The sequence below is a fragment of the Streptomyces sp. NPDC059524 genome (genome assembly GCF_042749255.1).
GTDB lineage: Bacteria > Actinomycetota > Actinomycetes > Streptomycetales > Streptomycetaceae > Streptomyces > Streptomyces xanthii.
Genome location: NZ_JBHYTK010000045.1, coordinates 2261 through 50470, shown reverse-complemented (window position 1 = coordinate 50470; position 48210 = coordinate 2261). Strand labels below are relative to the sequence as shown.

General features: G+C 69.7%; 38 protein-coding genes and 2 tRNA genes. 25 read left to right on the top strand and 15 right to left on the bottom strand.

Annotation, left to right across the window (positions count from 1 at the left end; translation table 11 throughout):
* Window positions 1–202: 202 nt before the first annotated feature.
* Window positions 203–2929, bottom strand: coding sequence for a transglycosylase domain-containing protein (locus ACFW9D_RS15570; RefSeq protein WP_384622157.1), 2727 nt, complete (start codon window positions 2927–2929; stop codon window positions 203–205).
* Between the two features lie 370 nt (window positions 2930–3299).
* On the opposite strand from ACFW9D_RS15570, the gene ACFW9D_RS15565 reads away from it, so the two are divergent.
* From ACFW9D_RS15565 to ACFW9D_RS15555, 3 genes are all read left to right on the top strand, one after another.
* Window positions 3300–3980, top strand: coding sequence for a PadR family transcriptional regulator (locus ACFW9D_RS15565; RefSeq protein ID WP_188337950.1), 681 nt, complete (start codon window positions 3300–3302; stop codon window positions 3978–3980).
* Between the two features lie 43 nt (window positions 3981–4023).
* On the top strand, window positions 4024–5106 hold the full coding sequence (locus ACFW9D_RS15560; protein ID WP_188337951.1) for an inositol-3-phosphate synthase: 1083 nt from the start codon (window positions 4024–4026) through the stop codon (window positions 5104–5106).
* 131 nt (window positions 5107–5237) lie between these two features.
* Entirely contained in the window at window positions 5238–6542 is a 1305-nt protein-coding gene (locus ACFW9D_RS15555) for an MFS transporter (RefSeq protein WP_384622153.1), read from the top strand.
* A gap of 103 nt (window positions 6543–6645) precedes the next feature.
* On the opposite strand, the gene ACFW9D_RS15550 is transcribed toward ACFW9D_RS15555, so the two are convergent.
* A complete protein-coding gene (locus tag ACFW9D_RS15550) occupies window positions 6646–8118 on the bottom strand; it encodes a CCA tRNA nucleotidyltransferase (RefSeq protein ID WP_384622150.1) in 1473 nt (490 codons plus the stop codon).
* 222 nt (window positions 8119–8340) lie between these two features.
* Between ACFW9D_RS15550 and ACFW9D_RS15545 the strand changes: the two genes are divergently transcribed.
* From ACFW9D_RS15545 to trxA, 7 genes are all read left to right on the top strand, one after another.
* A complete protein-coding gene (locus ACFW9D_RS15545; protein ID WP_384622147.1) occupies window positions 8341–10680 on the top strand; it encodes a DUF6049 family protein in 2340 nt (779 codons plus the stop codon).
* 45 nt (window positions 10681–10725) lie between these two features.
* Window positions 10726–12969: a murein biosynthesis integral membrane protein MurJ gene (gene murJ / locus ACFW9D_RS15540; protein WP_188337955.1), complete on the top strand. Its 2244-nt coding sequence runs from the start codon at window positions 10726–10728 to the stop codon at window positions 12967–12969.
* A 119-nt stretch (window positions 12970–13088) separates the two neighbouring features.
* Entirely contained in the window at window positions 13089–14807 is a 1719-nt protein-coding gene (locus ACFW9D_RS15535; protein ID WP_384622144.1) for a protein kinase family protein, read from the top strand.
* A gap of 33 nt (window positions 14808–14840) precedes the next feature.
* On the top strand, window positions 14841–15554 hold the full coding sequence (gene sigM, locus ACFW9D_RS15530) for an RNA polymerase sigma factor SigM (protein WP_384622141.1): 714 nt from the start codon (window positions 14841–14843) through the stop codon (window positions 15552–15554).
* Window positions 15551–16477 carry an anti-sigma factor family protein gene (locus ACFW9D_RS15525; RefSeq protein ID WP_384622139.1) on the top strand — a complete coding sequence of 309 codons (927 nt, stop codon included), beginning with the start codon at window positions 15551–15553 and terminating at the stop codon, window positions 16475–16477. The genes sigM and ACFW9D_RS15525 overlap by 4 nt, the downstream gene beginning before the upstream one ends.
* A 141-nt stretch (window positions 16478–16618) precedes the next feature.
* Entirely contained in the window at window positions 16619–17596 is a 978-nt protein-coding gene (gene trxB / locus ACFW9D_RS15520; protein WP_188337959.1) for a thioredoxin-disulfide reductase, read from the top strand.
* 49 nt (window positions 17597–17645) lie between these two features.
* On the top strand, window positions 17646–17978 hold the full coding sequence (trxA, locus tag ACFW9D_RS15515) for a thioredoxin (RefSeq protein WP_188337960.1): 333 nt from the start codon (window positions 17646–17648) through the stop codon (window positions 17976–17978).
* 87 nt (window positions 17979–18065) lie between these two features.
* Here trxA and ACFW9D_RS15510 read toward each other — a convergent pair whose 3' ends face one another.
* The 9 genes from ACFW9D_RS15510 to rpmH all read right to left on the bottom strand — a co-directional run bounded on the left by ACFW9D_RS15510 (window position 18066) and on the right by rpmH (window position 25060).
* A complete protein-coding gene (locus tag ACFW9D_RS15510; protein ID WP_188337961.1) occupies window positions 18066–18683 on the bottom strand; it encodes a GNAT family N-acetyltransferase in 618 nt (205 codons plus the stop codon).
* A 304-nt stretch (window positions 18684–18987) separates the two neighbouring features.
* Window positions 18988–20121: a ParB/RepB/Spo0J family partition protein gene (locus ACFW9D_RS15505; protein WP_384622135.1), complete on the bottom strand. Its 1134-nt coding sequence runs from the start codon at window positions 20119–20121 to the stop codon at window positions 18988–18990.
* Window positions 20118–21194, bottom strand: coding sequence for a ParA family protein (locus ACFW9D_RS15500; RefSeq protein WP_188341449.1), 1077 nt, complete (start codon window positions 21192–21194; stop codon window positions 20118–20120). Before ACFW9D_RS15500 ends, ACFW9D_RS15505 begins: the two co-directional genes overlap by 4 nt.
* Before the next feature lie 312 nt (window positions 21195–21506).
* Window positions 21507–22223, bottom strand: a complete 717-nt coding sequence (rsmG, locus tag ACFW9D_RS15495; RefSeq protein WP_188337963.1) for a 16S rRNA (guanine(527)-N(7))-methyltransferase RsmG — start codon at window positions 22221–22223, stop codon at window positions 21507–21509.
* A 107-nt stretch (window positions 22224–22330) separates the two neighbouring features.
* Window positions 22331–22837 (bottom strand): protein jag, encoded by a 507-nt coding sequence (locus ACFW9D_RS15490; RefSeq protein WP_384622133.1) that lies wholly within the window; start codon window positions 22835–22837, stop codon window positions 22331–22333.
* A 27-nt stretch (window positions 22838–22864) separates the two neighbouring features.
* A complete protein-coding gene (gene yidC, locus ACFW9D_RS15485; RefSeq protein WP_188337965.1) occupies window positions 22865–24175 on the bottom strand; it encodes a membrane protein insertase YidC in 1311 nt (436 codons plus the stop codon).
* Window positions 24176–24183: 8 nt separating this feature from the next.
* Window positions 24184–24534: a membrane protein insertion efficiency factor YidD gene (yidD, locus tag ACFW9D_RS15480; protein ID WP_188337966.1), complete on the bottom strand. Its 351-nt coding sequence runs from the start codon at window positions 24532–24534 to the stop codon at window positions 24184–24186.
* Window positions 24531–24902: a ribonuclease P protein component gene (rnpA, locus tag ACFW9D_RS15475; protein WP_188337967.1), complete on the bottom strand. Its 372-nt coding sequence runs from the start codon at window positions 24900–24902 to the stop codon at window positions 24531–24533. The genes yidD and rnpA overlap by 4 nt, the downstream gene beginning before the upstream one ends.
* Before the next feature lie 20 nt (window positions 24903–24922).
* On the bottom strand, window positions 24923–25060 hold the full coding sequence (gene rpmH, locus ACFW9D_RS15470) for a 50S ribosomal protein L34 (RefSeq protein WP_003949374.1): 138 nt from the start codon (window positions 25058–25060) through the stop codon (window positions 24923–24925).
* Between the two features lie 385 nt (window positions 25061–25445).
* Here rpmH and dnaA point away from each other — a divergent pair, with 385 nt between their 5' ends.
* The 9 genes from dnaA to ACFW9D_RS15425 all read left to right on the top strand — a co-directional run bounded on the left by dnaA (window position 25446) and on the right by ACFW9D_RS15425 (window position 38479).
* Window positions 25446–27533, top strand: coding sequence for a chromosomal replication initiator protein DnaA (gene dnaA, locus ACFW9D_RS15465; RefSeq protein ID WP_384622128.1), 2088 nt, complete (start codon window positions 25446–25448; stop codon window positions 27531–27533).
* Between the two features lie 1059 nt (window positions 27534–28592).
* Window positions 28593–29723: a DNA polymerase III subunit beta gene (gene dnaN / locus ACFW9D_RS15460; RefSeq protein WP_188337969.1), complete on the top strand. Its 1131-nt coding sequence runs from the start codon at window positions 28593–28595 to the stop codon at window positions 29721–29723.
* 167 nt (window positions 29724–29890) lie between these two features.
* Window positions 29891–30766 (top strand): phosphogluconate dehydrogenase (NAD(+)-dependent, decarboxylating), encoded by an 876-nt coding sequence (gnd, locus tag ACFW9D_RS15455; protein ID WP_188337970.1) that lies wholly within the window; start codon window positions 29891–29893, stop codon window positions 30764–30766.
* Between the two features lie 134 nt (window positions 30767–30900).
* A complete protein-coding gene (gene recF / locus ACFW9D_RS15450) occupies window positions 30901–32025 on the top strand; it encodes a DNA replication/repair protein RecF (RefSeq protein WP_384622126.1) in 1125 nt (374 codons plus the stop codon).
* On the top strand, window positions 32022–32579 hold the full coding sequence (locus ACFW9D_RS15445) for a DUF721 domain-containing protein (protein ID WP_188337972.1): 558 nt from the start codon (window positions 32022–32024) through the stop codon (window positions 32577–32579). Before recF ends, ACFW9D_RS15445 begins: the two co-directional genes overlap by 4 nt.
* 274 nt (window positions 32580–32853) lie before the next feature.
* Window positions 32854–34932, top strand: coding sequence for a DNA topoisomerase (ATP-hydrolyzing) subunit B (gene gyrB / locus ACFW9D_RS15440; protein ID WP_188337973.1), 2079 nt, complete (start codon window positions 32854–32856; stop codon window positions 34930–34932).
* 42 nt (window positions 34933–34974) lie between these two features.
* Window positions 34975–37596, top strand: coding sequence for a DNA gyrase subunit A (gene gyrA, locus ACFW9D_RS15435; protein WP_188337974.1), 2622 nt, complete (start codon window positions 34975–34977; stop codon window positions 37594–37596).
* An 18-nt stretch (window positions 37597–37614) separates the two neighbouring features.
* Window positions 37615–38283: a DUF3566 domain-containing protein gene (locus tag ACFW9D_RS15430; protein WP_188337975.1), complete on the top strand. Its 669-nt coding sequence runs from the start codon at window positions 37615–37617 to the stop codon at window positions 38281–38283.
* Between the two features lie 122 nt (window positions 38284–38405).
* Window positions 38406–38479: transfer RNA gene (locus ACFW9D_RS15425), tRNA-Ile, on the top strand.
* An 817-nt stretch (window positions 38480–39296) separates the two neighbouring features.
* Here ACFW9D_RS15425 and ACFW9D_RS15420 read toward each other — a convergent pair.
* Window positions 39297–39635: a DUF6344 domain-containing protein gene (locus ACFW9D_RS15420; protein ID WP_384622121.1), complete on the bottom strand. Its 339-nt coding sequence runs from the start codon at window positions 39633–39635 to the stop codon at window positions 39297–39299.
* 325 nt (window positions 39636–39960) lie between these two features.
* Here ACFW9D_RS15420 and ACFW9D_RS15415 point away from each other — a divergent pair, with 325 nt between their 5' ends.
* Together ACFW9D_RS15415 and ACFW9D_RS15410 are read left to right on the top strand one after the other, a co-directional pair.
* Window positions 39961–40089: a DLW-39 family protein gene (locus ACFW9D_RS15415; protein ID WP_010467770.1), complete on the top strand. Its 129-nt coding sequence runs from the start codon at window positions 39961–39963 to the stop codon at window positions 40087–40089.
* A gap of 354 nt (window positions 40090–40443) precedes the next feature.
* A complete protein-coding gene (locus ACFW9D_RS15410) occupies window positions 40444–41829 on the top strand; it encodes a hypothetical protein (RefSeq protein ID WP_384622119.1) in 1386 nt (461 codons plus the stop codon).
* A gap of 9 nt (window positions 41830–41838) precedes the next feature.
* On the opposite strand, the gene ACFW9D_RS15405 is transcribed toward ACFW9D_RS15410, so the two are convergent.
* Both ACFW9D_RS15405 and ACFW9D_RS15400 read right to left on the bottom strand, forming a co-directional pair.
* Entirely contained in the window at window positions 41839–43593 is a 1755-nt protein-coding gene (locus ACFW9D_RS15405) for a serine/threonine-protein kinase (protein WP_384622116.1), read from the bottom strand.
* A gap of 138 nt (window positions 43594–43731) precedes the next feature.
* Window positions 43732–44280, bottom strand: a complete 549-nt coding sequence (locus tag ACFW9D_RS15400; RefSeq protein ID WP_188337979.1) for a DNA-binding protein — start codon at window positions 44278–44280, stop codon at window positions 43732–43734.
* 183 nt (window positions 44281–44463) lie between these two features.
* Here ACFW9D_RS15400 and ACFW9D_RS15395 point away from each other — a divergent pair.
* From ACFW9D_RS15395 to ACFW9D_RS15380, 4 genes are all read left to right on the top strand, one after another.
* Window positions 44464–44536: transfer RNA gene (locus ACFW9D_RS15395), tRNA-Ala, on the top strand.
* 274 nt (window positions 44537–44810) lie between these two features.
* The gene (locus ACFW9D_RS15390; RefSeq protein ID WP_188337980.1) at window positions 44811–46043 is read left to right on the top strand and encodes an argininosuccinate synthase-related protein; all 1233 of its coding nucleotides are present in this window, start codon (window positions 44811–44813) and stop codon (window positions 46041–46043) included.
* Between the two features lie 48 nt (window positions 46044–46091).
* On the top strand, window positions 46092–46835 hold the full coding sequence (locus ACFW9D_RS15385; RefSeq protein ID WP_384622113.1) for a 2OG-Fe dioxygenase family protein: 744 nt from the start codon (window positions 46092–46094) through the stop codon (window positions 46833–46835).
* 51 nt (window positions 46836–46886) lie between these two features.
* Window positions 46887–47945: a DMT family transporter gene (locus ACFW9D_RS15380; protein ID WP_384622110.1), complete on the top strand. Its 1059-nt coding sequence runs from the start codon at window positions 46887–46889 to the stop codon at window positions 47943–47945.
* On the opposite strand, the gene ACFW9D_RS15375 is transcribed toward ACFW9D_RS15380, so the two are convergent.
* Window positions 47880–48041 carry a LuxR C-terminal-related transcriptional regulator gene (locus tag ACFW9D_RS15375; RefSeq protein WP_384622108.1) on the bottom strand — a complete coding sequence of 54 codons (162 nt, stop codon included), beginning with the start codon at window positions 48039–48041 and terminating at the stop codon, window positions 47880–47882. The genes ACFW9D_RS15380 and ACFW9D_RS15375 overlap by 66 nt on opposite strands.
* Between the last annotated feature and the right edge of the window lie 169 nt (window positions 48042–48210).

Genomic DNA, 48210 nt, shown 5'->3' with positions numbered 1-48210 from the left:
CCCTCTCGGGCTTTCCTCCGGGCGCGTGCCGTCGGTGTTGGGTTTCCGACGCTATCAGACCGTTTAACCGGCCGAGTTTCAAGGGGGGGGTGGGGGGGTGGGGGTTTGGGGGGGTGGGGTGGGGGCGGGGGGGGGGTGGGGCCCCCCCCCCCCCCCCGACACGGGGTCACGCTGTGTTTCACGTGAAACACAGCGTGTTCACTCAGCCTGTGCCTCCGAAGAGGCCCCCTCCGTTGCCGTTGCCGCGTGTGCTCCCGGTGGTGTCCGTGGCACTGCCTGACGGATCCGGAGTGACTCCGCCGTCCGTGGTCCCGCCGTCGGTCGTCCCTCCGTCGGTCGTGCCGCCGTTAGTGGTGCACGTCCAGTCCTTCCACTTGTTGCAGGTCTCCGTGGGCGACGGGGACGTGCTCTCGCTGGACTGGCTCGGGGACGGAGTCGCGGAAGCGGACTCGGACGGCGACGCCGTCATCGACGGGGTCGGCGACGGGCTCGGCTTGCCGACGACCTCACCGATGGGCTCCGGCGTCGGGAAGGACTCGAAGGGCTGGCCCTCCATGGCCTGCGACATGTAGTCGTGCCAGATCTCGGCCGGGAACGAGGCACCGTGGATCTTGTCCTGACCACCGGTGCCGTACATCTCGAGGAACTCGCGCTTCTTGTTCTTCTCGTTGTCGTCCATCCGGTACATCGTGATCGCGGTGGACAGCTGCTTGGTGTAGCCGACGAACCAGGCCGACTTGTTGCCGTCGGTCGTACCCGTCTTGCCGGCCACGTCGCGGCCGGGCAGCCGCGCCGCGGTACCGGTGCCCTTGTCGACCACGGTCTTCAGCACGTCGGTCACGTTGTCGGCGACCGGGTTGTCGAAGGCGCGCTTGGCCTGCGACTTGTGCTGGTAGATCGTCTCGCCCCCGTGGTCGATGGACTTCACCGAGTACGGGTCGTTCTGCTGACCGCTGTTGGCGAACGTCCCGTAGGCGCCGGCCATACGGATCGCACTGGGGTCGGAGGTGCCGAGGGAGAAGGACGGGTAGTTGGAGTCCGCGAAGCTGTCCTCCAGGAGGCCGGCCTTCGTCGCGGTCGCCCTCACCTTGTCGAGGCCGACGTCCATGCCCAGCTGCACATAGGCCGAGTTCACGGACTCGCGCATGGCCTCACGCAGGTCGATCTGGTAGCTGGGCGGGTTGTAGGACTGCTTGCCGTCGTTCTCCTGGTTCCACTCCTCGCCCTTCTCGTTCCGCCAGATCGTGCCGTCGTAGTCCTTGATCTTCAGGCCGTTCTTGCCGCTGAACAGGCTCTTCGGCGAGACGATCGTGCGTGTCGTCTCGTCCTGGTCGTTGCCGGCGTCCGGGTCCTTGACGCCGTACTCGAAGGCCGCCGCCAGGACGAACGGCTTGAAGGTCGAGCCGACCTGGACACCGGTGACGTCGGCGTTGTTGGTGAAGTGCTTGGTCGCGTCCTCACCGCCGTAGATGGCCTCGATGGCCCCGTCCTTGGGGTTCACGGAGGCGCCACCGAACTGGACGTGCGTGTCGACCTTCTTGCCCTGGAACGTGCGCTTCGGGTCGAGGTTCTCCTTGCGGACCTTCTTGACCGCGTTCTCGAGCTCGTTCACCTTCTTGCGGTCGAAGGTGGTGTGGATCTCGTAGCCGCCCTTGCTGAGCTGCTGCTCGGTGATCTCCGTGTTCCTGAGGACACTCGCCTTGGCAAGGTCGACTAGATAACCGATCTGGCCGCTGAGCTGGGCGTTGCTGCGCGGGTTCTGCAGCTTGGGGAATTTGTCGAACTTGGCACGCTCGGCCTGGGTGAGCCGGCCGTCCTTGACCTCTTCGTCGAGGATCCACTTCCAGCGGAGCTCGGCACGAGCGGTGTTCTTTTCCGCGGTGGCGTTGACCGGGTCGATACCGGGCGAGCCGGCCGGGTCGTAGTAGGTCGCGCCCTTGAGCACGGCCGCGAGGAACGCGCACTCGCTCGCGTTGAGATCGGACGCGTCCTTGGCGAAGTAGGTACGGGCGGCCGCCTGGATGCCGTACGCGCCGCGCCCGTAGTACGCGGAGTTCAGGTAGCCGGCCATCACGTCGTCCTTGTCGACCGTTCGGCCGACCTTGATCGAGACGAGCAGCTCCTTGAACTTGCGGGAGACGGTCTGCGACTGGTCGTCCAGCATCGCGTTCTTCACGTACTGCTGGGTGATCGTCGAGCCACCCTGGGTCTCGCCGCCCTTGGCCATGTTGACCACGGCACGGGCGATACCCATCGGGTCGATGCCCTTGTCGGTCTCGAAGGTCTTGTTCTCCGCCGACATCACGGCGAAGCGCATCTCCTCCGGGATGTCCGCGTACTTGATGATCTGCCGGTTGGTCACACCACCGGTCGCGATCATCGGCTTGCCGTTGGACCAGTAGTAGACGTTGTTCTGCTGCTTGGCCGCGATCGCCACGTTCGGGACGCCCACCAGCGCGTACGCGACGCCCGCGACGGCCATGAGGCTGCCGAGGAAGCCCAGGCACAGTCCGGTCACCAGGCGCCAGGAGGGCACCCAGCGGCGCCAGCCGTCCTTGTAGGCACGCGGGTAGTCGATGAACCTCTTCTTCTCCGGGCGGGCCGGCCCACGGCCCCTGCCGCGTCCGGGCCCGTTCGGGCCACCGGGGCCGCCTCCGCCGCGGCGTCCGCCACCACCGGCTCCACCGCGGCCCGCGCCGCCCTCGGGCGCCCTGCGCCTGCCTCCTCCGGCACCGCGCTGGGCGGCACGGCGCGCCTCCGCGCGGCCGCCCCAGGACGCTTCTCCGCCGCCTCCATAGGAATCGGACGGTGACACAGTGTTGTCGCGCGGCGCCGCGCGGCGCCCAGACGATGCTCCGGATGCTCCGCGACGGGCCGCGGCGCGCCCGCCGCCCTGCGGCTGCGGGGGCTTGCGACGGTGCTCGCTCATCGAACGACTACTCCTAGGGCAGGCGCGGCTGTCGCGCCTGGACGGCGGCTGGTTTCCGGTCCCCCCGAACTACGGACGAGCCCGTTCCGGCACTCACCCGTACTCCACCGGGGACGACGACGCCCCCAGGCATCACTTGGTTCCCGGTGGTCTGCATGGCGGACAGACTACGCACCGTCAAAACCCACCGAGAGGCGAAGTTCACCCCAAATCAGGCAAGTTGCTTCCTACGAATCGGTGATGTGACGCCGTTCACCGTGATCCCTCTTGTCCCAACCGTGACCTCGTTCTATCGTCGGGATGTATCGAGCCGATACATCAGCTCGACATAAAGAGTCGATACACAGGCCCGCGGCAGTGAGGAGGCGACATGAGCCGGCGTTCCGGGATCCTCGAGTTCGCCGTCCTCGGACTGCTCCGCGAGTCCCCGATGCACGGCTATGAGCTGCGCAAACGACTCAACACGTCGCTGGGGGTCTTCCGAGCCTTCAGTTACGGGACCCTCTACCCCTGCCTCAAGACGCTGGTCGCCAACGGCTGGTTGATCGAGGAGACGGGTGCCGGTCCCCAAGACGCTCCCGCGACCCCGCTCGCAGGACGTCGCGCCAAAATCGTCTACCGGTTGACGGCGGAAGGTAAGGAGCACTTCGAGGAGCTGCTCTCGCAGACCGGCCCCGATGCGTACGAGGACGAGCACTTCGCCGCGCGATTCGCCTTCTTCGGGCAGACGTCGCGCGACGTGCGGATGCGCGTCCTCGAGGGCCGTCGCAGCCGGCTGGAGGAGCGTCTCGAGAAGATGCGCCTCTCCTTCGCCCGCACCCGGGAGCGCCTGGACGACTACACGCTCGAGCTGCAGCGCCACGGCATGGAGTCCGTGGAGCGCGAAGTGCGCTGGCTGAACGAGCTCATCGAGAGCGAGCGCGCGGGTCGCGACCAGCAACGGTCGGGTCCGGGGGACGCAGCTCAGCAGGACACATCTGGAGAGACGGGCGGCCTGCCCCGGCATCGGGACAGCACCCGGCCGGATCCGTCCGACGACACCGCCATGTGAAGTCCGCTCAGGACTTCACCAGTACACACAGGGAGCAACCGGAATGGGTTCGGTTCGCGTAGCCATCGTCGGCGTAGGCAACTGCGCCGCCTCGCTGGTGCAGGGCGTCGAGTTCTACAAGGACGCTGACCCGGAGACCAAGGTCCCCGGCCTCATGCACGTCCAGTTCGGCGACTACCACGTCGGTGACGTCGAGTTCGTCGCCGCGTTCGACGTCGACGCGAAGAAGGTCGGCCTCGACCTGGCCGACGCCATCGGCGCCTCCGAGAACAACACCATCAAGATCTGCGACGTCCCGAACACGGGCGTCCAGGTCCAGCGTGGTCACACGCTCGACGGCCTCGGCAAGTACTACCGGGAGACGATCGAGGAGTCCGCCGAGGCTCCGGTCGACGTCGTCCAGATCCTCAAGGACAAGCAGGTCGACGTTCTGGTCTGCTACCTGCCCGTCGGTTCCGAGGACGCCGCGAAGTTCTACGCGCAGTGCGCCATCGACGCCAAGGTCGCGTTCGTCAACGCCCTCCCGGTCTTCATCGCCGGCACCAAGGAGTGGGCGGACAAGTTCACCGAGGCCGGTGTCCCGATCGTCGGCGACGACATCAAGTCGCAGGTCGGCGCCACCATCACGCACCGCGTGATGGCGAAGCTGTTCGAGGACCGCGGTGTCCGTCTCGAGCGCACCATGCAGCTCAACGTCGGCGGCAACATGGACTTCAAGAACATGCTCGAGCGTGACCGCCTCGAGTCGAAGAAGATCTCGAAGACCCAGGCCGTCACCTCGCAGATCCGCGACCGCGAGCTGGGCGAGAAGAACGTCCACATCGGCCCGTCCGACTACGTCGCGTGGCTCGACGACCGCAAGTGGGCGTACGTCCGCCTCGAGGGCCGTGCCTTCGGTGAGGTCCCGCTGAACCTGGAGTACAAGCTCGAGGTCTGGGACTCCCCGAACTCGGCGGGTGTCATCATCGACGCCCTGCGCGCCGCGAAGATCGCCAAGGACCGCGGCATCGGCGGCCCGATCCTCTCCGCGTCCTCGTACTTCATGAAGTCCCCGCCGGTTCAGTACTTCGACGACGAGGCCTACGAGAACGTCGAGAAGTTCATCAAGGGCGAGGTCGAGCGCTGACCTTCCCCAGGCGGGTGTTTCACGTGAAACATGAAGCGTGCCGAGCACCCGCGGCCTGAGGGCTGTGCAGGCCCCCGGAATCGCACACGTCGTGCCTCCGGGGGCCTGCCTCTTATGTGAGGCTGTGCCCCATGGCTGTCGTCCGTGACCTGCGCCTCCTGCTGCGCCTGCGCGACTTCCGGCGCCTGCTCACGCTGCGGCTGCTCTCCCAGGGGGCCGACGGCGTGTACCAGGTCGCGCTCGCCACGTACGTCGTCTTCTCTCCGGAGAAACAGACCTCGCCCGCCGCGATCGCCTCGGCGATGGCCGTCCTGCTCCTCCCGTACTCCTTCGTGGGACCGTTCGCAGGAGTCCTCCTGGACCGCTGGCGCCGCCGCCAGGTCTTCCTCTACGGCAACCTCCTGCGCGTGCTGCTCGCCTCGGCGACGGCCGTCCTGATGCTGGTCCACTCCCCGGACTGGCTCTTCTACGCCTCCGCTCTGTGCGTGACGGCGGTCAACCGCTTCGTGCTCGCCGGGCTCTCGGCCACACTGCCGCGCGTGGTCGACGAGGACCGGCTCGTCGTCGCGAACTCACTCTCCCCGACCGCCGGCACCCTCGCCGCGACGCTGGGCGGCGGTCTGGCCTTCGGTGTCCGTCTGATCGCCTCGGACTCCGACGCGGCCGTCGTCCTGCTCGGCGCCTTCCTCTATCTCTGCGCGGCGCTCGCGTCCCTGTCCATGGACGCCGAACTGCTCGGCCCCGATCCCGAACTCGTCCAGCCCCGGCTCCGTGCCGCCCTGGCCGGGGCCGCGCGGGATCTGCTCTCCGGCGTGCGGCACCTCACCTCCCGGCCGGCCGCGACGCGCTCGCTGGCCGCGATGACCGTCATGCGGTTCTGTTACGGCGCCCTGCTCGTCATGGTGCTGATGCTGTGCCGGTACGCCTGGTCGTCCACGGAGTCCGAGGGACTGGCCCTGCTCGGACTCGCCGTGGGGGTGTCGGGGGCCGGCTTCTTCGTCGCGGCCGTCGTCACCCCGGCGGCTGCCGGACGCTTCGGGCCCAGCGGCTGGATCACGATCTGCGCGGGCGTCGCCGCCGTCCTGGAGCTCGCCCTCGGCCTCGCCTTCGAACCGCCCCCGATACTGGTGGCCGCCTTCGTCCTCGGACTCACCACCCAGGGCGCGAAGATCGCGACGGACACCCTCGTCCAGTCCTCGGTGGACGACGGGTTCCGGGGCCGGATCTTCTCCGTCTACGACGTGCTGTTCAACGTCTCGTTCGTCGGGGCCGCCGGAGTCGCGGCGCTGATGCTCCCGCCCGACGGCCGCTCCGTCCCGCTCGTGGTTCTCGTCGCGGCGTTGTACGGAGCCGTCTGCGTGGTCATGGCCCGCTTCGGCCGGGAGTCCGAGGACGTTGTTTCACGTGAAACATCGCCGCGCGAACACGACTCCTGAGTGGGCCCGCCCGCGAAGGGGCCGCCGCCCGTACATGCCACGGGGCGTTGTTTCACGTGAAACAACGCCCCGCCTGCCGGTGTCCGCTCAGTTCTGTGTCCGCTCAGTCCTGTGGGCGCTCGGCCCACCACTCCTTGAGAGCCTCGACGGCCGCGTCGTACTCCATCGGACCGTTCTCCAGCCGCAGCTCCAGCAGGAACTTGTACGCCTGACCGATCACCGGGCCGGGACGGACGTCCAGGATCTCCATGATCTGGTTGCCGTCCAGGTCCGGGCGGATGGAGTCGAGCTCCTCCTGCTCCTGGAGCCGGGAGATGCGCTCCTCGAGACCGTCGTACGCCCGCGAGAGCGCGTTCGCCTTGCGCTTGTTGCGCGTCGTGCAGTCGGAGCGGGTGAGCTGGTGCAGACGCGTCAGCAGCGGGCCCGCGTCGCGCACGTAACGGCGCACGGCCGAGTCGGTCCACTCGCCCGTGCCGTACCCGTGGAAGCGCAGGTGCAGCTCGACGAGGCGCGAGACGTCCTTCACCAGTTCGTTGGAGTACTTGAGCGCGGTCATGCGCTTCTTCGTCATCTTGGCGCCGACCACCTCGTGGTGGTGGAAGGAGACCCGGCCGTCCTTCTCGAAGCGGCGAGTGCGCGGCTTGCCGATGTCGTGCAGCAGGGCGGCGAGGCGCAGCGTCAGGTCCGGGCCGTCCGTCTCCAGCGCCATGGCCTGCTCGAGCACGATCAGCGTGTGGTCGTAGACGTCCTTGTGCCGGTGGTGCTCGTCCCGCTCCAGGCGCAGGGCCGGCAGCTCGGGCAGGACACGGTCGGCCAGGCCGGTGTCGACGAGCAGGGTGAGGCCCTTGCGGGGGTGCGCGGAGAGGATGAGCTTGTTCAGCTCGTCCCGGACGCGCTCTGCGGAGACGATCTCGATGCGGTCGGCCATCTCCGTCATCGCCGTGACGACGTCGGGGGCCACCTCGAAGTCGAGCTGCGCGGCGAAGCGTGCGGCGCGCATCATCCGCAGCGGGTCGTCGGAGAAGGACTCCTCGGGGGTGCCGGGCGTGCGCAGGATCCGCGCGGCCAGGTCCTCGAGGCCGCCGTGCGGGTCGACGAAGGTCTTCTCGGGCAGCGCGACGGCCATCGCGTTCACGGTGAAGTCGCGGCGGACGAGGTCCTGCTCGATGGAGTCGCCGTAGGACACCTCGGGCTTGCGCGAGGTGCGGTCGTAGGCCTCGGACCGGTAGGTCGTGACCTCGATCTGGAAGCTCTGGTCGACGCCGTCGACCCGCGCGTCCTTCTGGCAGCCGACGGTCCCGAAGGCGATGCCGACCTCCCACACCGCGTCGGCCCAGGGACGGACGATCTTGAGGACGTCCTCGGGGCGGGCGTCGGTGGTGAAGTCCAGGTCGTTGCCGAGCCGGCCGAGCAGCGCGTCGCGTACCGAGCCGCCGACCAGGGCGAGAGAGAACCCGGCCTCCTGGAATCGGCGGGCGAGCTCGTCGGCGACGGGCGAAACCCGCAGCAGCTCGCTGACGGCGCGGTGCTGCACCTCGCTCAGGGCACTGGCGTTGTCTTCATTGGCGTTCGGCACAACAGGACAGGGTACGTGCCCCCGGCACCCCCGGCCGAACCGTTTGCCGGGGCCGTGGCACGACCGGCCCCCGCGCGCCCCTACCCTGTCTCCACGATCTTGTGAGGCGGACCCAGGCACTGAGCCACAGCGCGCCTCGTTACCATGCGTGGACACATCTGCGACCACTGACGACGACGAGGGACGGACGAGCGCGTGGCCGAGGCGGCAGACTTCCCAGGGATGAATCCCTCTCCTGCCCGCCGACTGCTGCGGCGCACCGGAGCGGCACTGGCCGCCGCGCCGCTGCTCGCGGCGCTGCCCCTGCTGCCCGGTGCCCCCGCGGCCCAGGCGGCATCCCCCGCGGCCGCGACCGCCGCCGCCACGGGGACGAACACCGTCGATGTCGCCGTGACCTCCCTCTCGCCCACCGCGCCCGACGACAGCGGCACGGTCACCGTCCGCGGCCGGGTCACGAACAAGGGCAAGCAGGCCGTGACGGACGCCCACGTGGGGCTCCGGGTCGGCACGTCCTACGGGGGACGCTCGGCGATCGACGGGGCCGCGAAGCGCGCCACGGGCGGTGTCCCGGACGGCACGGAGGTCGCGAGCAAGTACGCGCAGAAGTTCTCGCGCCTCGACCCCGGGGTCCCTCAGGACTTCACTCTCTCGGTACCCGTCAAGCAGCTGCACCTGGGTGCCGACGGCGTCTACCAGATCAGCGTCGCCCTCATGGGGCAGACGGCCGCGCAGCGCTTCCAGCAGACGCTCGGCATCCAGCGGACGTTCCTGCCCTGGCAGCCCGGCGGCGCGGACACCCGGACCCGGACGACGGTCCTGTGGCCGCTCATCTCCGACACGCACCTCACGGCCGAGACGGGCACGAACGAGGAGCAGACGCCGGTCTTCGACGACGACAGCCTGGCCAAGGAGATCGGCCCCGGCGGACGGCTCCAGCAGATGCTGGCGCTGGGCAGCGAGCTCGACGTCACCTGGGTGATCGACCCCGATCTGCTGGCGTCGGTCGACGCGATGACCGAGTCGTACAAGATCAAGGGCGCGGACGGGAAGCTCACGTCGGGCAAGGACCAGGCCGTCGCCAAGGAGTGGCTGGGACAGCTGGAGACGGCGGTGCGCGACCAGAAGGTCGTGACGCTGCCCTTCGCCGATCCCGACCTGGCCTCGCTGGCGCACTCGGGCACGAAGGTCGGCGGCTCGCTCGGTCACCTCAAGGCGGCCACGGACGCCGCCGTGGCGACCGTGGACACGGTCCTGCACGTGCGGCCGGACACGTCCTACGCCTGGCCCGCCGAGGGCGCCCTCGACCCGGACGTCGTGAAGGTCGCCACGTCGGCCGGAGCCGACAAGATCATCGCGCGCAGCGACACCTTCCGTGAGGCCGGCGCCCTGCAGTACACGCCGTCCGCCGCGCGCCCCATCGGCGGCGGTGCCACGGCCGTCGTCAGCGACGCACGCCTCTCCACAGCCTTCCAGGGCGACATGACGAGCGCGGAGGGCACGACGCTCGCCGTCCAGGAGTTCCTGGCCCAGAGCCTGATGCTCAACATGCAGACCGACAAGCAGCGCAGCGTCGTGATCGCCCCGCAGCGCATGCCGTCGGCCAGTCAGGCCCAGGCGATGGCCCGGGCGGTGCGGGACCTCCAGGACAGCGGCTGGTCCGAGTCCCAGTCCCTGACCGCGGCGGCCAAGGCCAAGCCCGATCCGGGCGCGACGACCCGCGTCCCCTCGACCCGGTCCTACCCGTCGGCGCTGCGCCGCCAGGAGCTCTCCCGGCCGGCCTTCGAGCAGATCGCCGCCACCCAGCGTGATCTGGAGAACTTCAAGGTCGTCCTGACCGACGAGTCCCGTGTCGTGACGCCGTTCGGCCGGGCGATGGACCGTGAGATGTCCACGTCCTGGCGCGGCCGCGCCAAGGACTCCCGGGCCTTCCGGGACGGCGTCTCGACGTATCTGTCGGGGCTGACCGGCCAGGTCAAGCTGATCGAGAAGTCCACGGTCCGGCTCTCCGGCCGCAGCGCGACCATCCCGGTGTCGGTCCAGAACAACCTGTGGCAGGACGTCGACCACCTCGTCCTGCGCCTGCGTTCCGACAACGGCACCCGCCTGAAGATCGGCGACCACGACTTCGAGGACAAGGTGGTGACGATCGCGAGCGGCCACAGCCAGTCCGTGAAGTTCACCACGACGGCCAAGGCGACCGGTCCGATCACCGTCCACGCGCAGCTCTACACCGAGGACGGCCAGCCGTACGGCGGGGAGCTCGACTTCAAGGTCGACGTCACGGAGATCACCCCGACCGTGATGCTCGTGATCGCGGGCGGTGTGTTGCTGCTGGTCCTGGCCGGTTTCCGGATGTACATCCAGCGCAAGCGCGCCGCCGCGGACCGCGACGGTGAGGACGCCCCGCAGGACGAGGCGCAGGAGGATGCCGACGGCGCGCCCGAGGAGGCGCCGGCGTCCGCCACCCAGGCACAGGTTCCGCAGCAGGCGAGTGACCCGACCGCTGACACCGCTTCGGAAAGCACGGCCCCGTCGGGCCCGGGTGAGAGAGTGGACCGTTGAGCGATGTCGTGGCCGGTGGGCCGGGGACGATGAGGTGGGGTATCCATGAACGCGCCGTACAACGGTGACCGTGGCCAGGGCTCGGGCGGCTCTGCCTCGGGCGATGGCCACCCGCGCACCGGGGCCCACGGGGCCGGCGGCCAGGTGCCGCCGCCCCAGCCCGCTCCCGACGCGTATCCGCAGGACGCCTATCTGCAGGACGCCTACGACCAGGACCCGTACCGCGCGAACGACCTCGCGGCCCAGGACCCGGTGACCGAGGCGCTGTACGACCGCGCCGCGCACCCGCCGCCGCCCCCGGGCACGTACCAGTCGCAGCCGCTGTACGACCCGCCGCCCGCGAACCAGTACCAGCCCGACCCCCGGGTGTGGGCCCAGACGCCCGCTCCGGAGCCGGAGGGCCCCACCCAGTACCTGCCGTACGGCGACGACGCGCGCACGACGCAGTTCGTCGGCGTCGACGACCTCGTGACGCAGGCCGGCGAGGAGCGCGAGGAGCCGGACGCCTTCGCGCACCTGTTCCGCGACCAGCAGCCGGGCTACAGCGGAGGGCGCGCCGCCGCCGGGCCTCCGGTCGACGACCAGACCCAGTACCTCGGCAAGGCGACGGTGCCCGCGCCCACGCCGGCGGCCGCACCGGCCGCCGCGCCGAAGAAGGCGGGCCGAGCCGCGAGCCTCATGAAGTCGAGCGCGGTGATGGCGGCGGGCACGCTCGTCTCCCGCCTCACCGGTTTCGTCCGCACCGTGATCATCACCGCGGCGCTCGGCGCCGGTCTGCTCGGTGACACCTGGACCGTCGCGTACACGCTGCCGACGATGATCTACATCCTGACCGTCGGCGGCGGTCTGAACTCGGTGTTCGTGCCGCAGCTCGTCCGCTCCATGAAGGAGGACGAGGACGGCGGCGAGGCCTACGCCAACCGCCTGCTGACGCTCGTCATGGTCGCGCTGGCCGCGATCACCGCGATCGTCGTCTTCGCCGCGCCGCTGCTCATCAGGCTGATGTCGACCTCGGTCGCCGACGACCCGGCGGCCAACAACGTCGGCGTCACCTTCGCCCGCTACTGCCTGCCCACGATCTTCTTCATGGGCGTGCACGTGGTCATGGGTCAGATCCTGAACGCCCGTGGCAAGTTCGGCGCGATGATGTGGACCCCGGTCCTCAACAACATCGTCATGATCACCACGTTCGGCCTGTTCCTGTGGGTCTACGGGACCGCGGCCGACTCGCACATGACGGTGCACAACATCCCGCCGGAGGGCGTCCGCCTCCTCGGCATCGGCACGCTGCTCGGCCTGGTCGTCCAGGCCCTCGCGATGATCCCGTACCTGCGCGAGACCGGCTTCCGCTTCCGGCTGCGCTTCGACTGGAAGGGCCACGGCCTCGGCAAGGCGGTCCGGCTCGCCAAGTGGACCGTCCTGTTCGTCCTCGCCAACCAGGCGGGCGTCCTGGTCGTCACCCAGCTCGCGACCGCGGCCGGCAAGGCCTCGGACGTCAAGGGCACCGGCATCCTGGGCTACTCCAACGCCCAGCTGATCTGGGGCATGCCGCAGGCGATCATCACCGTCTCGGTCATGGCCGCGCTGCTGCCGCGCATCTCGCGCTCGGCCCACGACGGCGACCCGGGCGCGGTCCGCGACGACATCTCCTCGGGTCTGCGCACCTCCGCGGTGGCGATCGTCCCCGTGGCCTTCATGTTCGTGGCACTCGGCATTCCGATGTGCACCCTGCTCTTCGGCTCCAGCGGCACCGAGGCCGCCCAGTCGATGGGGTACATCCTCATGGCGTTCGGCCTGGGCCTCATCCCGTACTCCGTGCAGTACGTGGTGCTCCGCGGCTTCTACGCCTACGAGGACACCCGGACGCCCTTCTACAACACGGTCATCGTGGCGGCGGTCAACGCGGCGGCCTCGGCCGTCTGTTACCTGATCCTGCCCGCGCGGTGGGCCGTCGTCGGCATGGCCTTCTCGTACGGTCTCGCGTACGCGATCGGCGTCGGCATCGCCTGGCGGCGCCTGCGCAACAGGCTCGGCGGCGACCTCGACGGCCGTCAGGTCGTGCGGACGTACGCACGGCTCTGCCTCGCATCCGTGCCGGCCGCGGTCATCGGCGGCGGAATCGGGTACGCGCTCACCGAGATGCTCGGCCACGGCGCGTTCGGTTCCATCGCGGCGTTGGTCGTCGGTGGCGCGGCGCTGCTCGCCGTGTTCTACGTGGCGGCCCGCAAGATGCGCATCGAGGAGCTGAATTCGATGGTCGGGATGGTCCGCGGTCGCCTCGGTCGCTAGTCGGCCGGATGCGCCTACAACCTTCGACGAGCACCGCGTGTCGTGCATAGCGTCGGACTGTGGGCACAATTGGCTTTGGCGTCGGAGTGAGTGCAACGGATGGGGAGGCAGGAACGACGGTGGCGGAACGGAGCACGGCTGCCGTCGACGTGGCCGACAACGGCGGCGACGAGCCGCTGACCGCCGAGACGGACAAGGCGGAGCGGGCCACGGCCGACGGGGTGGCCAAGACCGAAGAGCAGGACACACCGGCGCAGGAGGAGGCCGCGGACACCGCGGAGACGGGCACGCACCTGAGCCCCGCCACGTCCTCGCCACCCGAGTTGCACAGCGGCCACAAGCTCGCCAGGCGCTACCGGCTCGAAGAATGTGTCACCCGTCTGGACGGTTTCAGCAGTTGGCGTGCGGTCGACGAGAAACTGCGCCGCGCCGTCGGCGTGCACCTGCTGCCCGCCGACCATCCGCGGGCCCGCTCGGTGCTCGCGGCGGCCCGGTCGTCGGCCCTCCTCGGTGACCCTCGCTTCGTCCAGGTCCTGGACGCGGTCGAGGAGAACGAGCTCGTCTACGTCGTCCACGAGTGGCTGCCCGACGCCACGGAGTTGACCGCGCTGCTGGCCGCGAGCTCCCTGGAGGCGCACGACGCCTACCAGATGGTCAGTCAGGTCTCGTTCGCCATGGCGGCGGCGCACCGCGAGGGCCTCGCCCATCTGCGCCTGACGCCGAGCGCCGTGCTGCGCACCTCCACCGGCCAGTGGCGCATCCGCGGCCTCGCCGTGAACGCGGCGCTGCGCGGCATCTCCTCCGACACCCCGCAGCGCACCGACACCGAGGCGATCGGCGCGCTCCTCTACGCCTCCCTGACCCAGCGCTGGCCGTACGAGAACGACGCGTACGGCCTGTCGGGGCTGCCCAAGGGTGTCGGACTCATCGCGCCCGACCAGGTGCGGGCCGGCGTCCACCGCGGCCTCGCCGAGCTCGCCATGCGCGCGCTCGCCAACGACGGGGCGACGGCGTCCCGTCAGGAGCCTCCGTGCACCACGCCCGAGGACCTGGTGAAGGCGATCGGCGAGATGCCGAAGATCCGCCCGCCGGAGCCCGCGTTCACGGCGCCGCCCGAGTACCAGCGGACCACGTACCAGCAGGGCAACTACGGCCGCACGAGTGTCGCCACCCAGCCCGTGCCGGCGCCTCCGCCCCCGCTGCACAGCCGCACCGGCAAGGCCCTCAAGTGGGCCGTCTCGGCGCTGCTCATCGCCGCGCTGGGCCTGGGCAGCTGGCAGTTGGCGGACGCGCTCATGGACCGCGGCAAGAGCGACGGCACGGACACGACGCACACCACGGACGGCGGCGAGAAGGGCGAGAAGAAGCCCGCCGCGCCGCTCGCGATCTCGGGTGCCCAGGAGTACGTGGCCGAGGGCAGCGCCCAGGCCGCGGGCGAGGTCGGCAAGACCTACGACGGGGACCGCTCGACGTTCTGGCGCACGAAGTCCTTCCTCGACGGTCCGAAGATGGTCATAAAGCCGGGCGTCGGCATCGTGTACGACCTCGGCTCCGCCAAGGACGTCTCGGCCGCGACGATCGGCCTGCGCTACAGCGGTGACCACACGACCGTGTCGCTGTACGCTTCCGACTCCCTGAACCCGGGAGCGGTCAGCGGGCTGAAGCGGATCGGCTCTCAGACGCAGACGGCGAAGGACTCCGCGGAGATCAAGGCCGACAAGCCGGTCAAGACCCGCTACGTGCTCGTCTGGCTGACCGCACTGCCGCACGCCGGCCAGGACGGCTACAGCGGCGCCGGGTACAAGCAGGGCATCACGGAAGTGAAGTTCACCGGCTGACGGAGCAGGACACCAGGGGGAGGGGGTTCGGCAGTGGACGACGCCTACGGCGAAGCGAGCGATCAGGACCTCCTCGCCCGCCATGTCGCGGGGGACAAGGACGCCTTCGGCGAGATCGTGCGGCGGCACCGGGACCGGCTGTGGGCCGTCGCGCTGCGCACCCTGGGCGACCGGGAAGAGGCGGCGGACGCGGTCCAGGACGCCCTGGTGTCCGCCTATCGCGCCGCCCACACCTTCCGCGGACAGTCGGCGGTGACGACGTGGCTGCACCGGATCACGGTGAACGCCTGCCTGGACCGGGCCCGCAAGACGGCCTCCCGCCGGACGGCGCCCATGGAGGACACCGAGCGCCTGGAGCAACTCCTGGAGCCGCACGAATCGGCGGAGGCTCCCGCGGAACGTGCTGATCTGCACCGCGAACTCCTGGCGGCCCTGCGCTCGCTCCCGGCCGATCAGCGGGCCGCTCTCGTCCTCGTGGACATGCAGGGATATCCGGTCGCGGAAGCGGCACAGGTCCTCGACGTCCCCACCGGCACGGTCAAGAGCCGCTGCGCACGCGGCCGCGCCAAACTACTGCCCCTGCTCACCCACCTCCGCGAAGAGCGGCGCGGGAAGGACGGCGGCGAGAACCCGTCGGCCGGACGGAACCGGACGCAGGGGACATCCGTCCCACCTGCAGCGGGTCCTCCGGGCGAGGCAGGACCCAATGATTCGGCTGCGGTGAAGGGCGGAGGTGGACGAGCGTGACTTCCTCGACCGGCACGACGGAGCACCCTGAGGTCACGGAGATCTCCGATCTCACCGAAGGCCTGCTGCCGCCGTCCCGCACAGCGGAGATCCGGCGGCACCTCGACGGCTGCCCGCTCTGCGCGGACGTCCACGCGTCCCTCCAGGAGATCCGCGGCATGCTCGGGACCATGCCCGGCCCGCCCCGGATGCCCGAGGACATCGCCGGCCGCATCGACGCGGCGCTCGCGGCGGAGGCCTTCCTCGACACGCTCGCACCCGAGGACGAGCAGCACTCGCGGCACGACCGGCTCGAGGAACCCGTCCGTGAAACCATCGGTGTTTCACGTGAAACAACACCCGACACCGCACGGCCCTCCGATCGCCCCACCGGACATGCCCGCAGCACCAGCACCGGCCCGGGCCGCAAGAACCGGCGCGTCCGCCGGCGCACCACAGCCGCCATCGGCACGGTGCTCACGGTCGCCGCGCTCGGCATGGGGACGCTCCTGCTCCAGAGCGGCGGTGGGGGCGGCACGCCGACCGCGCACCGGTCCTCGACCGCCGAGGCGCCCGCCCCCGGGACCTTGGCGGCGGGCACGCTCGGAGACAAGGTCACGCAGCTCCTGGACCGCAAGGCCAAGGACCGCTCCCTGAGCACCCAGGACAGCGGGCCCAAGACTCCGCGATCGGACTCCCCGATGCCGAAGCTGGCGTCGGACGACGTGCCGCCGTGTGTCCAGCAGGGGACCCGCCGCACCGAGGCTCCCCTGGCGACCGAGCAGGGCACGTACCAGGGGAAGAAGGCGTACCTCGTCGTGCTGCCCCACAAGACCGACCCGGAGCACCGGGTCACGGCCTTCGTGGTGGACGCCTCCTGCGCCCAGAAGTCCTCGGCGACACCGGGCGAGCTGCTGTACACCCACTCCTACGACCGCGGCTGACCCGGTCCGAACGCACTCCCGACGTGCGCTCGGACACGTCGGGAATGCACGCCCCGTAGGATCCGTTGGGTGGGGTGAGAGTCCGGAGAAGAGGCTCCCCCGGCAGAACGCAGCAGTCCCGCAGAGACGAGGAATCCAGCCGTGAGCGACGTCCGTAACGTGATCATCATCGGCTCCGGGCCCGCCGGCTACACGGCGGCGCTCTACACCGCGCGCGCGTCGCTGAAGCCGCTTGTGTTCGAAGGCGCCGTCACCGCCGGTGGCGCGCTGATGAACACGACCGAGGTGGAGAACTTCCCGGGCTTCCAGGAAGGCATCATGGGCCCCGAGCTCATGGACAACATGCGCGGCCAGGCCGAGCGCTTCGGCGCCGAGCTCGTCCCGGACGACGTCGTGGCCGTCGACCTCACCGGTGAGATCAAGACCGTGACGGACACCGCGGGCACCGTGCACCGCGCGAAGGCCGTCATCGTCACCACCGGTTCCCAGCACCGCAAGCTCGGGCTGCCCAACGAGGACGCCCTCTCCGGCCGTGGCGTCTCCTGGTGCGCGACCTGTGACGGGTTCTTCTTCAAGGACCAGGACATCGCCGTGATCGGTGGTGGCGACACCGCGATGGAGGAGGCGACCTTCCTCTCGCGCTTCGCCAAGTCCGTGACGATCGTGCACCGCCGCGACACCCTGCGCGCCTCCAAGGCGATGCAGGAGCGCGCCTTCGCCGACCCGAAGATCAAGTTCGTGTGGGACAGCGAGGTCGCCGCGATCAAGGGCGACCCGAAGCTCGAGGGCCTGACGCTGCGCAACCTGAAGACGGGCGAGACCTCCGAGCTGCCTGTCACCGGTCTCTTCATCGCGATCGGCCACGACCCGCGCACCGAGCTCTTCAAGGGCCAGCTCGAGCTCGACGACGAGGGCTACCTGAAGGTCGAGGCCCCTTCGACGCGCACCAACCTGACGGGTGTCTTCGGCGCCGGTGACGTCGTGGACCACACCTACCGCCAGGCGATCACGGCCGCCGGCACGGGCTGCTCCGCCGCCCTCGACGCCGAGCGCTTCCTGGCCGCGCTCGCCGACGGCGAGGCCGCCGAGCCCGAGCAGACCCAGACCGCGAACGTCTGACCCCAGAACTCCCCTCCCGCATTCCCCCCGAGAAAAAAAGGAGCCAGCTGTGGCCGGCAACCTGAAGAACGTGACGGACGACTCCTTCGAGGAGGACGTCCTCAAGAGCGGCAAGCCCGTACTGGTGGACTTCTGGGCCGCGTGGTGCGGTCCGTGCCGCCAGATCGCGCCGTCGCTCGAGGCCATCGCGGCTGAGTACGGCGACAAGATCGAGATCGTCAAGCTCAACATCGACGAGAACCCCGGCACGGCCGCCAAGTACGGCGTCATGTCGATCCCGACCCTGAACGTCTACCAGGGTGGCGAGGTCGCCAAGACCATCGTCGGTGCCAAGCCGAAGGCCGCCATCGTGCGTGACCTCGAGGAGTTCATCGCCGAGTAAGGTGAGGCGCCGCCGTCCGGTGGACGGCCGCCGATGTTTCACGTGAAACACGAAGGGGCCAGCCCTGTGGGCTGGTCCCTTCGGCGTTCACAGGGGGCGCAGCGCCGGTTCCTTCTGCACCGCCCCGAGCAGGCGGTCCAGCGCCATCTCGACGTCTTCCTTCCAGGAGAGCGTCGTGCGCAGTTCCAGCCGCAGTCGTGGATACGAAGGATGGGGCCGCACCGTCTTGAAGCCGACCGCGAGCAGATGGTCCGCGGGGAGCAGACAGGCGGGTTCCTTCCACCGTGCGTCGCCGAACGCCTCGATGGCCTTGAAGCCGCGGCGCAGCAGATCCTTGGCGACGGTCTGCACCATGACCCGCCCCAGTCCCTGGCCCTGATGGCTCGGCGCGATCCAGCCGGTCATCAGCTGGACGGCGTCGGGGGACACGGGGCTCGTCGGGAACGCCGTGGAGCGCGGCACGTACGCGGGCGGGGCGTAGAGCACGTAGCCGACCGGGTTGTCGTCCACGTAGACGACGCGGCCGCAGGAGCCCCATTCGAGGAGGACGGCGGAGATCCAGGCTTCCTTCTCCAGCCCCGGCGTTCCGGCCTTTACCGCTGCTTCGCCGCTGACGGGGTCCAGTTCCCAGAAGACGCACGAGCGACAGCGCTTGGGAAGGTCCGGAAGGTTGTCCAGCGTGAGCGGTAAGAGGCGACGCCCCATGAAGACAGTTCCTCGCTTCCCTCGCCCGCCGCGACCCGGGCGGCGGTCAGAGCGCTCCGTTCCCTGAGCAGCCCGCCGACGAAACCGCCGACAGCTCCCAGACCGAGACCTGCGGTCACCAGTCCGCCGCGACTCACTGATCGCATGACCACTGCTTCCCTCTCAGAGGTGCTACTGGGTGGCTGCGTCCTTCCCCGTCGCATCGTAACCACGATGAGATTCCACCGATACCGTAAGAAAGCAAAGAGCGGGCCGTGTTCCGGTACACACCGGACACGGCCCGCCTTGTCGAGCGAGGGGTGACTCAGTCCTCTTCGTCGGCCTCTGCCGTCTCCGGCAGGCCGTTCTGCAGCACCGGGCCCTCACCCGGAGCCAGCGTGCCGAGGATGCGGCCGAGATCCTCCATCGAGGCGAACTCGACGACGATCTTGCCCTTCTTCTGGCCCAGGTCGACCTTCACGCGCGTCTCGAACCGGTCCGACAGACGCGTCGCCAGCTGGGTGAGCGCCGGGGAGACACGCGCCCCGGCCCGCGGCCCCTTGGCCCGCGTCGTGCTCTTGGAGTGCGAGCCCATCAGGGTCACGATCTCCTCGACGGCACGCACCGACAGTCCCTCGGCGACGATGCGCAGGGCGAGGCGGTCCTGTTCCTCGGAGTCCTCCACCGCGAGCAGAGCACGGGCGTGCCCCGCGGACAGCACACCCGCGGCCACCCGCTTCTGCACGGCCGGCGACAGCTTCAGCAGACGGAGCGTGTTGGAGACCTGCGGACGCGAGCGGCCGATGCGGTCGGCCAGCTGGTCGTGCGTGCAGTTGAAGTCGGTGAGCAGCTGCTCGTACGCCTTCGCCTCTTCGAGCGGGTTCAGCTGCGCCCGGTGGAGGTTCTCCAGGAGCGCGTCGAGCAGAAGCTTCTCGTCGTCGGTGGCCCGGACGATCGCCGGGATCCGCTCCAGCCCCGCCTCGTGGCTGGCCCGCCAGCGCCGCTCGCCCATGATGAGCTCGAAGCGCTCGGGGCCGACCTGCCGCACGACGACCGGCTGGAGGAGCCCGACTTCCTTGATGGAGGTCACGAGCTCCGCGAGAGCCTCGTCGTCGAACACCTCACGCGGCTGCCGCGGGTTCGGGGTGATCGAGTCGAGCGGCAGCTCCGCGAAGTACGCCACCTCAGACGCTTCGGCACTGCCGGCGACGGGAGCGCTGGGCGCGAGGGGCTCTTCTGTTTCACGTGAAACAGAAGCCTGCTCGCGCGAAACGGCGGCCTGCGGGAGCGAGGCCAGCTTCGCCGCCGCCACACCGCGCTCCGACGTCAGCGTCGGCAGCGTGCTGGAGGACGACGAGACGCCGCTCGCCGGGCCTGCGGACACCGAGTCCTCAGGGGTGGGAGCCGCCGGAATCAGGGCTTTGAGGCCTCGGCCCAGTCCCCTCCGCTGTCCGCTCATTGAATACCCTCCGGCGTGCTCTGCTGGTCAAGTTGCGTGCCCGAGTGGGCCTGCTGGGCGTCGTAGTGGATCCCCACCCCGCGCAGCGCCATCTCACGCGCCGCTTCGAGGTACGAAAGTGCACCGCTCGACCCTGGATCGTAGGTCAGCACGGTCTGCCCGTAGCTCGGCGCCTCCGAGATACGGACCGAGCGCGGGATGCTCGTACGCAGAACCTCTTCGCCGAAGTGCGTGCGGACCTCTTCGGCGACCTGCGAGGCCAGCCGGGTGCGCCCGTCGTACATCGTGAGAAGGATCGTGGAGACGTGCAGGTTCGGGTTGAGGTGACCGCGCACGAGGTCCACATTGCGCAGCAGCTGCCCCAGGCCCTCCAGCGCGTAGTACTCGCACTGGATCGGGATCAGCACCTCGGCCCCCGCTACCAGCGCGTTGACCGTCAGCAGGCCCAGGGACGGCGGGCAGTCGATCAGGACGTAGTCCAGAGGCTGCTCGTACGCCTGGATGGCCCGCTGCAGCCGGCTCTCGCGTGCCACCAGCGAGACGAGTTCGATCTCGGCACCGGCGAGGTCGATCGTCGCGGGGGCGCAGAAGAGGCCTTCCACGTCGGGGACGGGCTGGACCACTTCCGCGAGCGGCCTGCTGTCGACCAGGACGTCGTAGATGGAGGGGACTTCGGCGTGGTGGTCGATGCCGAGTGCCGTGGAGGCGTTGCCCTGAGGATCCAGGTCGATCACCAGGACGCGGGCGCCGTGCAGCGCGAGCGAAGCGGCGAGGTTGACGGTCGTCGTGGTCTTTCCGACGCCGCCCTTCTGATTGGCCACCACCATGACGCGGGTCTGCTCGGGGCGTGGCAGGCCCTCGCCCGCGCGACCGAGAGCTTCCACTGCCAGCTGGGCAGCGCGACCGATGGGTGTGTCGTCCATCGGGGTCGGTGTTTCACGTGAAACATCCTCCCCCGCCGACTCGGTACGGGGACCGGGGACCGGATCGGTCATCGGTCCCGCGATGTTGGCGTCGGACCGCAAGGATTCACTCTCCTCGACTTCAGGCTCGCAATGAACAGAGCCTCCCATGCCTTCGGGGTCGAGAACCAGCGAGGCCCTGTCTTCTGTGGATGAAACCCCTTCTGTGGACAACTCCATGCCCTTGGCGAGGGATCCCAGAGGTTTTCGGTCGCGAGGGGCGGCCGCAGCGCGACCGCGACTGATGATGCCCTGCAGCAGTGAGCGACGTTTCACGTGAAACACGATGCACCGCAGGCCGATGCCACCCGGCGCGACACCCCGACGTGCGTACGGGGGACAGCTTTTGTGGAGTACCGCTGTTCGTCAGAGTGGATCAGCGGTACTCGTCCACAGGCCGCCCGCTACGGGGCGGCCGGCAACTCAGCGCCTGCGGCGAGCACGGCCCGTACGCGCGGCCTTGGCACGCTTGGCGGCGAAGCGCACACCACCGGGGCTCTCGCCGACCTCGACGCGGACCACCGTGGACAGCGGGTCGACGACTCCCTCGCCCACCTGGAGGACCGAGGTCTCCACCGCGCCCAGCTTGCTCAGGGCGGCACCGGCGCTCTTGATCTCTTCCTCGGCCGTGTCGCCCTTGAGCGCCAGCATCTCTCCGTACGGACGCAGCAGGGGCACGCCCCAGGCCGCGAGACGGTCCAGCGGTGCGACGGCTCGCGCGGTGACGACATGCACGGGCGTCAGCTTGCCGAGCACCTCTTCAGCACGGCCCCGCACCACTGTGACGTGGTCGAGCCCGAGCAGCTCGACGACCTCGGTGAGGAAGGTCGTCCGCCGCAGCAGCGGCTCGAGCAGCGTGATCTTGAGGTCGGGGCGGACCAGGGCGAGCGGGATGCCCGGCAGGCCGGCGCCCGACCCGACGTCGCACACCGTGACGCCCTCGGGGACGACCTCGGAGAGCACGGCACAGTTCAGGATGTGCCGCTCCCACAGCCTCGGCACCTCACGCGGGCCGATGAGGCCGCGCTGCACTCCCGCGTCGGCGAGGAGCTCCGCGTACCGGACCGCGTCCTGGTAGCGGTCGCCGAATACCGCCCGGGCCTGCTCCGGAGCCGGGGGGAGTTCTGCTGCCTCCGTCACGGGGACCGTCCTTCCGTACCGCACTACCGCACTGGGTGGCTGACTAACAGGCTGACAAAGATCGGCCCCGCCTGCGAACAGACGGGGCCGGGAAAGCGACGTACCGCTCAGGCGGGAAGTACGACGACGAAGCGCTGCGGCTCCTCGCCCTCGGACTCGCTGCGCAGACCGGCGGCCTTGACCGCGTCGTGCACGACCTTGCGCTCGAACGGCGTCATCGGCTTCATCTTGACGGGCTCGCCCGTGTTCTTCACCTCGGCCGCGGCCTTGGCGCCCTGCTCGGTGAGCTCGGCGCGCTTCTGGGCGCGGTAACCGGCGATGTCCAGCATCAGGCGGCTGCGGTCCCCGGTCTCCCGGTGCACCGCGAGGCGGGTCAGCTCCTGGAGGGCTTCCAGGACCTCACCGTCACGGCCGACCAGCTTCTGCAGGTCGCGGCCGCTGCCGTCGCTGACGATGGAGACCGCGGCACGGTCGGCCTCGACATCCATGTCGATGTCGCCGTCGAGGTCGGCGATGTCCAGCAGACCCTCGAGGTAGTCCGCGGCGATCTCGCCCTCCTGCTCGAGGCGGGTCAGGGTGTCGCCACCCTCGGGAGAGGTGGTGCCTTCCGTCACTGGAGGGGCTCCTTCTTGGGTCAAGGCTTACTTCTTGGACGAGGACTTGGAGCGCGGCGGCTGGCCCTTGCGCTGGTTGGACTTGGCGCGGCTGCGGCCGTTGGAGGTACCGCCGGCCTGCTTGCCGCCACCGGCCTGCTTGGCCTTGGGAGCGGCGTCCTCGGGCGCGTCCTTCTTCTCCAGCGACGTCTTGGCCGGGGCCGCGTCTTCGGCGCCGCCCTGCGCGGGGCCGGACTGGCGCTGCGACTTCGACTGGCGCTTGGGCTGCTGCCGCTTCTGCGGGCCGGCGGCCTTGGGGGCGCCGTCCTCGTCCAGAACCGCGGTCGCGGCCGTGCTCTTCACCACGGTGCCGTCCGCCTGGGCGGCCAGCTGGGCCTTGGTCAGGCCGTTGATGAACTTGCGCTCGTACTCGTTGCGGTCGCGGCCCTTGGCGACGATGGCCTTGACGATCGTCTTCTCGCGCTTGGTCCGCGTGGCGCTGTGCGTGATGACGTGCTTCTGCAGACCCTCGAGCATCTTGGCCTGGGCCTTGCTGCCCGGGGTGGGGTTCCGGTTGATCACGTACATCTGCTGACCCATGGTCCAGACGTTGGTGGTCAGCCAGTAGACGAGCACACCCACGGGGAAGTTGATGCCCATGAACAGGAAGATCAGGGGGAAGACGTACATCAGCATCTTCTGCTGCTGCATGAACGGCGTCTTCACCGTCAGGTCGACGTTCTTGGTCATCAGCTGGCGCTGCGTGTAGAACTGCGACGCCGACATCAGAACGATCATGACGGCGGTGACGACCCGCACGTCGGTCAGCGAGGAGCCGCCCATCTTGGCGACGGCCTCGGCGCTGTCCGTGAACTTCGCGGCGAGCGGGGCGCCGAAGATGTGGGCCTTCTGCGCGCTGTCGAGCAGCGACTGCGTGATGACGCCGACCTTCTTGCCGTCGGCGATGCCCGAGAGCGTGTGGTACAGCGCGAAGAAGAACGGCGACTGCACGAGGATGGGAAGGCACGAGGAGAGCGGGTTGGTACCCGTCTCCTTGTACAGCTTCATCATCTCTTCGGACTGACGCTGCTTGTCGTTCTTGTAGCGCTCCTGGATCGCCTTCATCTGCGGCTGGAGGAGCTGCATGTTCCGCGTGGCCTTGATCTGCTTCACGAAGAGCGGGATCAGGCAGATGCGGATCAGCACCACCAGGAAGACGATCGACAGGCCCCAGGCCCAGCCGGAGTCAGGCCCGAAGATGGCCCCGAAGACCTTGTGGAACTGGACGATGACCCAGGACACCGGGTAGGTGAGAAACGCGAAGACGCCGGAAATCGCGTTGACGATATCGGAAATCATGTCCCTGATCAGGCTCCTTGGGCATGGGGCGGGGTCGCTGTGGACGGGGTGTCCTGGGCAGGCTGTCTGTCGCCGTCAACGACGGGGGCCGCTTTCTTGTCCCCGCGCAAGGCGTTCCGGAGCATCTCGTGCCAACGCGGACGCTTGCGCGGCGGAACGTGGTCGACACCGCCGGGCGACCACGGATTGCACCGAAGGATGCGCCAGGCGGTGAGGGCTGTTCCCTTGATCGCACCGTGCCGGTCGATGGCCGTGAAGCCGTAGTGGGAACACGACGGGTAGTACTTGCACACCGGACCAAGAAGCGGACTGATCGTCCACTGATAGATCTTGATCAAGGCGAGCAGTGGGTACTTCATCGCGCGCCCCCTCCCAGGAGCCGCTGGAGTGCAGCGTCCAGGTCTCGGGCCAGCTGTGCGTGGGTGGCGTCACCCGCTCCGGGCAACGCGCGTACGACTACCAGGCTACCTGGGGGCAACGAAGCCACTCGGTCGCGCATGAGGTGCCGAAGTCTGCGCTTCACCGCGTTCCGTACGACGGCTCCACCTACTGCCTTGCTCACGACGAAACCCGCACGCGGCGGGGAAACGCTCTCCCCAGGCGCGTGCGGGTCCGTTGAACCGCTGCGTAGATGGACGACGAGAAGCGGGCGTCCAGCCCGACGTCCTCGGCGTACCGCGGTCGCGAAGTCTTCGCGCCGCCTCAGCCGATACTCGGTAGGCAGCACGTCATGACCTGTTTACGCGGTCAGGCGGACAGGCGGGCGCGACCCTTGCCACGGCGGGACGCGAGAATCGCGCGGCCGGCACGGGTGCGCATACGCAGCCGGAAGCCGTGGGTCTTGGCGCGACGACGGTTGTTCGGCTGGAAGGTGCGCTTGCTCACTCGGGGGCTCCAGAAGAAATCGTGTGGTGGCGGGACATCGCCTGGCTGTCACCGTGCGCCCACGAGTAGCTCGCAATACGCCCGAGTGCACCGCTACACGCACCGCAAAGAACTTCCGGTCCGTGACCTTGCCCATCGGAGGCAGGCGGCAGCAGCCATCGACAACTCGACCTGGTTACGGTACGCGCGGCTACGCCATCCGGTCAAACCGGCAGCGCGTGAGGGACACTGTCCACAGGCTGGGGACAACAACTTGAACCGCGACGGCCGCGCTGACTACCGTGGCCGGACCCCGATTCGTTCCCTTCCCCCCACCCCACCCGATTTTCTTCCCGATCCGTCCCGAGAACCACACGTTCGTGGGACCAGCGAGAGAGCGTGCCCTGTGGCTGACGTACCTGCCGATCTTGCCGCAGTGTGGCCACGAGTTCTGGAGCAACTCCTCGGGGAAGGCCGCGGGCAGGGCGTCGAGACGAAGGACGAACACTGGATCCGGCGCTGCCAGCCCTTGGCACTCGTCGCCGACACGGCCCTGCTGGCCGTCCCCAACGAATTCGCCAAGGGCGTACTCGAGGGCCGGCTCGCCCCGGTCGTCAGCGAGACCCTGAGCCGCGAGTGCGGCCGCCCCATCCGGATCGCGATCACCGTCGACGACTCCGTGGGCGAGGCCCCCGTGCCGGCGGCCCCCCAGCCCCCGCAGCACCGCTACGAGGACACCGAGCCGTCCCCCGCCCCGGGCCAGGGGCACGACCCGTACGAGCAGCGCGACAGCCGCGAGGCGTACGACGGCGGCGGTTACGAGCGGCGCGGCATGGAGGAGCACGGGCAGGGCGGCCGCGGGGAGCAGGCGGCCCCGCAGGCACCGCGCGAGGACCCGCTGCCCACCGCGCGTCCCGCCTACCCCGACTACCAGCGCCCGCAGCCGGGCGCCTGGCCGCGCCCCCAGCAGGACGAGTACAGCTGGCAGCAGCCGCGGCTCGGCTTCCCCGAGCGCGATCCGTACGCGACGCCTCCGCAGCAGCCGCAGCACGACTACCGCCAGCAGGAGCGTCCGCCCTACGAGCAGCAGGGCTACGAGCCCGAGCGCGGCGGCGGCCGGTACGGACAGCAGCCCGAGCCCTCTTCGTACGAGGAACGCCCCTCCTATGAAGAGCGACCCTCCTACGAGGACCGCGGAGGCTACGAAGAGCGCGCTTCTTATGAGGAGCGCTCTTCGTACGACGCGTCGCACTCCTCCCGCCCCTCGCACGGGTCGCACGAGCGGCCGCAGCGGCGCGATCCCGGCGAGACCTCGTCGATGGGCGGCGGCCGGCACGCGCAGGACACCGGGCGCCACGCCCAGGACGGTGGCCCGAGCGGACCCGGCGGCCGCGGGGTGCCCAGCGGTGCTCCGAGCCCGCTGGCCGCGCAGCCCGCGCCGGCCGCGGGTCCCGGGGAGCCGACCGCGCGACTGAACCCCAAGTACCTCTTCGACACGTTCGTGATCGGCGCGTCGAACCGTTTCGCCCACGCGGCCGCGGTCGCCGTGGCCGAGGCGCCGGCGAAGGCCTACAACCCCCTCTTCATCTATGGGGAGTCGGGCCTCGGCAAGACGCACCTTCTGCATGCCATCGGGCACTACGCCCGTAGTCTCTATCCCGGCACGCGCGTGCGGTACGTGAGCTCCGAGGAGTTCACCAACGAGTTCATCAACTCGATCCGCGACGGCAAGGGCGACTCCTTCCGCAAGCGGTACCGCGAGATGGACATCCTTCTGGTCGACGACATCCAGTTCCTCGCGGACAAGGAGTCGACGCAGGAGGAGTTCTTCCACACCTTCAACACGCTCCACAACGCCAACAAGCAGATCGTGCTCTCCAGCGACCGGCCGCCCAAGCAGCTGGTCACCCTGGAGGACCGGCTGCGGAACCGGTTCGAGTGGGGCCTCATCACGGACGTGCAGCCGCCCGAGCTGGAGACGCGTATCGCGATCCTCCGCAAGAAGGCGGTGCAGGAGCAGCTCAACGCGCCTCCGGAGGTGCTCGAGTTCATCGCGTCCCGCATCTCGCGCAACATCCGCGAGCTGGAAGGGGCGTTGATCCGGGTCACGGCGTTCGCCTCCCTGAACCGGCAGCCCGTGGACCTCGGGCTCACCGAGATCGTCCTCAAGGACCTGATCCCCGGCGGCGAGGACTCGGCCCCGGAGATCACCGCCACGGCGATCATGGCCGCGACCGCGGACTACTTCGGTCTCACCGTCGAGGACCTGTGCGGCTCCTCCCGCAGCCGGGTCCTGGTGACGGCCCGGCAGATCGCGATGTACCTGTGCCGTGAGCTCACCGACCTCTCGCTGCCGAAGATCGGCGCGCAGTTCGGCGGCCGCGACCACACGACCGTGATGCACGCGGACCGCAAGATCCGCGCGCTCATGGCCGAGCGGCGCTCCATCTACAACCAGGTCACCGAGCTCACGAACCGCATCAAGAACGGCTGACGGCGGCCCTCACGGCCGACCTGCGGGCTCCCACGGCCCGGCCCTGCGGCCCGCACCTCTCTTGGGCGCTCCGGAACGACTCCGGGGCGCCCTTCTTCATGCCCGCAGTCATCCCGCAGCCGTGCCCTCTGCCGTGCCCGAAGCCCTCTCGTGGCGCTCTCGCAGCGCTCCCACAGCCCTCCCGGACCCGCCCGAGACCGGTCCGAAGCCGGCCCAGAGCCCTCCTCCGCGCCGGCCGCCGCTGCGTCCACAGCCCGCCGGTGTTCGATTACTGGCCTGGTTACGGGAGTTCTCCACAGATCTGCCGGGTTTTTGCGATCCACACCCTGGGGACCGCAAAGTTGTCCAGATCCCATCCACAGGCCGGGCTGGTGACAGATCATCAGCCCAGGTCAGGTGGCTGTGGATTCGTGGACAAAAGATCTCCACAGGCTGTGGACAGAGATTTCCTCCACAGACTGTGCATTTCGTTGTCCACCGCCGACCCACAGGATGGCAGCGGTTGTGCACAGCGATCAGGCGCTTCTCCACATGGCTGTCCACTGTTCGGCAACCCGACGCGCCTCGTCACCGGGGCGAGTGAAAGGCGTCACATCGATCGTCCTTGTCACCCTGTGGGGAACCCGCCCGAAGCTGGGGACGACTCTGGGGAGAAGTGGCCCTTGCCTGTGCATCACGTGTGCAGAACTTTTCGCCGTCCACAGCGAGGGCGGGTTGTCCACCGGCTCGGCCCACAGGCCCGGTGGACAAAAAACCGGCCCTGACCTGCGAAAAGGCAGTTATCCACGGTTTCCACAGCCCCTACTACTACTCCCAACTAGAGAGAGCTGGGAATTCGTTTCGAAGTGGGGGCTGTGCACAACTTGCCGCCGGGACCCCGACCGCGCCTCGACGCGACTTGACCGAGGCGGGCAACGACTGTCAGCGCGGTGCGTCAGACTGGTCCCCGGTGTTCTCCCCAGCTGTGGGCCGAGCGACACCACGTCTGCCGACGCAGACCGCAGACCGATGACGAACGCAGGGCGAGAGCAGCCAGGCATTAGCAGGAGGCGGCTTACGGTGAAGATCCGGGTGGAACGCGACGTACTCGCGGAGGCGGTGGCCTGGGCGGCGCGCAGCCTCCCGGCACGACCGCCCGCGCCCGTCCTCGCGGGCCTTCTGCTGAAGGCCGAGGAGGGCGCACTCAGCCTGTCGAGCTTCGACTACGAGGTCTCGGCACGCGTCTCTGTGGACGCGGAGGTCGACGAGGAAGGCACGGTGCTCGTCTCCGGCCGCCTCCTCGCGGACATCTGCCGCGCCCTCCCCAACCGTCCGGTGGAGATCTCCACAGACGGTGTACGAGCGACCGTGGTCTGTGGGTCCTCGCGATTCACACTCCACACCCTCCCTGTGGAGGAGTACCCGGCGCTGCCGCAGATGCCGACCGCGACGGGCACCGTCCCGGGCGAGATCTTCGCCGCCGCCGCCCAGCAGGTGGCCATCGCCGCCGGCCGCGACGACACGCTGCCCGTCCTCACCGGTGTGCGCATCGAGATCGAGGGCGACACGGTGACCCTGGCGTCCACCGACCGCTACCGCTTCGCGGTGCGCGAGTTCCTGTGGAAGCCGGAGGACCCGGAGGCGTCCGCGGTCGCCCTGGTGCCCGCCAAGACCCTCCTGGACACCGCCAAGGCGCTGACCAGCGGTGACACGGTCACGCTCGCGCTGTCGGGCTCCGGTGCCGGTGAGGGCCTCATCGGCTTCGAGGGCGCCGGCCGTCGCACGACGACCCGCCTGCTCGAGGGCGACCTGCCGAAGTACCGCACGCTGTTCCCGACGGAGTTCAACTCCGTGGCCGTCATCGAGACCGCCCCCTTCGAGGAGGCCGTCAAGCGTGTGGCCCTCGTCGCCGAGCGGAACACCCCGGTGCGGCTCAGCTTCGAGCAGGGCGTGCTCATCCTGGAGGCCGGCTCCAGCGACGACGCACAGGCTGTGGAGCGGCTCGACGCGCAGCTGGAGGGCGACGACATCTCGATCGCCTTCAACCCGCAGTTCCTGCTGGACGGCCTGAAGGAGATCAACTCCCCGGTCGCCCAGCTGTCCTTCACGACGTCCACCAAGCCCGCGCTGCTCAGCGGCAAGCCGGCCGTGGACGCCGAGGCGGACGACGCCTACAAGTACCTGATCATGCCGGTGCGGCTGTCGGGCTGAGACGGCTGAGCGAGGCGGCCGCGCGGGTTCGCCTGCGCGGCTCCGTCCACAGGTGTGCACGGAGGTCCGGGTTTAGGCTCGGACCCGGTACGAGCCCCGCGCCACGCGTGCGTGCTCGTACCGTGCGCACCACCTCTCGCCCCGTCGCAACGTAAGGATCACCACTGATGGAGCTCGGTCTCGTCGGCCTCGGCAAGATGGGCGGCAACATGCGCGAGCGCATCCGCCGCGCAGGCCACACCGTCATCGGCTACGACCGCAACCCGGACCTCGCGGACGTCCACAGCCTCGAAGAGCTCGTGGGCCGTCTCCAGGGGCCCCGCGTGGTGTGGGTGATGGTCCCGGCCGGTGCCGCGACCCAGTCGACCATCGACGAGCTCGGTGAGCTCCTGCAGCCCGGCGACGTCGTCGTCGACGGCGGCAACTCCCGCTGGACGGACGACGAGAAGCACGCCGAGGAGCTGGCGGCCAAGGGCATCGGCTTCGTCGACTGCGGCGTCTCCGGCGGCGTCTGGGGCCTGGAGAACGGCTACGCGCTGATGTACGGCGGCTCCGCCGAGGACGTCGCGAAGGTCCAGCCGGTCTTCGACGCCCTGAAGCCGGAGGGCGAGTTCGGCTCGGTGCACGCGGGCAAGGTCGGCGCCGGCCACTTCGCCAAGATGGTCCACAACGGCATCGAGTACGCCATGATGCAGGCCTACGCCGAGGGCTGGGAGCTCCTGGAGGCCGTGGACTCGGTGACCGACGTCCGCGAGGTCTTCCGCTCCTGGCAGGAGGGCACGGTCATCCGCTCCTGGCTGCTGGACCTGGCGGTCAACGCCCTCGACGAGGACGAGCACCTCGACAAGCTGCGTGGTTACGCACAGGACTCCGGCGAGGGCCGCTGGACCGTGGAGGCCGCCATCGACAACGCCGTGCCGCTGCCCGCGATCACCGCGTCCCTCTTCGCGCGCTTCGCCTCGCGTCAGGAGGACTCGCCACAGATGAAGATGATCGCGGCACTGCGCAATCAGTTCGGCGGCCACGCCGTCGAGAAGAAGTAGTCCACAGAAGCAGTCGAGAACGTAGTCCACAGCTGTAGACCGGTGCGGCGGTGATCCACAGATGTGGACACCGCGACCGAAGCACCTGCAGTGACCGCAGTACCGAGCACGTTGGGGGAGGTCGGCCCACGACCATGCACGTCACGCATCTGTCGCTGGCCGACTTCCGCTCGTACGCCCGGGCCGAGGTGGCGCTCGAACCGGGCGTCACCGCGTTCGTGGGGCCCAACGGCCAGGGCAAGACGAACCTGGTGGAGGCCGTCGGCTACCTCGCCAACCTCGGCAGTCACCGAGTTTCCTCCGACGCGCCGCTCGTCCGCATGGGCGCCGAGCGCGCTGTCATCAGGGCCCAGGTGCGCCAGGGCGACCGCCAGCAGCTCGTCGAGCTGGAGCTGAACCCCGGCAAGGCCAATCGCGCCCGCATCAACAGGTCCTCGCAGGTCAGGCCGCGGGATGTGCTCGGCATCGTGCGCACCGTCCTGTTCGCGCCGGAGGACCTCGCGCTCGTCAAGGGCGACCCCGGCGAGCGGCGCCGCTTCCTGGACGAGCTGATCACGGCCCGCTCGCCCCGCATGGCCGGCGTGCGCTCCGACTACGACCGCGTCCTCAAGCAGCGCAACACGCTCCTGAAGTCCGCCGCCCTGGCCCGCCGGCACGGCGGCCGCACCATGGACCTGTCCACGCTCGACGTGTGGGACCAGCACCTCGCGCGCGCGGGCGCGGAGCTGCTCGCCCAGCGCCTCGACCTGATCGCGACGCTGGAGCCGCTGGCCGACAAGGCCTACGAGCAGCTGGCGCCCGGCGGCGGCCCGCTCGCCCTGGAGTACAAGCCGTCCTCGCCCGAGCTCGTCGGCCACGCGCGCGAGGAGCTCTACGAGCAGCTGCTCACCGCCCTGGAAGGCGCCCGCAAGCAGGAGATCGAGCGCGGTGTGACCCTGGTGGGCCCGCACCGCGACGAGCTGCTCCTCAAGCTCGGCCGGCTGCCCGCGAAGGGCTACGCGAGTCACGGCGAGTCCTGGTCGTACGCGCTGGCGCTGCGCCTGGCCTCGTACGACCTGCTGCGGGCGGAGGGGAACGAGCCGGTGCTCGTCCTCGACGACGTGTTCGCCGAGCTCGACGCGCGCCGCCGGGAGCGCCTCGCGGAGCTGGTGGCGCCCGGCGAGCAGGTCCTCGTGACGGCCGCCGTCGACGACGACGTGCCGGACGTCCTGACCGGCACCCGGTACGCGGTGTCCGAGGGGACCGTGGAGCGGCTGTGAGCGACCAGACGTCCGGCTCGGAGAAGCCCGGCCCCGAGTCGAAGCCGGCGCCTGAGCCGTCCGGTGTCGACCTCGCGCGCGTGGCCCTGCGCGCGGCGAAAGAGGCCGCACGCGCGCGTGGAGCTTCCGCGCAGCAGAAGAAGCAGGTCCGCCGCGGTGGCGGCCTGCGTTCCGGTGCGCGCGCCGACGGTCGGGACCCGATGGGCCTCGGTGCGGCCATCAACCGGCTGATCACCGAGCGCGGCTGGGAGACGCCGGCCGCGGTGGGCGGCGTCATGGGCCGCTGGCCGCAGATCGTCGGCGAGGACCTCGCCAAGCACTGCGTGCCGCAGAAGTACGACGAGGACGAGTGCGTCCTGGTCGTGCAGTGCGATTCGACGGCCTGGGCGACGCAGGTCCGCATGCTGGCTCCGCAGCTGGTCAGAAGGCTGAACGAGGATCTGGGCCACGGCACCGTGCGCCGTATCGACATCAAGAACCCCGGCTCGGGACCCCGTCGCTACGGGCCTTTGCGCGCCCCTGGAAGCACCGGTCACGACGACACCTACGGGTGACAGGTCGGCCACGGTTGCTGGGGGTTGACACCCCGAAGCGCTGAGTGCCGCTGTGAGCCTCTTGGAGCCCCGCTCCGCATAGGGGGAGTCGGCCGAGACCGGTTGAGGGCGGCACATGCGGACTCAGGTACCGGCAAACCCCCATCACTGTCAGTGCTACCGGTACACTGGAGAGCAATCCCGCCCCACTTGTGGGACGCACCGAGCAACGCTGACAGGGCTTACCGAACAAACACGCCGCAGCCGCTCCGGCCACCAACCGGGAGCTTGGCTTGTGCTGTGCCAGAAAGGGCGCTTCGTGGCCGATTCCGGCAACCCCAACGAGAACATCCCGACCACCGACGATGACGCGCGCGCGAACGTAGGAGCGACAGACGCCTCCTACGACGCGAGCGCGATCACCGTCCTCGAAGGGCTGGACGCGGTCCGCAAGCGACCTGGCATGTACATCGGCTCGACCGGTGAGCGTGGTCTGCACCACATGGTGCAGGAGGTCGTGGACAACTCCGTCGACGAGGCGCTGGCCGGTCACGCGGACACGATCGACGTCACGATCCTTCCTGACGGCGGCGTCCGCGTCATCGACAACGGCCGCGGCATCCCCGTCGGCATCATCCCCTCCGAGGGGAAGCCGGCCGTCGAGGTCGTCCTGACCGTCCTGCACGCGGGCGGCAAGTTCGGCGGCGGCGGCTACGCCGTCTCCGGTGGTCTGCACGGCGTCGGTGTCTCCGTCGTCAACGCGCTGTCCACGCGCGTGTCCGTCGAGATCAAGACCGACGGCCACCGCTGGACCCAGGACTACAAGATGGGCGTCCCGACCGCGCCCCTCGCGCAGCACGAGGCCACCGACGAGACCGGCACCTCGGTCACGTTCTGGGCCGACGGCGACATCTTCGAGACCACCGAGTACTCCTTCGAGACGCTCTCGCGGCGCTTCCAGGAGATGGCCTTCCTCAACAAGGGCCTGACGATCAAGCTCACCGACGAGCGCGAGTCCGCCAAGGCCACGGCCGGCGCGGACGCCAAGGAGGCGACGGACGACACCGCCTTCGAGCCGCGCTCGGTGACGTACCACTACGAAGGCGGCATCGTCGACTTCGTGAAGTACCTCAACTCGCGCAAGGGCGAGCCGGTACACCCCTCCGTGATCGACATCGAGGCCGAGGACAAGGAAAAGCTCCTGTCCGTCGAGGTCGCGATGCAGTGGAACAGCAGCTACAGCGAGGGCGTCTACTCCTTCGCGAACACGATCCACACGCATGAGGGCGGCACCCACGAAGAGGGCTTCCGCTCCGCGCTGACCGCGCTCATCAACAAGTACGCGCGCGAGAAGAAGCTGCTCCGCGAGAAGGACGACAACCTCACGGGTGACGACATCCGCGAGGGTCTGACGGCGATCATCTCGGTCAAGCTCGGCGAGCCGCAGTTCGAGGGCCAGACGAAGACCAAGCTGGGCAACACCGAGGCGAAGACGTTCGTCCAGAAGGTCGTCCACGAGCACCTGAACGACTGGCTCGACCGGAACCCGAACGAGGCCGCGGACATCATCCGCAAGTCGATCCAGGCGGCCACCGCGCGCGTGGCGGCCCGCAAGGCGCGCGACCTGACCCGCCGCAAGGGCCTGCTCGAGTCCGCCTCGCTGCCGGGCAAGCTCTCCGACTGCCAGTCGAACGACCCCACCAAGTGCGAGATCTTCATCGTCGAGGGTGACTCCGCCGGTGGCTCGGCCAAGTCCGGCCGCAACCCGCAGTACCAGGCCATCCTGCCCATCCGAGGCAAGATCCTGAACGTCGAGAAGGCGCGGATCGACAAGATCCTGCAGAACCAGGAGATCCAGGCACTGATCTCCGCCTTCGGCACCGGAGTCCACGAGGACTTCGACATCGAGAAGCTGCGCTATCACAAGATCATCCTGATGGCGGACGCCGACGTCGACGGCCAGCACATCAACACGCTGCTGCTGACGTTCCTGTTCCGCTTCATGCGCCCGCTCGTCGAGGCCGGTCACGTCTTCCTGTCGCGCCCGCCGCTCTACAAGATCAAGTGGGGCCGGGACGACTTCGAGTACGCGTACTCGGACCGTGAGCGTGACGCGCTGATCGAGCTGGGCAAGCAGGCCGGCAAGCGCATCCGCGACGACTCGGTCCAGCGCTTCAAGGGTCTCGGTGAGATGAACGCCGAGGAGCTGCGCATCACGACCATGGACCAGGAGCACCGCGTCCTCGGCCAGGTCACGCTCGACGACGCCGCCCAGGCCGACGACCTGTTCTCGGTCCTCATGGGTGAGGACGTCGAGGCACGCCGCTCGTTCATCCAGCGCAATGCCAAGGACGTCCGCTTCCTCGACATCTGAGTCGGTCTCAGCTGACCGCCGCAGAAAGGATCTTCACCAGCAATGGCCGACGAGAACACTCCCAGCACTCCCGAAGAGGGCCAGGGCGAGGTCGCGATGCGCATCGAGCCCGTCGGGCTCGAGACGGAGATGCAGCGCTCCTACCTCGACTACGCGATGTCCGTCATCGTGTCCCGCGCGCTGCCCGACGTACGTGACGGCCTCAAGCCCGTCCACCGCCGCGTCCTGTACGCCATGTACGACGGCGGCTACCGGCCCGAGAAGGGCTTCTACAAGTGCGCCCGCGTCGTCGGTGACGTCATGGGTAACTACCACCCCCACGGCGACTCCTCGATCTACGACGCCCTGGTGCGCCTCGCCCAGCCGTGGTCGATGCGCATGCCGCTGGTCGACTCCAACGGAAACTTCGGCTCTCCGGGCAACGACCCGGCGGCCGCCATGCGCTACACCGAGTGCAAGATGGCGCCGCTGTCCATGGAGATGGTCCGTGACATCGACGAGGAGACCGTCGACTTCACGGACAACTACGACGGCCGCTCCCAGGAGCCGACCGTCCTGCCGGCCCGCTTCCCGAACCTGCTGATCAACGGCTCCGCCGGTATCGCGGTCGGCATGGCCACCAACATCCCGCCGCACAACCTGCGCGAGGTCGCCGCCGGCGCCCAGTGGTACCTGGAGAACCCGGAGGCCTCGCACGAGGAGCTCCTGGACGCCCTCATCGAGCGCATCAAGGGCCCCGACTTCCCGACCGGCGCCCTCGTGGTGGGCCGCAAGGGCATCGAGGAGGCGTACCGCACCGGCCGCGGCTCCATCACGATGCGCGCGGTCGTCGAGGTCGAGGAGATCCAGAACCGCCAGTGCCTGGTGGTCACCGAGCTTCCCTACCAGGTCAACCCGGACAACCTCGCCCAGAAGATCGCCGACCTCGTCAAGGACGGCAAGATCGGCGGCATCGCCGACGTCCGCGACGAGACGTCGTCCCGTACGGGCCAGCGCCTGGTCATCGTCCTCAAGCGGGACGCGGTCGCCAAGGTCGTCCTGAACAACCTGTACAAGCACACCGACCTGCAGACGAACTTCGGCGCCAACATGCTGGCGCTCGTCGACGGCGTGCCGCGCACCCTCTCCCTGGACGCGTTCATCCGCCACTGGGTGACGCACCAGATCGAGGTCATCGTCCGCCGGACGAAGTTCCGCCTGCGCAAGGCCGAGGAGCGCGCACACATCCTGCGCGGCCTCCTGAAGGCCCTGGACGCCATCGACGAGGTCATCGCCCTCATCCGGCGCAGCGACACCGTGGAAGTGGCGCGAGAGGGCCTCATGGGCCTCCTGGAGATCGACGAGATCCAGGCCAACGCCATCCTCGAGATGCAGCTGCGCCGTCTGGCCGCCCTGGAGCGCCAGAAGATCGTCCAGGAGCACGACGAGCTCCAGGCGAAGATCAACGAGTACAACGCGATCCTGGCCTCGCCCGAGCGGCAGCGCCAGATCATCAGCGAAGAGCTGCAGCAGATCGTCGACAAGTTCGGCGACGACCGCCGCACCAAGCTGGTGCCCTTCGAAGGCGACATGTCCATCGAGGACCTCATCGCCGAGGAAGACATCGTCGTCACCATCACGCGCGGCGGCTACGTCAAGCGCACCAAGACCGACGACTACCGCTCCCAGAAGCGCGGCGGCAAGGGCGTGCGCGGCACGAAGCTCAAGGAAGACGACATCGTCGACCACTTCTTCGTGTCCACGACGCACCACTGGCTGCTCTTCTTCACCAACAAGGGACGCGTCTACCGCGCGAAGGCCTACGAGCTGCCCGACGCCGGCCGCGACGCCCGCGGTCAGCACGTGGCGAACCTGCTGGCCTTCCAGCCGGACGAGGCCATCGCCGAGATCCTCGCGATCCGCGACTACGAGGCGGCGCCGTACCTGGTCCTCGCGACCAAGGCCGGCCTCGTCAAGAAGACGCCTCTGAAGGACTACGACTCGCCCCGCTCCGGCGGCGTCATCGCGATCAACCTGCGTGAGGCGGCGGACGGTTCGGACGACGAGCTGATCGGCGCCGAGCTGGTCTCGTCCGAGGACGACCTGCTGCTCATCAGCAAGAAGGCGCAGTCCATCCGGTTCACCGCGACGGACGACGCACTGCGCCCGATGGGCCGTGCGACCTCGGGTGTGAAGGGCATGAGTTTCCGCGAGGGCGACGAACTGCTCTCGATGAATGTCGTCCGGCCGGGTACGTTCGTCTTCACCGCCACCGACGGTGGGTACGCGAAGCGCACCAACGTCGACGAATACCGTGTCCAGGGTCGCGGTGGCCTCGGAATCAAGGCCGCCAAGATCGTGGAGGACCGTGGTTCTCTCGTCGGCGCCCTGGTGGTCGAGGAGACCGACGAGATCCTCGCCATCACCCTGTCCGGCGGTGTGATTCGTACGCGAGTCAACGAGGTCAGGGAGACGGGCCGTGACACCATGGGCGTCCAGCTGATCAACCTGGGCAAGCGCGATGCCGTCGTCGGCATCGCACGTAATGCCGAGGCCGGTCGCGAGGCCGAGGAAGTCGACGGCGACGTCCCGCAGGACGGGGACGACGTCGTGACCGACGAATCGACCTCGGACGAGACGGCCTCCGGAACGACGGACGAGGGCGGGCAGTCCTCGGCCGAGTAGCGCGAGGAGTGAGTCATCGTGAGCGGAGCCACGGGCGCGGGCTCTACCGGGACATCCACCGGTACGGAAACCGAGGGCGGCCGTGGCTCCGCTCATGATGCGAAAGACTCGCCCGAGTCTCATGGATCCCAGGGGGGAACTGTGACGGACACCCGAGGTCCGCAGACCCAGAGTTACGCGGACGGCGGCAGCGCCCTGCCCGGGGAGCGTCAGCAGCCCCAGCAGGCCGGCCAGCCGTACCACCCGCCGCAGGCGTACCAGAACGCGCCTGCCGGGGGCGTGCGGCGCCCGCGCACCGGCGCCCGTACGACGCCGCGCACGCGCAAGGCGCGGCTGCGCGTCGCCAAGGCCGACCCGTGGTCGGTGATGAAGGTCAGCTTCCTGCTGTCCATCGCCCTCGGCATCTGCACGATCATCGCGGCCGCGGTGCTGTGGATGGTCATGGACGCCATGGGCGTCTTCTCGACGGTCGGCGGCACGATCTCCGAGGCCACGGGCTCAAACGAGTCCAACGGCTTCGACCTGCAGTCGTTCCTGTCGCTGCCGCGCGTGCTGATGTTCACGACGGTCATCGCGGTCATCGACGTCGTCCTGGCGACGGCGCTCGCGACGCTCGGCGCGTTCATCTACAACCTCTCCGCCGGCTTCGTCGGCGGCATCGAGCTCACACTCGCCGAGGACGAGTGAGCACGGTTCACGCCTTCGCGTAGCCGCTGGTGGGCGGGCCGGGACTATCGATTTTGGGACTGGCCCCCCTGTGCGCTAATCTTCAGGAGTCAGCGCGCGGGACACACACCGCAGAGCGCGGCGGGGCTATAGCTCAGTTGGTTAGAGCGCATCCCTGATAAGGATGAGGCCACAGGTTCAAATCCTGTTAGCCCCACAGCACGAGGACCCTCAAGCGGAAACGCTTGGGGGTCTTTTGCTTTTCCGTACGGGCGTTGCCGGCGCTCGGCCCGAGCATGCGTAATGGGCCCTCTCAGCCGGGAGTGATGGCTGGGGCCTCGTCTGTGCGCTGTGCTGCGTTGTCCTGTCCTGTCCTGTCCTGTCCTGTCCTGGACTGAACTGGGCTGGGCTGCGCTGCTGCTCTTCGGTTGTGGGGCCTGGCCATCGGGGGCCTGGCTGTCCAGTCCGGGCCTGGGGGCCTTGGGGGCCTGGGTCCGGGGGGCCGGGTCTGGATGTGGATGCCTGGGTGCGGCACCGTTGTCCGGCTTGTGTGCGTACAAGGGCAGGGCTGTGCCGGGCGCGCGCGTACGAGCGCTCTGGCTGCTCTGTGCACGGCCTTGCCGGCCCGTTCCCGTGGAGTCCTGGGCGGAGTCCCGGTGTGGGGCGTGGGCGTGAGCCTGTGCGGCCTTGTGCGGCCCTGTGCTGCTCTTCGCCGCTGGGTGTGCCAGCGGGGTTGTGCGTCTTCTTCTGAGTCTGAGTGCAGCGATGCTGCGGTCCTGCGCGTACAGCAGTGCTGCGGGTGCAGTGGCGCATTGGTGCTGCGGTACTGCGAGCGCTGTGGCTGCTGGGAGTGCTGCGTGTAGTTCGCTACGTCGTTCGTTACTGCTGGCCTTGCTGGTCGTGCCCGTACTGCTGGTGGTGCTGGTCGTGCATGGACTGCCGTTCCTGCTGTTGCTGCGGGTCTTGCTGTCTGTGCTGGTGTTGCTGTTTGTTCTGGTTCTGCGGTGGGGCCTGTGGGCCCTGTGTCTTATGGGCTACGGCGCCGGCGGCAGGTCCGGCGTGGCCAGTTCGGCTTCCGCGTCGCGCTGGTCGATGTCGGCCGGCGGGCGGTGGCGGCAGCTGGGGGAGGAACCGTGGGCCTCGGCGCGGATGCGCTGCTTCATCGTCGGTGGCAGGGACCTCTTGAAGGCCCAGTAGGGAGCCGATGCGGCCGCGGGAGCGGGGTCGGCCTGCGACGCCGGAGCCTGCACCTCCTCCGACTGCTGGACGGGAGCGGCCGCGGCGGCCGGGGAGACGAGACCGAGCGCCGAGAAGAGCGCGATGAAGGCAGAGATGACGATGGTCCACAGCGTCATGACCTTGTTCTTGGTCATGGCCCCTCACTTTCAGGTTGGGCGATTTGCGTACTTTCCCAATGATGTGTACGCGGGGTCTGAAGTGAGGGAGCGACGCCCGTGGCGCGTCGATCTTCAGATGAACACCACTCGGATGGGTGCAAGTGACCTGATCTGGCCGCATTTGAGGCGGATTTCCCGGCCTGGGGGTGATCGACGGGCGATTCGCGGAGCTGTGGACTCCGGATCTACTGCTGTGATCAGGGCGGGAGTTGATGCTCATCCAGGTCACCGATCGGTATCGGTCGGTGTGTATAGTCGGGCGCCAGAGGTCCCCTACGTCAAGGAAAGACGAGGTCGCGCGGTGAAGAAGCTTCTCCTGGTCGCACTGGCCGCCATCGGCGGGCTCCTCGTGTACCGCCAGATCCAGGCGGATCGCGCCGAGCAGGATCTGTGGACGGAGGCGACTGACTCCGTGCCCGCAGGTTCGTGAGTCTTCGACAACAGACTCTTCACAGGCCCCGGTCGCAGCAGCGGCCGGGGCTTTGTGTTGCCCGGAGGCGGTTCGTCTCGTGTTGCGGGCGGCGCGCGACGGCGGTATTCACGGGTGTGACGCCTCCGCTTGCGCGAGCAAAGTGGTGTTGCTGTGGCGGGATTGCTCCGCTGGGCGGACAGTGCGCGGCCGGGAACGGCAGGATGGCCGTCCATGAGGGGACTCGTGAGGCGGCCGGGGCTGAAGAGGCCGTCGAGGCCGTACGGGCTGGGTGGCCTGGCGCTGCACAGGCGGGCTGTCGCGTTGGCCGCCGTACTCGGTGTCTGCGTGGTGCCGGCGCTGCCAGGCGTCGCAGTGGCCGCTGCGGGGGCCGAGGCCCCGTATGTGTACGCCCAGGGCGCCCGGAAGATCGGCGCGGCTGCGAACAGTGCGGATGCGCAGCGGCTCACGGCAGGTGAGACGTACCGGAGCACGCTCGGTACGGGCGCGAGCGGCGTCTCCTACTACCGCGTCGAGCTGGACGGTGCCGCCGACGCGTACGCCTCCGTCGTCGCGGTACCGCCGCTCGGCTCGTCGGTGAAGGTGGCCTACGCCGACGGGATCACCGTCTCGCTGCAGGACAGCAAGGGGAATCGCTGCGACTCCGCACGTGCCGGGTTCCGGTCCGGGGCCTATCCGCGGCCGATCGCCGCGGCAGCCGGGCGTCTCGTGCGGCCGGGTGGACTGCGCTGCCAGTCGGCGGGGACGTACTACGTGGTGGTGGAGCGGGCCTCCGCGGCCGCTTCGACGCGGGAGAAGTGGGGACTGGAGCTGCGCGTCGCCACCGAGCCGGGCCTGGTCACACCGGGCCCGAGCACGGGTCCGACGGCCTGGCCGTCCGGGACCTCGTCCGCGGGCGCGGGGTCGGGGCCTGGCCGGCGGCGCGTGGGCGGGACCGGGTTCAACGACGCGAAGGCGCTGGACGACGGCGTGTGGACGGACCGGATCGGGCCGGGACAGAGCCACTTCTACCGCGTGCCCGTGGACTGGGGGCAGCAGCTCTCCGTCGATGCCGAGCTGGGCAGTTCGGCGGGGGATGCGGGGCGCAGAGGGACCGTGACGGGCGCGCTGGAGGTGGAGCTGTTCAATCCGGCCCGGGCGCAGGTCGCGGCGGAACAGGCCGTGTACGCGGGCGATCCGACCTCGGCCGGGTTCGATCCGCTGCCTCCCGTCGCCTACGAGAACCGGCGGCTCGTGCCCGACGACCAGGCGGCGATGCGGCTGGCCGGCTGGTACTACGTCGAGGTCACGCTCAACCCGGCGATGGCGCGGAAGTTCGGTGACAAGGCGTCCGACGTGACGCTGAAGGTGGGGGTGGAGGGGGAGCCGGGGCGGGCCCCGGACTATGTGCGGGACCCGGGGGAGTTCCAGGTGACGGCGGAGGACCGGGCGGCGGCACAGCGGGGCGACGGCGGCGCGGAGTGGGCGGACGTCGGTGTGGACGGCGGCGGGGCTGATGCCGGTGCCGATACAGGAGGGGAGCGGTCCGGGGGCGGGTCTGCCGTGCCTACGGCCGCGGCCGGATCGGGGCGTGGTGACGGTGCCGGGAAGGCCGGGGCCGGCGCGGCGGCCGCTTCGGCGGAGGAGCGGCCGATGATGCGGGTGTTGGGCTTCGCGGGCGTGGGGACCGGGGCTGCGCTGGTGCTGTGGCTGGGGATCTGGCGGGTGGTCGCGGTGCGGAGCGTACGAGCACGAGGCTGAGCCCCTCGCTCATGCCTGGGTGAGGGCCCAGATCCCTACGGCGAAGCAGAGCGCGGCGACGAGAAGGACGGGGATCGCCACGGCGGGCGGCGGCCCCGGCCTGCGCTGCGGGGCGTCCTGATGTTCCTGGGGCTGTGGGTGGGGCCGAGGCCGAGGTTGGTGCGGGGGGCGAGGTCGGGGCTGAAGAGGTTCGGGCTGGAGCTGTGGAACCTCTTGGGCGCGAGCGGTGTACAGAGAGTGACGGCCTTCTTCGTCCGGGACCACGGTGGTCACCGCAGGGGCCGGCTGAGGGGAGCGGTCGTGGAAGGTCTCGGTGTGCGGTGGGGGCGTCGTCGGATCCAGTGGACGGAATCCCGTGCCGGCGGGCTCGGGTTTCAGCTCGGGCGCCGGCTCGGCGGCGCTGAGAGGCGCGCCGACGGAGGGGGAGAGCACCGGCATCGGCGGCACCGGTGGTGGAGGTGGTGGGAGCGGCTCGTCGCGGGGCGACGGGGGCGGGAGATGGAAGCTGCCCGTCTCCGACATCAGGGGCTGACCCGATGTGGAGTCGGACCCGAACCTGGAGTCGGACCCGGACCCGGACCCGGAACTGGACCTGAGAGCGGGCGCGGAATCCGGTTCCGGTTCCGGTTCTGGCTCGGGTTCCGGGCTCGGGTTCGGCTTCGGTACGGAGTGCAGGGGCGCGGGCTGGTGCGGGAGCGGCGGCGGTACTGGGGGTGGGGGTACGACGAGAGCGGGAGGTACGAGAGGAGCGGCGGGCATGACGGGGGCCGTGGGGGCGGCCGGAGTGGTCGGCGCGGAGGTGGAGGCCTCGCGCAGGTCGTCGCTCGCCTGAGGCCGTACGGGGCCTCCCGCGGCGTTCAGGGGGCGGGCTCTGCGCCCGCGGACGGCCGGCCCGTCGGGGCTGAACCCCGGGGGGAGCGGGCCGAGTTGGTCGAAGACCTCGATGAGCTCGTCGTCGGGGCCGGGCTCGGGCAGGAGCTCGGCGGCCGCGAGCAGCGCCTTGCGCGCCCCGGTGGCCGTGCGGAAGCGGGCCTCGGGATCGGGCTGGAGCAGCCCGGCCAGGACGCCCCACAGAGGGCCCGGCACTCCACGCGGAGCGCTGGGCGTGCCACGCTCGGCGAAGTGCTCGATCAGGGCCTGAGCGTCGGGCTTGGCTCCTTCGAGGAGGTAGAGGGCGACGAGCCCCACAGCGAAGAGGTCCGCGGGGAAGTCCGGTTCGGCGCCGAGTGCCTGCTCGGGGGCGAACCAGCCGGGCGTTCCGACCACGTAGTCGGCCTCGGTCAGCCGTGGCTCGCCCTTGCGCATGGCGATGCCGAAGTCCGACAGGCGCAGATGGGGCAGGCCGGTGCCGGTCGCCTCGAGCAGGATGTTGGCGGGTTTGATGTCACGGTGGACCACGCCCTCCGCGTGCACGGCGGTGACGCCGGCCAGGAGCTGGTCGAGGAGCACGCAGACGAACTCGGGCGGCAGGGGGCCGTAGTCGGCGACCAGATGGGCGAGCGAGCCGCCCGCGACCAGATCCATGGTGAACAGGACCTTGTCGTCGTCCGCGGCCCAGCTCGCCGGGGCCAGGACGTTCGGATGGTCGATGCGCAGGGCCTGCTCGCGCACGAAGCGGAGCAGCGTGTGGGCGTCGCTCTGCTGCAGGACCTTGGCCGCGACGTAGCGCCGGCGCCGGTGGTCCCAGGCGCGCCAGACCGCGCCCACTCCCCCGCGGCCGATCGGGTCGGCCAGTTCGTACCGGCCGGCGAAGACCTCACCCATGGTCGTGCGTCGCTCCCCTCCCGGGGCCGTGCGGGGCACGGGCCCTTCGGACGTCACGTACGGTCCTCCGGTCCGCCGCGCGACCGCCGCCGGGGCGGGCGGTCACGGGGCGGCGGCCGGCGTCGGGCTCGCCCGGGGTCAGCTCTGGTGCGACTGGTAGTGGGCGACCGCGTCGGCGGTGCGTCCGGCGCCGTAGACCCGGAGGAACTCTGCCAGTTCCGGGTGGGTCGGGGCGAGGGAGTCGGCGGCCTCGATGATGTCGCCGGCGGCGGACACGGAGCGCAGCAGCGACTGGATCTCACGCACCACGCGCTTGACCGTCGGGGCACCCGAACTGGACGTGGCCTGACCGGCGTTGCTGAGCACCGAACCCCCCTGGGACTTCTTGATCTCTTCCATGCGCTCGGTGGCCTCGACCGCGCTCACGCTGCCGTCCGCGACCTGCCCCGCCAGGTCCTGCAGCAGCTGCACCCGCTGGACCACAGCGGGGTTGCCGATCTTGGCGCGCTGGCCGCTCATCAGCTGGGAGAGCATGGGTGCGGACAGTCCGAGCACGCCCGCGAGACGGGCCTGGTTCAGGCCGAGGTCCTCTATCAGCCGACGGAAGAGCGCCCCCAGCGGCTCCCCGTACCAGTTGCGCTGGAGCTCCCGTGCTCTCGCGGTAGCTTCCTGCTGTGCGGCGTCCATTGCGTCTCCCCATCGCTTCCCCAAGTACGGCGCTTCGCTGCCGCGAAGCACGTGGGGCATCTTACGGAGAGTGGTCGCCCGCCGGGACCCCCAATCCTTTTGCGGTATCCGGGGGGTGACCCGGTACTCTGGTCTGCGATGCCCGCCCGGAGCGCGAATCTTCCGGTGCGGTGCGTTGTTTTCGGGGCCTTAGCTCAGTTGGTAGAGCGCTGTCTTTGCATGGCAGATGTCAGGGGTTCGACTCCCCTAGGCTCCACTCGCATATACCCCTCTGATCTGCGGAAACGCGATCAGGGGGGTCTTTTTGCGTCCCGATCCCCCGTGCCGGCGTGCGGTCGCGGTCGTACGGACAGGCGGCTTCGTGAGCCCGCGGGCTCGGGGCCGGCGGTGTTTGCTGCCCCTGCTGATTCCGTGGTGCCCCCCGTACCCGTGCCGAGGGGGCGGTCCTCCCGTTCCAGGTGCGGTCATGGCCGGTGGCGGTCGGCGGAATCCGTTGTCCGTGACCCGGCGCAGCCGCGAGGCTCGATCACGTGATCAGCAATCTGGTTGGAGAAGACCTCCGTCCCCCGCTCGTCCGGTCCTTCGCGCAGCTCGCGTCGCTGGATCCGGACCGGCCCGTCGTCACCCTGTTCAGCGGTGGCCTGGACAGCTCGTACCTGCTGCTGCGGCTGCGGCGGATGGGCGTCCGTGAGATCCACGCGGTGAGCATCGACATCGGCGAGGACGAGTCCTGCACCTACAAGCGCCAGGTGGCCGAGGCGCTCGGCGCCCGGATCCACATCCTCGACCGGCGGGAGGAGTTCGCCGCCCGGCACGTGGCACCCGCCATCGCCGCACAGGCCGTCTACCTGGGCATCCATCCGGTGAGCTCCAGCCTCAGCCGCCCGCTCATCGCCCAGGCCGCGGTCGACCTCGCCCGTGCCATCGGCGCGCAGGCCGTACTGCACACCGCCAACCGCTCGCAGAACACGCTGCGCCGTCTCAACGGGGCGCTGGGGTTGCTCGGCTATGAGGGTGCCTTCGGCAGCCCGTACGACCTGGACCCGGTCACCCGGGAGCAGAAGCTGGCCGAGCTGGGCGAAGCGGGTGTCGGGCTGCTGGCCGGGCGCATCGTCAGCGGCGACTCCAATCTGTGGTGCCGGGAGTTCGAGTCGGGCATCCTCGACGATCCCGAGCTGCACGAGGTGCCGGAGGAGATGTACACGTGGAGCAGGCCCACCGCCGCTCCTGGTGAGACCGAGCGCCTGACCGTGGCGTTCGAGCACGGCCTGCCGGTCGCCGTCGACGGCGTTCCCCTCGGGCTGACCGAGATGATCGACCAGCTCAACCGGCGCGTCGGTGCGTACGGCCTCGGCCGCTACTCGGGCCTCGAGCACCTCGACCACGGCGAGAAGGTTCTGGAGATCCGGGAGATGCCGGCCGCCTGGCTGCTCCTGAACACCTACCGGCACGTCGAGAGCGCCTGCCTGGATGCCGAACTCATCCGGGAGAAGCGGCACTTGGAGCAGGTGTGGACCCGGGAGGTCCTGGAGGGCCGCTGGTTCGGCGAACTGCGGCTGTCCGTCCAGGCGTTCATCGACAGCTGCGCCGCCCGCACCACGGGGTCCGTGACCTGGCAGCTGCGCACCGGGGGAGCCGACACCCGGTCCATCAGCGCCCGCAGACCGCTCTACCTGCGCGACCGCGAGCTGTGGGAGGAGCACACGATCGCCGCCGAGTCCGCGCCGTTCGCCCCACAGCCGACGCTGCTCGCCACCGTCTGACCCGGCAGACCGGACCGACGCCACCCCGCACTTCCTCTGGAGCACCTCATGGCCACCGCCATCGCCCACCCCGTCGCCACCCACCCCGTCACCGGCGAGGCCGTCGAGGCCCTGGCCGGCCCCGGTGGGCACCTGATCCCCGCCGCCGACTTCTCCGCGCTCGTCGGCGCGGACCCGGCCGAGTGGAACCGCTTCGCCCGGCACTGGGACGAGCTGACCCTCGACACCCACATGGCCGACGGCGGCACCTACCGCCACCGCCGCTACGGACAGTTCGACCTCGACCCGGCCGCCGCGGAAATCACGCTCCTGCCGCACGCGCCGTACCGCCAGGAGACCGACGTCAACCCGCTCAACGGGGGCGTCGAGCGCGTCTTCGACCCGCTGACCGAGTCCTTCGCCACTGACCCGCTGCTGCGCTCGGTCCTGGTCGAACTCGGCCGGATCTTCAGCGCGGTCGACGGCACCACCGCGTGGAACGTGAAGCTCCACCCGTACCGCATCGCCGCGTCCGCCGACCAGACCGGTCAGCCCGCGCCCGAGGGGCGGCACCGCGACGGCGTCACCTTCATCACCTCGCTGATGATCGGCCGAACCAACGTGACCGGAGGGGAGAGCGGTGTGTACACCGACGAGGGCGAACACCTCATGACCACTACGCTGTCCCGGCCCGGCGACATCCTGCTCGGCGACGACCGCCGCACGCTGCACTCGGTGACCCCGGTACAGCCGCGCAACCCCGGCCTCGCCGCGCACCGCGACGTCCTGGTGATCGCCTACACCGCGCGCTGACGCGTACTCCCTCCCCCTACGCCCGCCTTCCCGAGCCACCCGAGGAGCCCCATGCCCGCCACCGCGCCCCGCCGTGCCTGGCTGACCGACCTGCCCGTCCTGCTGGTCGCGGTGGTCTGGGGTTCCAGCTATCTGGCCGCGAAGGAGGTCACCACCGCCCAGACCGTGCTCGCCGTTCTGGTCCTGCGCTTCGCGGTCGTCCTGCCCGCGCTCGTCGTCGTCGGCCGGCGCAAGTTGCGCGCCATGGACCGCACACAGATACGCGGAGCCGGGACCCTCGGCCTCATCCTCGCCGGGATCTTCCTCCTGGAGACGTACGGCGTCGTGCAGACCTCGGCGACCAACGCCGGGCTCATCATCAGCCTCACCATGATCCTCACACCGATCGCGGAGAGCAGGCTGCGGGGCACCCCGCTGCCCCGATCGTTCGTCGCGGCGGCCGCGCTCTCGGTGCTCGGCGTGGTGCTCCTCACCCAGGGCGCCGGCTTCACCGAGCCGTCCCTCGGCGACCTGCTGATGCTGGGCGCCGCGGTCGCCAGGACCGTGCACGTCCTCGCGATGTCCCGGATGAAGTCCGCGCAGGGTGCTGACTCCCTGTCCATGACCACGGTCCAGCTCTCCTCCGCGGTCCTGGTGTTCGCCCTGCTCAGCGCGGTGCCCGGCACCGGCACCGCGCCCTGGACGGCCGCCGCGGACCTCAGCGCGGCGGGCTGGCTGGGGTTGCTCTACCTGTCCGCCTTCTGCACCCTGTTCGCCTTCTTCGTGCAGATGTGGGCCGTGCGGCGCACCTCCCCGTCCCGGGTCAGCCTGCTGCTCGGCACCGAGCCGGTGTGGGCCGCGGTCGTCGGCATCACGCTCGCCGGCGACCGGCCGGGGTGGCTCGGACTCGCGGGCGCCGTCCTCGTCCTCGTCGGTACGACGTGGGGCCGCACGGCGGCCGAGCCCGCACCGAAGGAGGAGCCCGAAGAGCCTGCTGCGGCGGCAACGGCGGCCGCTGCGCAGACCACCGCCGGGACCGCACCGCTGCCCGAGAGCGCCCTCGGATCAGTCGTCGAGCCAGCCGGAGCGGACGGCACACACCCCGGCCTGGAACCGGCTCGCCGCTCCTAGCCGTTCGGACAGCTCGGCGACGAGGCGGCGGACCGTGCGTTCGGACAGGCCCAGCTTGCGGGCCATCGCCTCGTCCGTGAGGCCGCCCGCCAGCATCCGCAGCAGTTCGCGGTGGCGGCCCGACGGCAGCCAGCCGCTCCCGTCGTCCGGCCGGTCCGGCTCGTCATGGGCGTGGGGGGGCCCCCCCCCCCCGCCCCCCCCGGGGGACTAATATAAACCGGACCACCCCCCCGCGGGGGCGCGCCCCGCGAGCGCGGGCCCGCGA

Bases quoted from the DNA above. Each gene is read 5' to 3' on its own strand.
- ACFW9D_RS15505 (WP_384622135.1), bottom strand. From the start codon at position 20,121: ATGAGCGGACAGCGGAGGGGACTGGGCCGAGGCCTCAAAGCCCTGATT.
- gyrA (WP_188337974.1), top strand. From the start codon at position 34,975: ATGGCCGACGAGAACACTCCCAGCACTCCCGAAGAGGGCCAGGGCGAG.
- gnd (WP_188337970.1), top strand. From the start codon at position 29,891: ATGGAGCTCGGTCTCGTCGGCCTCGGCAAGATGGGCGGCAACATGCGC.
- ACFW9D_RS15510 (WP_188337961.1), bottom strand. From the start codon at position 18,683: ATGGGGCGTCGCCTCTTACCGCTCACGCTGGACAACCTTCCGGACCTT.
- ACFW9D_RS15405 (WP_384622116.1), bottom strand. From the start codon at position 43,593: ATGGGTGAGGTCTTCGCCGGCCGGTACGAACTGGCCGACCCGATCGGC.
- ACFW9D_RS15565 (WP_188337950.1), top strand. From the start codon at position 3,300: ATGAGCCGGCGTTCCGGGATCCTCGAGTTCGCCGTCCTCGGACTGCTC.
- yidD (WP_188337966.1), bottom strand. From the start codon at position 24,534: ATGAAGTACCCACTGCTCGCCTTGATCAAGATCTATCAGTGGACGATC.
- ACFW9D_RS15375 (WP_384622108.1), bottom strand. From the start codon at position 48,041: ATGCTGGCGGGCGGCCTCACGGACGAGGCGATGGCCCGCAAGCTGGGC.
- ACFW9D_RS15400 (WP_188337979.1), bottom strand. From the start codon at position 44,280: ATGGACGCCGCACAGCAGGAAGCTACCGCGAGAGCACGGGAGCTCCAG.
- ACFW9D_RS15420 (WP_384622121.1), bottom strand. From the start codon at position 39,635: ATGACCAAGAACAAGGTCATGACGCTGTGGACCATCGTCATCTCTGCC.
- ACFW9D_RS15385 (WP_384622113.1), top strand. From the start codon at position 46,092: ATGGCCACCGCCATCGCCCACCCCGTCGCCACCCACCCCGTCACCGGC.
- recF (WP_384622126.1), top strand. From the start codon at position 30,901: ATGCACGTCACGCATCTGTCGCTGGCCGACTTCCGCTCGTACGCCCGG.
- murJ (WP_188337955.1), top strand. From the start codon at position 10,726: ATGAACGCGCCGTACAACGGTGACCGTGGCCAGGGCTCGGGCGGCTCT.
- ACFW9D_RS15545 (WP_384622147.1), top strand. From the start codon at position 8,341: ATGAATCCCTCTCCTGCCCGCCGACTGCTGCGGCGCACCGGAGCGGCA.
- ACFW9D_RS15555 (WP_384622153.1), top strand. From the start codon at position 5,238: ATGGCTGTCGTCCGTGACCTGCGCCTCCTGCTGCGCCTGCGCGACTTC.
- ACFW9D_RS15570 (WP_384622157.1), bottom strand. From the start codon at position 2,929: ATGAGCGAGCACCGTCGCAAGCCCCCGCAGCCGCAGGGCGGCGGGCGC.
- ACFW9D_RS15380 (WP_384622110.1), top strand. From the start codon at position 46,887: ATGCCCGCCACCGCGCCCCGCCGTGCCTGGCTGACCGACCTGCCCGTC.
- ACFW9D_RS15560 (WP_188337951.1), top strand. From the start codon at position 4,024: ATGGGTTCGGTTCGCGTAGCCATCGTCGGCGTAGGCAACTGCGCCGCC.
- yidC (WP_188337965.1), bottom strand. From the start codon at position 24,175: ATGATTTCCGATATCGTCAACGCGATTTCCGGCGTCTTCGCGTTTCTC.
- ACFW9D_RS15500 (WP_188341449.1), bottom strand. From the start codon at position 21,194: ATGGGAGGCTCTGTTCATTGCGAGCCTGAAGTCGAGGAGAGTGAATCC.